Source organism: Halorubrum sp. DM2 (assembly GCF_901686465.1).
Classification (GTDB): domain Archaea; phylum Halobacteriota; class Halobacteria; order Halobacteriales; family Haloferacaceae; genus Halorubrum.
This window is the reverse complement of the sequence record NZ_LR594487.1, coordinates 1,113,650-1,171,320: the sequence shown is the minus strand read 5'-3', so window position 1 is coordinate 1,171,320 and position 57,671 is coordinate 1,113,650. Positions and strand designations below refer to the sequence as shown.

Annotated in this window: 46 protein-coding genes and 15 pseudogenes (1 of these 61 cut by a window edge); 32 read left to right on the top strand and 29 right to left on the bottom strand. The window is 58.7% G+C overall.

The features are described 5' to 3' along the window. A protein-coding gene (locus QOL69_RS06005; protein WP_283402427.1) for a transposase crosses the window boundary here: on the bottom strand, nucleotides 1-275 show its beginning. It extends 1,396 nt beyond the left edge of the window; 275 of the gene's 1,671 nt are visible here — the first part of the coding sequence; it begins with the start codon at nucleotides 273-275; its stop codon lies off the left edge, out of view. A gap of 523 nt (nucleotides 276-798) precedes the next feature. After that, entirely contained in the window at nucleotides 799-1,332 is a 534-nt protein-coding gene (locus tag QOL69_RS06000; protein ID WP_283402426.1) for a hypothetical protein, read from the bottom strand. 641 nt (nucleotides 1,333-1,973) lie between these two features. Here QOL69_RS06000 and QOL69_RS05995 point away from each other — a divergent pair. Both QOL69_RS05995 and QOL69_RS05990 read left to right on the top strand, forming a co-directional pair. Further along, a pseudogene (locus QOL69_RS05995) lies at nucleotides 1,974-2,486 on the top strand (IS6 family transposase); the annotation flags it as partial. A gap of 53 nt (nucleotides 2,487-2,539) precedes the next feature. After that, complete coding sequence (locus QOL69_RS05990) at nucleotides 2,540-3,697, top strand: IS4 family transposase (protein ID WP_321169512.1); 1,158 nt, start codon at nucleotides 2,540-2,542, stop codon at nucleotides 3,695-3,697. Between the two features lie 525 nt (nucleotides 3,698-4,222). On the opposite strand, the pseudogene QOL69_RS05985 reads toward QOL69_RS05990, so the two are convergent. Further along, a pseudogene (locus tag QOL69_RS05985) lies at nucleotides 4,223-5,179 on the bottom strand (transposase). A gap of 18 nt (nucleotides 5,180-5,197) precedes the next feature. Next, nucleotides 5,198-6,027: pseudogene (locus QOL69_RS05980) on the bottom strand (IS5 family transposase). A 450-nt stretch (nucleotides 6,028-6,477) separates the two neighbouring features. Here QOL69_RS05980 and QOL69_RS05975 point away from each other — a divergent pair. Next, nucleotides 6,478-6,582, top strand: a pseudogene (locus QOL69_RS05975) (IS1595 family transposase); the annotation flags it as partial. Nucleotides 6,583-6,929: 347 nt separating this feature from the next. Here the strand turns inward: QOL69_RS05975 and QOL69_RS05970 are convergent. Continuing rightward, complete coding sequence (locus QOL69_RS05970; RefSeq protein ID WP_283402425.1) at nucleotides 6,930-7,706, bottom strand: IclR family transcriptional regulator; 777 nt, start codon at nucleotides 7,704-7,706, stop codon at nucleotides 6,930-6,932. A 153-nt stretch (nucleotides 7,707-7,859) separates the two neighbouring features. Here QOL69_RS05970 and ugpC (QOL69_RS05965) point away from each other — a divergent pair, with 153 nt between their 5' ends. The 16 genes and pseudogenes from ugpC (QOL69_RS05965) to QOL69_RS05895 all read left to right on the top strand — a co-directional run. Further along, nucleotides 7,860-8,957, top strand: a complete 1,098-nt coding sequence (gene ugpC, locus QOL69_RS05965; protein ID WP_283402424.1) for an ABC transporter ATP-binding protein — start codon at nucleotides 7,860-7,862, stop codon at nucleotides 8,955-8,957. 10 nt (nucleotides 8,958-8,967) lie between these two features. Beyond that, entirely contained in the window at nucleotides 8,968-9,771 is an 804-nt protein-coding gene (locus QOL69_RS05960; RefSeq protein ID WP_283402423.1) for a creatininase family protein, read from the top strand. Between the two features lie 71 nt (nucleotides 9,772-9,842). After that, nucleotides 9,843-11,189 carry an ABC transporter substrate-binding protein gene (locus QOL69_RS05955; RefSeq protein WP_345782476.1) on the top strand — a complete coding sequence of 449 codons (1,347 nt, stop codon included), beginning with the start codon at nucleotides 9,843-9,845 and terminating at the stop codon, nucleotides 11,187-11,189. An 8-nt stretch (nucleotides 11,190-11,197) separates the two neighbouring features. Further along, nucleotides 11,198-12,136, top strand: a complete 939-nt coding sequence (locus QOL69_RS05950; RefSeq protein WP_283402422.1) for a carbohydrate ABC transporter permease — start codon at nucleotides 11,198-11,200, stop codon at nucleotides 12,134-12,136. Next, nucleotides 12,133-12,978, top strand: coding sequence for a carbohydrate ABC transporter permease (locus tag QOL69_RS05945; RefSeq protein WP_283402421.1), 846 nt, complete (start codon nucleotides 12,133-12,135; stop codon nucleotides 12,976-12,978). Before QOL69_RS05950 ends, QOL69_RS05945 begins: the two co-directional genes overlap by 4 nt. A 64-nt stretch (nucleotides 12,979-13,042) precedes the next feature. After that, a complete protein-coding gene (locus QOL69_RS05940; RefSeq protein ID WP_283404213.1) occupies nucleotides 13,043-14,182 on the top strand; it encodes a hypothetical protein in 1,140 nt (379 codons plus the stop codon). A 42-nt stretch (nucleotides 14,183-14,224) separates the two neighbouring features. After that, nucleotides 14,225-15,391, top strand: coding sequence for a mandelate racemase/muconate lactonizing enzyme family protein (locus QOL69_RS05935; protein WP_283402420.1), 1,167 nt, complete (start codon nucleotides 14,225-14,227; stop codon nucleotides 15,389-15,391). Nucleotides 15,392-15,491: 100 nt separating this feature from the next. Continuing rightward, nucleotides 15,492-16,334 (top strand): SDR family NAD(P)-dependent oxidoreductase, encoded by an 843-nt coding sequence (locus QOL69_RS05930; RefSeq protein ID WP_283402419.1) that lies wholly within the window; start codon nucleotides 15,492-15,494, stop codon nucleotides 16,332-16,334. After that, on the top strand, nucleotides 16,331-16,990 hold the full coding sequence (locus QOL69_RS05925) for a carbohydrate-binding family 9-like protein (protein WP_283402418.1): 660 nt from the start codon (nucleotides 16,331-16,333) through the stop codon (nucleotides 16,988-16,990). Before QOL69_RS05930 ends, QOL69_RS05925 begins: the two co-directional genes overlap by 4 nt. An 89-nt stretch (nucleotides 16,991-17,079) precedes the next feature. Further along, nucleotides 17,080-17,454 carry a Rid family detoxifying hydrolase gene (locus tag QOL69_RS05920; protein ID WP_283402417.1) on the top strand — a complete coding sequence of 125 codons (375 nt, stop codon included), beginning with the start codon at nucleotides 17,080-17,082 and terminating at the stop codon, nucleotides 17,452-17,454. Between the two features lie 47 nt (nucleotides 17,455-17,501). Further along, nucleotides 17,502-17,810 (top strand): annotated as a pseudogene (locus tag QOL69_RS05915) (DDE-type integrase/transposase/recombinase); the annotation flags it as partial. Nucleotides 17,811-17,847: 37 nt separating this feature from the next. Next, a pseudogene (locus QOL69_RS05910) lies at nucleotides 17,848-18,049 on the top strand (ISH3 family transposase); the annotation flags it as partial. Nucleotides 18,050-18,190: 141 nt separating this feature from the next. Continuing rightward, nucleotides 18,191-19,125: pseudogene (locus QOL69_RS05905) on the top strand (ISH3 family transposase); the annotation flags it as partial. Between the two features lie 167 nt (nucleotides 19,126-19,292). Then, on the top strand, nucleotides 19,293-19,814 hold the full coding sequence (locus QOL69_RS05900; protein ID WP_283402416.1) for a hypothetical protein: 522 nt from the start codon (nucleotides 19,293-19,295) through the stop codon (nucleotides 19,812-19,814). Between the two features lie 333 nt (nucleotides 19,815-20,147). Then, a pseudogene (locus QOL69_RS17310) lies at nucleotides 20,148-20,486 on the top strand (ATPase, T2SS/T4P/T4SS family); the annotation flags it as partial. Between the two features lie 69 nt (nucleotides 20,487-20,555). Further along, nucleotides 20,556-21,416 (top strand): annotated as a pseudogene (locus QOL69_RS05895) (aldo/keto reductase); the annotation flags it as partial. 44 nt (nucleotides 21,417-21,460) lie between these two features. On the opposite strand, the gene QOL69_RS05890 reads toward QOL69_RS05895, so the two are convergent. The 13 genes from QOL69_RS05890 to QOL69_RS05830 all read right to left on the bottom strand — a co-directional run bounded on the left by QOL69_RS05890 (nucleotide 21,461) and on the right by QOL69_RS05830 (nucleotide 33,669). Beyond that, the gene (locus QOL69_RS05890; RefSeq protein ID WP_283402415.1) at nucleotides 21,461-21,931 is read right to left on the bottom strand and encodes an MOSC domain-containing protein; all 471 of its coding nucleotides are present in this window, start codon (nucleotides 21,929-21,931) and stop codon (nucleotides 21,461-21,463) included. Nucleotides 21,932-21,967: 36 nt separating this feature from the next. Continuing rightward, nucleotides 21,968-22,387 (bottom strand): DUF4097 family beta strand repeat-containing protein, encoded by a 420-nt coding sequence (locus QOL69_RS05885; protein ID WP_283402414.1) that lies wholly within the window; start codon nucleotides 22,385-22,387, stop codon nucleotides 21,968-21,970. Nucleotides 22,388-22,394: 7 nt separating this feature from the next. Next, entirely contained in the window at nucleotides 22,395-22,781 is a 387-nt protein-coding gene (locus QOL69_RS05880; RefSeq protein ID WP_283402413.1) for a hypothetical protein, read from the bottom strand. Nucleotides 22,782-23,214: 433 nt separating this feature from the next. After that, nucleotides 23,215-23,931 carry a class I SAM-dependent methyltransferase gene (locus tag QOL69_RS05875; protein ID WP_283402412.1) on the bottom strand — a complete coding sequence of 239 codons (717 nt, stop codon included), beginning with the start codon at nucleotides 23,929-23,931 and terminating at the stop codon, nucleotides 23,215-23,217. Nucleotides 23,932-23,935: 4 nt separating this feature from the next. After that, on the bottom strand, nucleotides 23,936-24,820 hold the full coding sequence (locus QOL69_RS05870; protein WP_283402411.1) for an aldo/keto reductase: 885 nt from the start codon (nucleotides 24,818-24,820) through the stop codon (nucleotides 23,936-23,938). Nucleotides 24,821-25,244: 424 nt separating this feature from the next. Beyond that, entirely contained in the window at nucleotides 25,245-26,087 is an 843-nt protein-coding gene (locus tag QOL69_RS05865) for a fumarylacetoacetate hydrolase family protein (protein WP_283402410.1), read from the bottom strand. Between the two features lie 216 nt (nucleotides 26,088-26,303). Further along, on the bottom strand, nucleotides 26,304-27,647 hold the full coding sequence (locus tag QOL69_RS05860; RefSeq protein WP_283402409.1) for a nickel pincer cofactor-dependent isomerase, group 22: 1,344 nt from the start codon (nucleotides 27,645-27,647) through the stop codon (nucleotides 26,304-26,306). A gap of 69 nt (nucleotides 27,648-27,716) precedes the next feature. Then, entirely contained in the window at nucleotides 27,717-28,898 is a 1,182-nt protein-coding gene (gene ugpC / locus QOL69_RS05855; protein WP_283402408.1) for an ABC transporter ATP-binding protein, read from the bottom strand. Between the two features lie 42 nt (nucleotides 28,899-28,940). After that, complete coding sequence (locus QOL69_RS05850; protein WP_283402407.1) at nucleotides 28,941-29,288, bottom strand: L-rhamnose mutarotase; 348 nt, start codon at nucleotides 29,286-29,288, stop codon at nucleotides 28,941-28,943. 58 nt (nucleotides 29,289-29,346) lie between these two features. Beyond that, nucleotides 29,347-30,219 (bottom strand): amidohydrolase family protein, encoded by an 873-nt coding sequence (locus tag QOL69_RS05845; protein WP_283402406.1) that lies wholly within the window; start codon nucleotides 30,217-30,219, stop codon nucleotides 29,347-29,349. Between the two features lie 4 nt (nucleotides 30,220-30,223). Further along, complete coding sequence (locus QOL69_RS05840) at nucleotides 30,224-31,030, bottom strand: SDR family NAD(P)-dependent oxidoreductase (protein WP_283402405.1); 807 nt, start codon at nucleotides 31,028-31,030, stop codon at nucleotides 30,224-30,226. A gap of 54 nt (nucleotides 31,031-31,084) precedes the next feature. Next, nucleotides 31,085-32,260: a hypothetical protein gene (locus tag QOL69_RS05835; RefSeq protein WP_283402404.1), complete on the bottom strand. Its 1,176-nt coding sequence runs from the start codon at nucleotides 32,258-32,260 to the stop codon at nucleotides 31,085-31,087. After that, the gene (locus tag QOL69_RS05830; protein ID WP_283402403.1) at nucleotides 32,257-33,669 is read right to left on the bottom strand and encodes a M81 family metallopeptidase; all 1,413 of its coding nucleotides are present in this window, start codon (nucleotides 33,667-33,669) and stop codon (nucleotides 32,257-32,259) included. The genes QOL69_RS05835 and QOL69_RS05830 overlap by 4 nt, the downstream gene beginning before the upstream one ends. Nucleotides 33,670-33,834: 165 nt before the next feature. Between QOL69_RS05830 and QOL69_RS05825 the strand changes: the two genes are divergently transcribed. Next, complete coding sequence (locus QOL69_RS05825; protein ID WP_283402402.1) at nucleotides 33,835-35,250, top strand: alpha-L-fucosidase; 1,416 nt, start codon at nucleotides 33,835-33,837, stop codon at nucleotides 35,248-35,250. Nucleotides 35,251-35,587: 337 nt separating this feature from the next. Here the strand turns inward: QOL69_RS05825 and QOL69_RS05820 are convergent, their stop codons facing one another. Genes QOL69_RS05820 through QOL69_RS05810 form a run of 3 tightly spaced genes read right to left on the bottom strand, consistent with a single transcriptional unit; the run spans nucleotide 35,588 to nucleotide 38,850 of the window. Continuing rightward, a complete protein-coding gene (locus tag QOL69_RS05820) occupies nucleotides 35,588-36,445 on the bottom strand; it encodes a carbohydrate ABC transporter permease (protein ID WP_283402401.1) in 858 nt (285 codons plus the stop codon). Next, nucleotides 36,442-37,386: a carbohydrate ABC transporter permease gene (locus tag QOL69_RS05815; RefSeq protein ID WP_283402400.1), complete on the bottom strand. Its 945-nt coding sequence runs from the start codon at nucleotides 37,384-37,386 to the stop codon at nucleotides 36,442-36,444. Before QOL69_RS05815 ends, QOL69_RS05820 begins: the two co-directional genes overlap by 4 nt. 6 nt (nucleotides 37,387-37,392) lie before the next feature. Next, entirely contained in the window at nucleotides 37,393-38,850 is a 1,458-nt protein-coding gene (locus QOL69_RS05810; protein ID WP_283402399.1) for an ABC transporter substrate-binding protein, read from the bottom strand. Between the two features lie 169 nt (nucleotides 38,851-39,019). Here QOL69_RS05810 and QOL69_RS05805 point away from each other — a divergent pair, with 169 nt between their 5' ends. Then, nucleotides 39,020-40,195, top strand: coding sequence for an enolase C-terminal domain-like protein (locus QOL69_RS05805; protein WP_283402398.1), 1,176 nt, complete (start codon nucleotides 39,020-39,022; stop codon nucleotides 40,193-40,195). Between the two features lie 52 nt (nucleotides 40,196-40,247). Here the strand turns inward: QOL69_RS05805 and QOL69_RS05800 are convergent, their stop codons facing one another. Together QOL69_RS05800 and QOL69_RS05795 are read right to left on the bottom strand one after the other, a co-directional pair. Beyond that, on the bottom strand, nucleotides 40,248-41,345 hold the full coding sequence (locus QOL69_RS05800) for a Gfo/Idh/MocA family protein (RefSeq protein ID WP_283402397.1): 1,098 nt from the start codon (nucleotides 41,343-41,345) through the stop codon (nucleotides 40,248-40,250). A 36-nt stretch (nucleotides 41,346-41,381) separates the two neighbouring features. Continuing rightward, nucleotides 41,382-41,621 (bottom strand): hypothetical protein, encoded by a 240-nt coding sequence (locus QOL69_RS05795; protein ID WP_283402396.1) that lies wholly within the window; start codon nucleotides 41,619-41,621, stop codon nucleotides 41,382-41,384. A 509-nt stretch (nucleotides 41,622-42,130) separates the two neighbouring features. Here QOL69_RS05795 and QOL69_RS05790 point away from each other — a divergent pair. Together QOL69_RS05790 and QOL69_RS05785 are read left to right on the top strand one after the other, a co-directional pair. Next, nucleotides 42,131-42,898, top strand: a complete 768-nt coding sequence (locus tag QOL69_RS05790; RefSeq protein WP_283402395.1) for an IclR family transcriptional regulator — start codon at nucleotides 42,131-42,133, stop codon at nucleotides 42,896-42,898. A gap of 740 nt (nucleotides 42,899-43,638) precedes the next feature. After that, a pseudogene (locus QOL69_RS05785) lies at nucleotides 43,639-44,058 on the top strand (transposase); the annotation flags it as partial. A gap of 188 nt (nucleotides 44,059-44,246) precedes the next feature. Here the strand turns inward: QOL69_RS05785 and QOL69_RS05780 are convergent. After that, the gene (locus QOL69_RS05780) at nucleotides 44,247-44,630 is read right to left on the bottom strand and encodes a hypothetical protein (RefSeq protein ID WP_283404265.1); all 384 of its coding nucleotides are present in this window, start codon (nucleotides 44,628-44,630) and stop codon (nucleotides 44,247-44,249) included. Nucleotides 44,631-44,696: 66 nt separating this feature from the next. Between QOL69_RS05780 and QOL69_RS05775 the strand changes: the two genes are divergently transcribed. The 3 genes from QOL69_RS05775 to rdfA (QOL69_RS17300) all read left to right on the top strand — a co-directional run bounded on the left by QOL69_RS05775 (nucleotide 44,697) and on the right by rdfA (QOL69_RS17300) (nucleotide 45,702). Beyond that, nucleotides 44,697-44,945: a hypothetical protein gene (locus QOL69_RS05775; RefSeq protein WP_283402394.1), complete on the top strand. Its 249-nt coding sequence runs from the start codon at nucleotides 44,697-44,699 to the stop codon at nucleotides 44,943-44,945. Nucleotides 44,946-45,266: 321 nt separating this feature from the next. Further along, nucleotides 45,267-45,497: a hypothetical protein gene (locus QOL69_RS17305; RefSeq protein ID WP_345782493.1), complete on the top strand. Its 231-nt coding sequence runs from the start codon at nucleotides 45,267-45,269 to the stop codon at nucleotides 45,495-45,497. After that, on the top strand, nucleotides 45,433-45,702 hold the full coding sequence (gene rdfA, locus QOL69_RS17300) for a rod-determining factor RdfA (RefSeq protein WP_345782492.1): 270 nt from the start codon (nucleotides 45,433-45,435) through the stop codon (nucleotides 45,700-45,702). The genes QOL69_RS17305 and rdfA (QOL69_RS17300) overlap by 65 nt, the downstream gene beginning before the upstream one ends. 733 nt (nucleotides 45,703-46,435) lie before the next feature. Here the strand turns inward: rdfA (QOL69_RS17300) and QOL69_RS05770 are convergent. Together QOL69_RS05770 and QOL69_RS05765 are read right to left on the bottom strand one after the other, a co-directional pair. Next, nucleotides 46,436-47,115: pseudogene (locus QOL69_RS05770) on the bottom strand (IS6 family transposase). A gap of 42 nt (nucleotides 47,116-47,157) precedes the next feature. Then, nucleotides 47,158-47,796 (bottom strand): annotated as a pseudogene (locus QOL69_RS05765) (IS6 family transposase). A gap of 53 nt (nucleotides 47,797-47,849) precedes the next feature. On the opposite strand from QOL69_RS05765, the pseudogene QOL69_RS05760 reads away from it, so the two are divergent. After that, nucleotides 47,850-48,349, top strand: a pseudogene (locus tag QOL69_RS05760) (IS6 family transposase); the annotation flags it as partial. Between the two features lie 8 nt (nucleotides 48,350-48,357). On the opposite strand, the pseudogene QOL69_RS05755 reads toward QOL69_RS05760, so the two are convergent. From QOL69_RS05755 to rdfA (QOL69_RS05745), 3 genes and pseudogenes are all read right to left on the bottom strand, one after another. Continuing rightward, a pseudogene (locus tag QOL69_RS05755) lies at nucleotides 48,358-48,426 on the bottom strand (IS6 family transposase); the annotation flags it as partial. Between the two features lie 318 nt (nucleotides 48,427-48,744). Continuing rightward, the gene (locus QOL69_RS05750) at nucleotides 48,745-50,673 is read right to left on the bottom strand and encodes an archaea-specific SMC-related protein (RefSeq protein WP_283402393.1); all 1,929 of its coding nucleotides are present in this window, start codon (nucleotides 50,671-50,673) and stop codon (nucleotides 48,745-48,747) included. A 182-nt stretch (nucleotides 50,674-50,855) separates the two neighbouring features. Further along, complete coding sequence (rdfA, locus tag QOL69_RS05745) at nucleotides 50,856-51,479, bottom strand: rod-determining factor RdfA (RefSeq protein WP_283402392.1); 624 nt, start codon at nucleotides 51,477-51,479, stop codon at nucleotides 50,856-50,858. A 632-nt stretch (nucleotides 51,480-52,111) separates the two neighbouring features. On the opposite strand from rdfA (QOL69_RS05745), the pseudogene QOL69_RS05740 reads away from it, so the two are divergent. From QOL69_RS05740 to QOL69_RS05720, 5 genes and pseudogenes are all read left to right on the top strand, one after another. Further along, nucleotides 52,112-52,771: pseudogene (locus QOL69_RS05740) on the top strand (IS6 family transposase). 191 nt (nucleotides 52,772-52,962) lie between these two features. Beyond that, on the top strand, nucleotides 52,963-53,937 hold the full coding sequence (locus QOL69_RS05735) for a deoxyhypusine synthase (protein ID WP_283402391.1): 975 nt from the start codon (nucleotides 52,963-52,965) through the stop codon (nucleotides 53,935-53,937). 154 nt (nucleotides 53,938-54,091) lie between these two features. Further along, nucleotides 54,092-56,149 carry a NosD domain-containing protein gene (locus tag QOL69_RS05730; RefSeq protein WP_283402390.1) on the top strand — a complete coding sequence of 686 codons (2,058 nt, stop codon included), beginning with the start codon at nucleotides 54,092-54,094 and terminating at the stop codon, nucleotides 56,147-56,149. Then, on the top strand, nucleotides 56,146-56,961 hold the full coding sequence (locus tag QOL69_RS05725; RefSeq protein WP_283402389.1) for an ABC transporter ATP-binding protein: 816 nt from the start codon (nucleotides 56,146-56,148) through the stop codon (nucleotides 56,959-56,961). Before QOL69_RS05730 ends, QOL69_RS05725 begins: the two co-directional genes overlap by 4 nt. Continuing rightward, nucleotides 56,958-57,671 (top strand): ABC transporter permease subunit (locus tag QOL69_RS05720; RefSeq protein ID WP_283402388.1); only part of this gene is annotated, 714 nt, incomplete at its 3' end. The genes QOL69_RS05725 and QOL69_RS05720, both read left to right, overlap by 4 nt.

Sequence of the window (57,671 nt, the reverse complement as noted above, 5' to 3'; positions counted from 1 at the left end):
AATAGCGTCTCCATCTCGTAGGTCGTACTCCCAGCGTAGCGATCGTGAGCGTCGAATTCGACGTAGGCAAGCGGCCAGTGAGCGACGAACGCTTCGATAGAGTCGTGGGCGTCGTGGTCGAACCAGACGGCCGCAAGGACCCGGACATCTTCAGCAAGGCCAGCTGTCGAACTCCGGTCGTAGAGTGGCGTGGCACGATAGGCTGGCCAGTCGTAGTAGGACGTCTGGGCGACCCGACGGTACACAGCACGTCGAGAGGATTGTGTCGGTGCCATCGGACAGCGCTACTATAACCGATGATAAAAGCTACTTTGGTGAATCACCCACTCGACAGTGCTCAATACAGGGAACTCACGGATCGGTCAATACAGTCTGGCCGGAGATACGTCGTTTCATGGCGTTCCTAGTTGGGTTTACGAAGTATAGTTTGGATTATCTATAAACACCGACTTCAGTAAGTCACATCTCGGTAGCGCCACAATCCAGACGAGAAAAAGTCTTTGTGAGTATAGGGACTATCGCGAAAGGATGAAATTGTACGGACTAATTGCGGTCGGAGCCGGTGTGTTATTCATGCTGTTCCCAGAGCGCGTCGCCCGCGACCGTCTGCGTGGTGCGACCGATCCAACACCAACCCAATCGGCAGTCCGACAGGTTCGATGGATCGGTGGACCTCTGATAATTACTGTCGGGATTCTTATATTCCTCTCTTGACTCGGTCACCCGACCACTGGATAATTGTAGGTAATAGAGCCGTTCGCTCAATACAGGCGAACTACTGACTACTGTTCCGATGAGTCAGCCGAGCCGAAACAGGGCAATACACCGTACCCAATCAGAAGTCTCTGGATTAGGAACGCGGATTCCTGCTACGTAAGTTCCTGAATCGACGGTCACACTCTCGTTGATAAATCCTACGACCTCATCAAATGCCCACGTCTGAGTATCATCGGGGGAGAGAATGAGTCGACCGTTACCAGAGGAGTTTCCCTCAATAGCTTCCCATCCAGAGGATACCTTCGTCAGGATCGACCACTCGTAGGGATTGAACTCAAGTTCAGTCGGTGAATCGTTATGAAGCGTCAGCTCAACAGTCCCTGCGGGTGTATCTCCAGTTGTTTCCGACGGGAGAAGATAAACGCTTGTAGATGATGTATCAACGGTGTGCGAGCAGATAGCAGGCTCAGCTAAGGAGTTACTCGGTGGACAACCGTACTCCGAAAGTGGAGTGGAAGCGGTCGTTGGAGTCTCCTGCTCTTTGGCGTTGCTCAAACAGCCGGCAAAACCAGCCACCGATGTAAAGACAGCGGCCAGCAGTCTCCTGCGCTTCATACTTAATAACAATCTCTCACATACAAAAGACTATGCGAGGCGAAAAGAGCTGTTTGAGCAATACGCAGATCTCATCGACCGGCTGTTTCAGACGGGAAACTGTCTGAAGAATAGGATTCCAACAGAGCCTCTCGCCTGAAACGGCTGGTCGCTGAAGAGTGCGAATTGTCCACTTGTCGCTGCTCACATACGACGTGAGCCATTCATACGATGATAATTTTTCCCAAATAGTTTCTGTTAGTGCGATGTATTCTGTGTCATATGGGGTTCCCCAATACTTCATTCAACTCGATGGCGATGTTGTTGATTGCTGCCTTCCTCGCCGGTAGTACAGGCGTTGTCATCCAGTCCATTATCGGTCGGCAGGAGGCGATCTTGGCGCAAGGGCTCATCTTTGCCATTTCATTTCTCGTTGGATTCGGCTTAGTATATGGTCCAAGCCTCATTCGCGCATACACATCATCAAGTGACAATAAGTAGCAATCAACATAGGTATAGTCGGCCTTGTTGAAACCCTCGCACACTGATAGGTTTCAGTGCCGTGGTGAATACATAGCTTGTATCTTACAGGTTGGGGTCGCAGCCGGCACTGTCAAGTTAAGCCAGTTTGAGAAGTGAGCAGTTCGTTGGTTTTGGTGTCTATGCTCAACCAAGAACTGCTCACTGAGACGCTTGAGACGGCGAATCTTGAATGTTGGGAGCGTGAGCGGACGGCGACGCCCGTCAGGGCGTTCGCCGTCCGACTCCACGCGACCGGCTGTTCTCTCAGAGAAACACAAGAGATTCTTCGTCTCTTCGGCGTTGAACGCTCTCATCAAGCGATCTTCCAGTGGGTACATCGAGTTGCTGATAGCAGTGGCGACCCGCCGACGGCGAAGCCGTCAAGGGTCGCTGTTGACGAAACTGCCATCAAAATCAACGGGGAGCTGTCTTGGCTCTATGCCGCAATAGACATCGAGACAAAACTGATTCTCGATGTCCAATTGTTTGGACGACATGGCACTGATCCGGCGGCTGCGTTCCTTGCTGGTCTCCGTGAGAAACAGGATCTCTCCGACGCCACGTTTCTTGTCGATCAGTTCGGCTATCGGACTGCCCTCTCTCGATTAGACTTGAACGGTCAGGTTGACTACACTGACCGAAACCTGATCGAAAACTGTCCCGTTTCGACTATTTAAATTCGATGTGAGTTCGTTAGTTCCGAGCAATGAATACACAAACTGACAGCGTTTCTCCATCAACTGTTGGGGCTGAGTTTTACTCGCTGCTCGACGCAGTCGACAGCGAGTTCATTGCTGACGACTTCGAAATCGGGACACACACCACAAAACACGATTTTGACAACCATCTCAAAGTCGCTATTTTTGAAGGAGTCAATCCATCTGATTCACTTGCCGAACTCGCCGAGAAAACGGACATCTATGATGAATTGTCGTACATGGCTGGCTCGACTTTCTCTAGGTTGACGAACGACCGCGACTACCGCGCGGTCGTTCGTCTGTTCTTGGAGTTGCTTCATTCACCACAGCTCTATCATCAACGCGCTGTCCAACGGAAGCGACTTGACTGGCTTGATCGTGCCGTTGTAGCAACTGACGCGACTAATTTGAATCTCACTAGGTCAGTTGCGGTTCCAAGTGAACGTCTTGACACCGAGATTCTGCGCGTGATTGATCCCGATGAGAAAGGCCTCCATCTCAACCTTTCCGCGCGTGTAGATGGCGACGCCAAGCACCCGCTTGGCGTCACGATCACGCCGGGCGTTATGCGTGAGCCGACCCAGTTCGACCATCTCCAAAGCGATGTCGAGGTCTTTACAGACCTCGACTCGCCAATCCACGTCTTCGACCGTGGCTACCTCGATTATGACCGGTTTTGCGAGCTCAAAGAGCGTGAAACGGACTTCATCTGTTTCCTCCAAGCAGACGCTCGTGTCGACGTCCTGGAACACATCCAGGACGTCGAGATTACCGACGAGCAGGGAACACGATATCTCCGTGATGAACGGATTGAGCTTGCCGAAACTGGCGAACAATTCCGCCGCATCGTCTTCGAAGATGTTGATGGCGAGGAACTAGCGTACCTGACGACGTTGTCGTCAGCGTACGCGCCTGTCGAAGTGATGAGTATCTACACGCTTCGCACGATGATCGAGATCCTCTTCCGGGAACTCAAGCAGTACACAAATATCGAGAGCTTCCACTCTCAGTCGTTGAATGGCGTTCTCTTCGAGATTTTCTGCACATTGATCGGGTACGTGTTAGTCGAGTGGTTCCGGCAGCGCCACCCACTGCGGGGTGGCGTGCCGGAAGCGATCCGAACAATTCGGACACGGTGGAACACATCGCTACGATCCTACGGCTGAATTTGTCTCACGGCGACTGGAGCGCCGCCGCTTTGAGCGGCGGCACTCGCCTACCTATCCGATTCTCGTCTACGTTGGGAAGCTGATATGGGATTAACGCCTTCTCATCGGTTGCTTTTCCTGAGAACGATGTGCTGTTCAAGCATCCATCAGCCGCCGACGGATTCTGTCGAGTCGTCTGCTCGGTGACTTTATCAACTCGAAACGGGACAGGAAATAAGCCCATCTACTCAAATCTTGTTCTGTATCGCTATCTATCTTTTTCAAAAGTTCGGCGTCATCGAATCTACTTGTATAAAGCGGTAACAGGTGGTTCTCGACTATTTCCAACTTATCACCGAGCCAATTCAAGTCACACTTTTCGATAGTCCGAGCAAATTTCGTTGGTCGCTTTTGAAAATATTCAGCGTAAGTATGCTTTGTCTGATCGTTACAAACGTAGATTTGTAATTCCCTTTTGCTAGCCCACGATCTTAAGTCACATGTCCAGCTATCCGCGGGTACGAGGGTGTCATAGAAATCTTGTCACACCGTGATAATTGTGCTTCCCGGATTGTCTCCGCGTTCATAGTTGGTGATCGCAACGACAAGGCGGAGACATAGGGCGGGAAATACTTGTGCCCGTACATGGACACGGCCTCAGGCACGTTCGCGCCCGAGGCCGCAGTCCTTGACTGCGTCGTTGGTTCGTTCGACGCCTGTCCGGCGGTTGTACGTCTCATCTAACGACGATTGCTTCAGCTTCACATCCCTGCTGTGTTTTTTGACACGGTCTTCGACCCTGTACTCGATGTCCATTGGATCGTCGGCATTTCGTGCGTTGTACGGAGCGATTGGCACGACTCCTGCGCTCAGCGGGTAGTCGTGCCAATCGAGTGTGTCGTAGGCGCTGTCACCGAGCACCCAAATCGGTGTTTCGACGGCGAGCGCGTCACACGTGACGCGCATCGCCGTCTCCTCTGGTGCTTGTTTGCTCTCAGTGAACTCGGCTGCTATCGGGATCTTTTGCCCGGTCGAAACAATTGTACATCCGTAGCCGTAGTAGTACTCTTCAGCTGTTGGATCGTAGCATTCCGACGCATCTTGATCGGCTGGCATCGTCCTCACATCTATCGAATCGATCGAGTAGGTCAAGTCGATCAGGCCCCGGTAGGTGGCCTGCCCGACGAGGTGATCGGAGACTTTGTCAACAACGTGTTCAAGATCGGTGAGGAAGCGATCGACAGCGTCTCTCAACGGCGGTCGATCGAACTCACAGCCAAGCCAGAAAAGTGGGTTGTTGAGTTCTCGTACAACAGGACGAATCCCGTGAATGTCCTTGTAATAACAGTGGAAAAAGCCGCGCATCATCTCTGGTGGCTCAAGCTCTTGTGTTCGCCCCGTCTCCGCCGGGGCGAATACGTCGAGTTCTTCGAGAAATTCAAAGGAAAGGTACTCAAACAGCGCGAGCATCTCTGTTTCCACGATATTGCTTTGTTGAATCCGATGACGGAGCGGGGATCACTGTTTGAGAGCTTGTTCGAGGGGGTAGACTGTGGCGGTCAACGCGAGTTCACGGAACTCACGGTACCACGCGCGAGGGTGGACAGCGGGGCCGAATCGACGCTTGATGGCCGAAAAGGCGGTCTCGGCCATCCAGCGCTGGCCGTATAATTCGCTGTCCAACCGTGCGTTGTGTACGTGATCGTAGGCAGCGAACAGCCGGTGACGAAGGAGTGGACGGACGCCCTCTGAACGAAGGGCGTCCCGGAGCTATTGGTCGCCATAGCCTTTGTCACCGGCTATACTCCTAGTTTCTCGGTGTTACGAGCGGCCACTCGACGGCTAGTCTGGGTGTCATGAGGCCAGTGTGCCGAACAGTGAACATCAAGGATGGCACACGAGTTTGTATCTACGGGGGCCGTCGTTTTGAGCGTGCGTATGTGGTGATCCGAGCGGTATTAGTAGTGTCTCGATGCCGTTTCACGGTCGAAAAATGTAGCATCGATCGCTCCGTGTGAGCCCGGATCACAGCTCTTTGCGGACTCTCGAAGGAACCTTCGCCACATGGACGTGGGCACCTTCTCGAAGGACCGGTACAGCGTTGAGGGTGCGGAAAATGCTGTCCGCGACAGCTGTAACAGACCACGAACCCGATCCATCTCACTCGCCCAATCAACGATCTCGCGGTACGTCGCATCCATGTGAACCCGCAAAAAGTGGAGTGTCACATGTTTCCAACCGGGAAATCCGTTGCCAGTCGGATCACTCACCACCGTTGGACTGGCGGCACAGCGCATTTGCGTCAGGGACGCGACTTGCTTAACGAAGCGGAAGAGTAGCTTGGACACATTCGGCTCTTCCGCTTCGCTACTGCCTTTACAGCGACGCTATCCTGTCGCCTTCTGCGGATTCAACGGAGCACACGATATTAAAGAGCGATTCGACCGAAGGATTATCTTGTAGGGTCGTTGGGCTCATTCCACCCCAGCGTTCACCCTGCTCTTTGGTATGGGAACTGTTCTATGACACGCTCATCCGCGGGTACAACTGTATCGCCGAGAGGAAGAGAAATTACGAGGTAGTCGCCATTCTCTCAGAAGTGCAGTCACAGGATGAGTGAGTTAGCATCACCTATCGCTTTGAGCAAGTCCATGAAGACAATGGCACAGCGGTAACAATCCACAACATATAATTTCTACTCAACTTGTTCAAAAGGAATGCTAGTCTGATTATAAAACGTTCGACGCACTTGGGTAGAGGATTGTTGGTCAGTTCTCAGCTAGAGCTAGAAGTCACACAAAGACAGACTCACAACACATCTCCAAACGTTTCAGCTCCGTCGTGAAGTGTTCCGAAAACCGGAGAAAGAAGCACTCAAAACTATCCTCGAAACCGTGCTATGACTCACCAACAATCTCCGCCACAAGAGCGTTCCTTGAGACATTCGGGTTTGATCGTGGATACTCTAAATTTGAGCGACTCATCTTCTAAAATAACGCGACCGAATTATCCGCCCAAACTTTACAAACGTATGAGCGTAATACTCCCATTAACCACGCGGAGATAATTTGACAATAACAAAAATATCTCAGACAAGTAGCATTATATTTCGAAAATGATATAGAGCTATTAAAATTATTCATATAATTTTAAAACACAATTAGAATTAGACATACTTAATTATTCTGATATATTTTATATTATTTTCTCTTATTACTGCTAGATGTCGACGAACGGTTCACCAATCTCGTTATGGCATCTGGATATTTACCTCTATGACATTTGCAACGTCGAGGACTCGTTCCGGCACCTGCTTCACAAACTCGTCTTCCTGCATCCGACTTGTCGGTGTCGAAAGGCTGATCGCTCCGTAGATGGTGTTTTCGTGGATTATCGGTGCAGCAACTGCACGCACACCCATAATCTGTTCCTCGTCGTTTATAGCGTAGCCGTTTTGTCGGACTTCCTCCAGTTCTGCCCGAAGCGTTTCCTCGTCGATGATCGTGTTTGGTGTACGTGCGACGAACTCGTAATCATTCAGGATTTTGGAACGGCGAGACTCGTCAAGATGTGCGAGGATCGCCTTGCTAGCGGCTGAGCAGTGAAGATTTCGACGCGGGTATCCTTTGATCCGTGTGTACAGGTCTTCACCAACGGCATTGGGCCCAAACTGTTCGTACAGGAGGATTTCATGGCCGTGACTCTCAACCACAAGGTGTGCTGCTTCTCCGCTCTCCTGTGCCAGTTTATCGATCTCAGGCTTTCCAGTCTGGTACAAGCGAGAAGTAGCCCGGACGTACTCCCCCAATGGGAGAGCGAATAGTCCCACCCGATACTCGCTGTTCTCGACCCGCACATACCCCTTCTCTTCCATCGTCGCGAGGTAGGTATGTGTTGTTCCTGGCGAACGATCTATTGCCTCGGCGATCTCGGTCACCGTCGCACCTTCCTCATCTCTGAGAATTTTGAGTATGTCAAATGCTGTACTCACCGACTTGATCCGCCTCGGGGTTCGGTCTTCGGTCATGTACGGTAATGGTTGTCCCCGCTTAATTAACTTTTGGTATTATCAAATATTTTGCGACCCACTGCGGCAGCCTGTAAGCGAGAATTCGAGCATTTACCATGTTCTCCGCCGAAAAACTTTTATGTGCCGCTATGAAGATGCCGATAGGCAACTATGAGCCAAGTACAGCTGTCAGACGTAACGAAAATGTATGACGACGTACTCGCAGTTGAGGGAATTGACATAACGGTTCGCGACGGAGAGTTCCTTGTTGTGGTCGGCCCGTCCGGCTGTGGGAAATCGACGACCCTCCGCATGGTCGCGGGCCTAGAGACGATTTCCAACGGCGAAATTCGGATCGGCTCGAAGGTTGTCAACGATGTGCGGCCACAGGACCGGAACATAGCGATGGTGTTCCAGAACTACGCGCTCTATCCACACATGACCGTGCGGGAGAACATGTCATTCGGCCTGCGGCTCTCGGGTGAGTTTGAGGACGCCGAGATCAATGAGCGAGTCGAGGATGCGGCCGAACTCCTCGAAATCCCGGAACTGCTGGACCAGTACCCGAAGCAGCTGTCGGGCGGACAGCAACAGCGAGTCGCTCTCGGTCGCTCGATTGTCCGCGATCCGGACGTCTTCCTGATGGATGAGCCGCTCTCCAACCTCGACGCGAAGCTCCGCTCACAGATGCGGACGGAACTCCAGCGCCTACACGAGGAGCTTGGGGTCTCAACGATCTACGTTACGCACGACCAGACGGAGGCGATAACGATGGGTGACCGGATCGCCATCCTCAATCATGGGGAGCTCCAGCAGATCGCGGAGCCTGAAATCTGTTACAGCGAACCGAACAACCGGTTTGTTGCCGGGTTCATCGGCTCTCCCAGCATGAACTTCTTTGAGGTCGATGTCGAGTCGACTTCTGACGGGATAGCCGTCCAAGGAGATGGCTTCGAGACCGACCTCGACGTGTCGCTACCGCCGGGACGCTACACGCTTGGCGTCCGCCCCGAGGACCTGTATACGATCGACGGTACCGGCCGGCTCTCGGCCACTGTGGATGTCGTCGAACCCATGGGGGCAGATAACTACCTCTACTTCAAACCTCCCACGGATGGAGACGAGGAAATCATCGCCCGGGTCGACAACGAGTTCCGACCCGATCCCGGCGAACTGGTCACGCTCGATTTCGATGTCGCGGATATTCATTTCTTCGACGAGTCGGGCGACCGAGTTCCGGTTGAGGCGACCGCGGAACGAATGGCGTGAAGACGACTCAATGATCTACGAGACGATCGGTACGAACGAGTGGGAATGGGCTGGAAAACCGTACGCAGCGATCCGAGATGTCGCTCAGAGCGACGGGTCCGTCCTTGTCGTCCCCGTCGGGAGTGTGGAACAGCACGGCCATCACCTCCCAGTCATCACCGACACGCTCCTCGTGGATGCGATGGTCCACGGCGGAGCAGAGTCACTGCGGGACGACGTACCGGTACTTGTCACGCCAGCGGTCTGGTGCGGCTTCTCGCCGCACCACCTCTCGTTCGGCGGAACGCTCTCGCTGGAGTTCGAGCATCTCAGACGTGTGCTTGAGGACATCGGCCGGACAGGATTAGAGAACGGTTTCGATGCAGTCTGCTTCGTGAACGGTCACGGCGGGAACGCCTCCCTCATCGATGCGACGGTAAGCACGCTCGGGAAGACCACAGACGCGGAGGTTCTCGGGACGACCTACTTTACTCTCGCGGCACCGGAGATCGCGGACCTCCGTGATAGTAAGCCAGGCGGTATGGCTCACGGGGGCGAGTACGAGACATCACTCATGCTGTACCTCCGACCGGATCTTGTGGTGGAGTCAATGATTGAGAAAGGGACGCGCTGGAACGAGCACTACGACTGGGGCGGGGGAGATCTCCTCAAAGGAGGACAGCTCTCTATCTACCGTTCCTTCGCTGAGTACTCCAACACGGGCGATATCGGCGCCCCGGAACTCGCCAGTGCGGCGAAGGGCGAACAAATCTACGATGTCGTCACCGACGAGTTGGGCGCCATATTCACGGCGATCCACGAGTACAACCGATGATGTAGGCCGGAGTTGCCGACACGTTGTACCACCAAAAATTATTAATAACCGCAAATTAATGGATAGCACAGATGTCGATAGACAAAATTGCGCACACCGACGGAAGCATTGACCGGCGGAAAGTTCTCAAGACGATGGGAGGTGGTGGCATCTTCGCGTTTGCAGGTTGTCTGGGAGACGACAGTGACTCAGACAACGGTGACGGTTCCGATGGCGATGGAAGCGGTGACGGCGACGATGGCCGGACGATCCAGTTCCTGACGATGGGGGTTGGGGACAACATTCAAGAGTTCTTTGAGGAAAACAATGAGCAGTTCGAGGAGGAACACGATGTCACCCTCGAGTTCACAAGTGTCACCTGGGACAACGCCCAGCAGACGGTGAACAACCGCGTCGATGGCGGCGAGGCGCCCGATGTCGCTCGCTGGCCAGCGCGGTGGATCCCCCAACTTGTCGGCAAAAATGAACTCGAGCCTATCGATGAGCTCATGGAGGGCGAGTTCGGCGATCGTTTCTACCAAGGAATGGCGGACGGCTGCAAGTACCAGGGGTCTTACTACGGGGCCCCATGGGCCGCATCCAACAAGTGTCTCTACTACAACAAGGATGTGTTTGAGGCCGCTGGACTTGATCCCGAGAACCCTCAACTCGATACATGGGATGATATGGTCGCGGCCGGCGAACAGATCCGAGACGAGACGGACACGCCCGCGCTGGGACTCGCCGGTGCGGCCGCCATCGAGACGGGTTCGCAGTACTACCACTACCACTGGTCACACGGCGCGGACCTGATCGACGACGAGGGGCTCCCTGTCGTGAACTCTAGCGAGGGCGTTGAGGCGCTCACTCTCTACTCCGACCTGCACCAAGAGTACGGGATCACCCAGCCCTCGCCGCTCTCGTCGACTCGACAGGATATCCGTCAGCTGTTCGAGTCTGGCGAGCTCGGGATGGTTATTGCCCACGTTTATACGGGGATCAACATTGACGCCGCGAAGGACAACGACGAAGTCGACTTCGACTACGGCATCGTTCAGGTGCCTGCCGGCCCCGAGGGTCGCTACAGCTTGAACACGATTGACGCCGTGTCGATCTTCGCCCAGACCGAGGTCAAGGATCTGGCGGAAGATTTCCTGAGGTTTTACCTCGAGCCCGACCGTCACTTCGAATACGCGACCAACAAGGGGTTCATGCCGACGATTGAGGAGGTCGGTGAGCGCGACCACTTCCAAGAATCGTCGAACTGGGCACCCTATATCGAGGCCGGCCAGTACGCTCGTGCGCGACCGAAGCTCTCGAACTTCAATGAGTTCAACAACCGCATGGTTCAAGCGATCCAAGAGGCCCTCGGTGGGCAGAAATCCCCGCAGAAGGCTCTCAACGACGCGCAGTCCGATCTCGAAGACGCGATGGAGTGACTACACAAATGGGCACTGCAGAAGAGTATGCCGAGACGCAGGCCGATTCACGCCTTGAGCAGGGAATGGACTACCTCCGTCACAATAGCCGCGCGTACCTGCTGATCGCCCCCGCCGCAATCTTCCTGTTGAGCGTCGTCGGCTATCCGATCATTGAGACGTTCCGGCTGTCGCTGTACGAATCGCCCGCCGACTCGTCGATCGAGACGTACGTCGGGCTCCAACACTACGTTGAGATACTCGGCAGCGACATGTTCTACCAGCTGCTGTGGCAGACCGGCCGCTGGGTTGTCATCGGCGTGGCAGGGAAGACGTTGCTCGGCCTGCTGATCGCCGTTCACCTGAAGGGCGACATCAAGGGTCGGAAGTTCTTCCGGACAGCGTTCCTGATCCCTTGGGGGATCCCTTACGCCATCTCCGCGGTCGTGTTCCGCTGGATCGAGCACCCGCAGTACGGCTACATCAACGCCGTCCTGCTGAAGCTCGGAATCACCGATCAGGCTATCGGTATCCTTGGGAACCCAGATATTGCGTGGCTCGGAGTTGTGGTGGCCGACATCTGGATCGGTACGCCGTTCATGGCGATTATCTTCCTGGCAGGACTCCAGTCCATCCCTCAGGAGTTGTACGAGGCGGCAGCGATCGACGGTGCCGAGCGGTGGCACCAGTTCCGGTACATCACCCTACCCCAGCTGAAGTCCGTCATCCTGATTGCGACGCTGTTATCGACTATCTGGACGTTCGTCAGCTTCGACACGATCTGGACGATGACCCGCGGGGGTCCGATCAACACCACATCGACGCTCGTGATATGGATCTACAAGGTAGGTCTAGAAAACGGGAACCTCGGCCGTGGCGCAGCGTTCAGCGTCATTGGATTCCTCTTTCTCTTAGTGTTCGCAGTCGTGTATCTGCGTGTCTACACACGGGGAGGTGAGGAACTATGACGATGGCGGGTCAACAGCGGACGTGGCTCCGGAAAGTCCGCCTCTACGGTGTGCTCATTGCGCTGCTGGGTGTGATGATGTTCCCGTTCTACGCGATGTTCTCGAGCACGCTTAAGACGGAGTCAGAGATCTTCTCGAGTCCGGCCACGCTCGTGCCGGAGGATCCCACGGTTGAGGCGTACCTCCAGGTGTGGAGCCAGACGGACATCCTCCTATGGATCGCCAACAGCTTCCTGATCTCTATTGGCACTGTCGTCCTAACGCTCGCGTTAGCTATCCCGGCCGCCTACTCGTGTGCGCGGAACGATTTTATCGGGAAGCGAACATTCCTGCTGTCCGTGCTCGTTGTACAAATGTTCGCCCCCGTTGTGCTCATCGTCGGGCTCTTCGACGTCATCACAACCGTCGGACTGTTCAATAGCTACCTCGCTGTCATCATCCCGGCGGCCGCGTTCACGCTCCCGTTCAACGTCTGGATGTTGTACGGCTACTTCAAGACGATCCCGGTTTCGCTGGAGGAGTCAGCACGGATCGACGGCGCCGAACAGTGGCAGATCCTCACAAAGATCGTCTTGCCCCTGACCAAGCCGGCGCTCGTCGCGAGTGTCACCTACACGTTCCTGTACGCTTGGAACCGCCTGCTGTTCGTCCTGACATTCCTCACGGACGCCGGGAAGTACAACGTTCCCAGGGGTGTCTTCTCGATGGTAGGCGCGCTCCAGACGGACTGGCGGATGATGCTGACGGCCTCGGTCGTTGGGATCATTCCGCTGTTGATCCTCTTCGCGTTCCTCGAGGAGTACATCGTCGCAGGAATGACAGCCGGCGCGGTGAAGGAGTAACCGCTTCTCACGGGCGGTTTCAGCGCAACCGGAGTTTTAATTGCCCCGCCACATCTGTGTGGGTATGGAGTTTGCAACCTGGGCGTATCCGTGGGACGTTCGCGACGAGGGGATTGACACGGTCTCGTCGCGCCTTCGAGAGATCGGGATCGGTGAAATGAACCTGGCGACGAACTACCACTCTGTCCAGACGTTCTCTCCGCACAACCCAGTGCGGAAGACCCACTTCGCGCACGCAAGTTCGTACTTCTACCCGGGCGGCGAGTACGGTGAGATTCGACCGCGACCGTACGAAGGGATGGACGAAGACTGGGTTGACTCGATCGCGACTGCGACTAACGACCTCAAGCTGACATCGTGGACGATCGGCTGTCACAACTCTCGACTCGGTATGGCCCATCCCGAGCTGACACTTACATCGCCGTACGGCGACGACCTGGTGTTCGGACTCTGTCCGTCACACCCCGACACCCAGCAGTATCTGCGGTCACTCGTTACCGACCTCGCATCTCGCGAGACGTTCAATCGGATTGAGTTGGAGACGTTCGACTACTTTTACGGGACGGGATTCGGTTGGCACCACCAGAAGATCCACGCGGAACTCGGGACGCTCGGTGAGTTCCTGTTTGGCCTCTGCTTCTGTGATCACTGCCGCAATATCGCCATGGACCGAGGAGTCGATGTCGACCGGGTGCGGCAGATGTCCGTCAAAGCGCTTGACGACATCATCGCTGGGCGTCTCCCGAGCGACATCGTTCCGGAACAGTGGCTCCGGCAGTCTCCAGCAGTCGCCGACTACGTGGACGTACGCCAGCGCACGCTTGCGGACCTTTACGCTGACCTGGCGTCGGCCGCAGGGGAGACGGAACTCGGCTACTACGTCGGCATGCCGGAGCCCGGCCGCGAGTGGATGGCCGGCGCCGACCTTACTCAGCTCTCCGATCATGTCGACTACTTTTGTCTCCCGACGTACGAATCGTCCCGCGAAGATGTTCTCCGATCATACCGGGTAGTTGACAGTCTCGATATCGACGTACCAATTCATGTCGGGCTGCTTCCCGGCTACCCCGCGATCGACGACCCGAATACGCTCTCACGGATCGTCGACGGGCTCCGAGAGGAGGGCATCCCCCGCGTCTCCTTCTACAACTACGGGTTGCTTCCTAATCGCTCCCTCGACTGGATCGCGTCGACGATCCAGTGAGGAGACGGTAGCTTCTTTTACGGGGGCAGTACACAAGATAATATGGAAATCACGGCTGTGACAGCTACGACTGTAGACGTACCGCTTGTCGACCTCGATGAACCGCTCGGGATCGGGCCGTACGTGACGAATCACGGGCAGGTTGACTCGATGGAGCGCGTTATCGTCGAAGTGGAGACCGACGAGGGGATCTCCGGCTGGGGTGAGATGCGGACGTTCCTGACGGCGGACGCCACGGAGTCCGTCATCGAGGACGGGATCGGCCCCCTGATCGAGGGCCAGTCGCCTTTCGAAGTCGAGCGCCTCCGCCGGCAGGTGTTCATCGAGTACACGAACGTCGAACTGTTCTTTGCTGCTGTCGAGACCGCGTGCTGGGACATCGCGGGGAAAGCTCTCGGAAAGCCCGTCTACGAACTTCTTGGCGGCTCGACGGCGCCGGAACAGACCACCGCGATGAACGCGGACGCGGCTGACCGTGAATTCGGGCCTGACCGCGACATCGAGTTCGCGTTCTGTTTGGGCATCCTTTCGCCTGCTGAGTCCCGTGCTAAAGCCCAGGAAGCGCTCGACGCCGGCTTCTCAGTGCTCAAGACTAAGGCCGGCCGTGACTGGCAACAAGACGTAGCGCGGATCGAAGCCATGCACGACGAGGTCGACGGAGCGCTGGAGTTCAGGCTCGACCCGAATCAGGGTTGGTCGCTCGATCAGGCCGTCCGCGTCGGTGCAGCGCTCGAGGATTCGGGGATCTACCTCCAGTATATGGAGCAGCCGATCCGGGTCAACGCACACAACTCGCTGGCTACGCTCAGGAAGCGCCTCCGGCAACCGATCGCGCCGAATGAGGACACCTACATCCCGAACAATCTACGCTCGCTTGCCGAGGCCGGCGCGATGGACGTCGCCGTGCTTGACCTCACGCCTGCAGGCGGGATCAGCGGACTCCGACAGCAGGCCTCCATCGTTGAGGATGCCGGTGTTCCGTTCACTCACCACTGCGCGTTCGATCTGGGGATTCGGACTGCGGCCATCCTCCAGTCTGTTCACGGGATCCCGGGTTTCTCGCTTCCGCCGGACACAACCTACTACGCGTGGCAGGATGACATTATTGCTGACCCCTTCGATATCACGGAGGGGCACATGCGGGTCCCCGACGAGCCCGGACTCGGGATCGAGATCGACCGCGAGATGATCGACCAGTACGAAGTGTAGCGGCGCGGATGTCACGTTCGGCGTCCGGTCGCGACATCACCCTCCCGTCGCTGTCTACGCCGGAACCTTCTTTATCACTCCTACAGTAGACTTATTTGACATGGCCGAGTTGTCCCTAACGGACCGTCCGGCGATCGTGACTGGCGCATCACGCGGTATCGGAAAGGAGATCGCAACGGCGTTCGCCGAAGCCGGCGGCGACGTGGCAATCTGTTCACGCACGTACGAGGATGTCGCGGCCGTCGCGGACCAGCTTGATGCCGCTCACGATGGCCAGGTGATTCCAGTGGAGTGTGATGTAACCGATTCCGAAGCCGTCCGCGACCTCGTGGACACAACGATTGAGGAGTTCGGTGACATCCGCGTTCTCGTCAACAACGCGGGCGGCTCAGTAGAGTCAGCGGATCTACTGCACCGGTGTAGCGAGGAGGAGTTCGAGTGGATGCTTGAGTTGAACCTCAAGGCGCCTTACCTGCTTGCCCGCGAGGTCATGCCCGCGATGATCGCTGGTGATGGCGGCTCAATGGTCCACGTCGGCTCGGTGAACGGGCTCTTCGGGATCGGGCTAACGGGCTACTCGGAGGCCAAGAGCGGGCTCCTCGCGCTGTCTAGGAACATCGCAACGCATTACGGCCAGTACGGGATCCGATCAAACGTCCTCTCAGCGGGGACCATCGAGACCCAGAACCGCCGGGACGAGATGGAGAGCACGGAGGAGCGGTCTGGGGAGACGAGTGCCCGCGACCGGTGGATCGACCAGTATCCTCTCGGGAGGTTCGGGCGCCCGCGCGAGGTTGCGGACACCGCACTGTTCCTGGCCAGTGAGCGCTCTGGGTTCATCACCGGTGAGAACCTCGTCGTCGATGGCGGTCTGACGGCTGGCTTGCCGCAGTCGTTCGAGAACGAGATCTACCAGGCAGACGAACCGCCGACCGATCGATGAGGACGACGGGGATCCAGCGGGTTGACGACTCGGTCCCGCTAGTTGGTGAGACGACAGGGACCCCGTGGGAGCGTGTGGATCGCGTCTCGATCGACCGATTTCTCTGGACCCAACCGGATTCCCGACCGCGTACGACCGTTCGTGTGCTGTACGACGACGAAACGCTATACCTGCACTACACGGTCAACGATGAACACAGCCACGCAGAGGCCACGACGCTGAACGGGTCGGTGTGGGAGGACAGCTGCGTCGAATTCTTCGCAAGCCCGCGTCCAGATGTCTGTAATGCATACTTTAACTTTGAGGTGAACTGTGTTGGAACGTTCTACCTCGGGTACGGAATGGGCCGAACGAACCGAACGCTTGTGACACCGGATGCCGCTGCCAACGTTCGGGTCCGCGGCTCGATCAGCGGGCCAACGAAGCGGCCGCGATCGGACGACGAGGGCTGGTGGATCGCTGTGGAACTCCCGTTCAACACGTTGTCTGACCTCGCCGGCGTCCCGGTCGACCCGTCCCTGGGAACGCGTTGGCGTGGGAACTTCTATCGGATCCGGAAGCTTCCCGAGACGCTCTACGCGGCCTGGAATCCAGTCGAGGCGTCTGAACCAGATTTCCACCGTCCGGCGGCGTTCGGAGAGCTCCGGTTCCAGTGACGGACCCATTGACTCTAACAGTGTCTCCCCTCCACCGAACGTTAACACGCTGACGAAAGATACAAGCAACGGTAGGAGTTACTTCCATTATGGAGGAAGTCAGTACCGACGACGCGCCGGACGCGATCGGACCGTACTCGCAGGGGATCATCGACGACGGACAGGTCTACGTATCTGGGCAGGGACCCGTGGATCCGCAGACGGGTGAGGTCGTCTCCGACGACGTGACCGAGCAGACGGAACGGACACTGGAGAACGTCGGCGCCATCCTCGAGGCGGCCGGCACGTCGCTGGAGAACGTCGTCCACGCGAACGTCTACGTCACCGATATGGACGACTATGAGGCTGTCAACGAGGTCTACGCCCAATACATGAGCGAGCCGTATCCGGCGCGGGCCGCCATGGAGGTTTCCCGCCTGCCGATCAAGATCGCGGTCGAGATCGAAGTCGTTGCGGGCCTGTGACCACCGTCATGGTTCAGCACTGTCAACTTAAGCCAGTTTGAGAAGTGAGCAGTTGTTCTCTCGGAGAAGCACAAGAGTTTCTTTGTCTTTTCCGTGTTGAACGGTCTCATTAAGCGATCTTTCAGTGGGTAACTCGAGTTGATGAGAGTATTACCGACCCGCCGACGGTGAAGCCGCCAAGGGTCGCTGTTGACGAAATTGCTATCAAAATTAATGGTGAGATGTCTTGGCTATGTGCTGCAATAGACATCGAAACAAAATTGATTCTCGATGTCCAGCTGTTTGGACGACATGGCACCGATCTAGCGGCTACATTCCTCGCTGGTCTCGGTGAGAAACTCAATCTCAGTACTTCACAAAGCCGCTTAGTTAGAACGTCTGCTTGCTGCGAATGTGCCTAGCAAACAGCAGCAAGCAGACGGTGAGATTTGCGAGAACCAGCTTCTTAGCTTTCTCGTCAACCGCCTTGACGAGGAAGTTCCGCTCCCCTTAGCCAATAACGCTGAGATCACTGCTGAGGACCTCTGTCTCTACGCTCTGTGCTTCGAGCGAGAACACACCCGCTGCGAACACGATCCTCTACCATCTTCGGACGACGCTCTTATGCAAAGCTGTGGAAAGACGATCTGACAGAATTCGACTCGGCCACTTCCCACTGATTTGACGGTGTCAGGGGTGCTGATTCAGAGCTGGTTAAAAGCAAACGACCCCTTTCCGCGTTTCTACATAAGAGCGTCGGACGAAGTTCGAACCGGATCGGCTCGAACGAGTCGCTAACACGCTCCTGCGGAAGAACCTCGATGAACTGCTCCCCGAGCAGGTGGAGGTCTGCGCAGACCTCCACCTGCGACCCTACTACGGTGACGAAGACGGTACGAATGGACTCTTCCACTCTGTCGCAAAGCGCGGAACCACCGCGTTCCATGCCTACGCGACACTCTACGCGCGTGTGAAGAACAAACGCTACACGCTGGCGGTACGCCGTCTCGAAGACGGCGATACCGCCAGCAGTGTCCTCGCTGAGTTTCTCGGTGTCCTTGACGGCCTTGACACCAAGGTCACGGCCGTCTACCTCGATCGCGGATTCTACGACAGCAGGTGCCTCACGCTGCTTCAAGCGCACGACTACGCGTACGTGATCCCGATCATCCGGTGGGGAAAGACGATTCAGCAAGAGCTCTCGAAAGGATGGAGCCGTGTCGTTCAGCACGATCTGACAGGGAAACTCGACGGTCACAGCTGGACCGTCGATTTCCCGTCTACATCGACTGTACGTACCTGAACGGGAAGTATGACGAGAACGGTGTGGCGTGTCACGGCTACGCCGCTGACGCGCCGTTCATCGACTCACCACGCGACGCTCGATACCACTACAGCAAGCGGTTCGGTATCGAGTCGAGCTATCGGTTGTTTGAGCAAGCGATAGCGACAACCACAACACGAGATCCAACGGTACGGCTGCTGTACGTCGTGGTGAGTCTACTCTTACAGAATGTCTGGCGGTACCTTCACTACGAGTATGTGGCGACGCCCCGCTGAGGCGGGCGTCGCCTCTGGTGGTGGCCGTACAAGGAGTTCATTAATATGATTCGACGAGCTGCGTGGACGGCCCTCGCGGTGCGTCGGACCGTCCCCGCGAACCGGCCACCTGACAACCGATTCCACCGCTAACCACCGACCGAGCAAGCCAGCGGAGTGAGTGGCGATGCTGTCGCGTCGGCGGCTGATCGCCGCCGACAGCGACAGCTCCCCGTCGATCCGTCCGTAATTCTCTCGTCGAGACCGTCAGGACAACCGCTTCGACACAGAGCTCAGGCCGCAGAAACAGCTAGCCGAGGATGCTTTGTGAGGTACTGATCATTGGTTCATTGGGAACAAGAGGGGGAATCACCGGAATTCGAGATATTCTTGGAATCGTCCTAAGACCTTTATTGGAAGAAAATCCAGAGAAGGCTTGGGAACTTGTTGTGGGTGGCTTCGACACCGACTCCAGCCGGGTTCGACTAGAAGCTTGGTTAGCGGGAACCGGAGTGGATGTAAAGGATCCTGCTATACTGTTAGTTCCTGAATCTACCTTATGGGAATGGGTTGATGTGAATCCAGAAGATCGGGCCCCGCAATTAGCACGTTGTATACCCCCCATGGAACACGACGGATGGTGGAATTTAGCTCATGGAATGCTCATTCGTTATGGGGATCTTGATGATGTAGTAGAGAATTTGAACGCCATAGAACGAGGTGGAGGGTGGGGGAATGACCTATTCTGGAATCGGCGCGATAAATTACATCAATTGCGCTCGAAATCTTCGAACTCAAACGTTCACAGATGGTTATCAGAAGAAATCCGTGAGGTTGAGTGATTTCTCTAAACTTATCGGGATCATCGTCTATGTTAATCCAGTTCAACAACCGATAACGTTGATTTTGAATTGATGACTTCATACTCGCTCTTGTAATCGGATCTGGTTAAGCATCCGAGAACCTGCCCCATAATATCTCAAATCAACTAACCCGAAGATATTGGATGATGCCAGTTTTTCGTGTATGAGAGCAATCTACTTGTCGGGCAATAACCGATCGCGCCCTGTATTCAGCATGGCGCGAAGAAACTGTCACAATTAAATTGCTTTCTTCGTCCAGTCGGTTGGAGTCTGGCGATTCTCACGTTCGGTCCGACTACTAGTAGTTTCTGAATGTGGAACGCCCACATGCCCTTTATCCCGTATCGCGACCGGCCGATCTCGATCGACGAGGGATCCCGAGAGGTGTTCATTCCACACGAAACGGGCGTCTCGCTGACGACCCGAGAGTACGAGCGCGAGCACCGGCGAGTGACGATGGCCGATCTGATGACCGAGTGTAATTACCTCAACCCCGACGTTGAGGTCATCGCCGAGGTCAACACGTCCGAGAGCTTCGAGACGTTTGCCGAGACACTTAACACCGGTCACGGGCTGATCGGGACCACCCACGCCGAGGACGTGGAGACACTGGTCAATCGCGTCATCGAGCAGGGACTCGCGCCCTACCTCCTCCAGGAGATCGACCTGCTCGTGTTCCCGAGACGGGTCGGCTCGGACCGGTTCGTCAGCGAGGTGATCGAACTGGTCGAGCGAGCCATCGACCTCGGGATCAACTTCTTCGACACGGCCAACGTCTACTCCTCGGGGGAGAGCGAGGACATCCCCGGGGACGTGCTGGCGGAGTACGACCGTGACGAGCAGGTCGTCGCCACGAAGGTGCGCTGGCCGGGCGCGAACGACCACCGCAACGCCGAGGGCCTCTCCCGGAAGACCATCGAGCAGGAACTCGATCACTCGCTGGATCGGCTGGGGATGGACACCGTCGACCTGTACCAGATCCACCGCTGGGACTACGACACGCCCATCGAGACGACCCTGCGAGCGCTGGACGATGCAGTCCGCCGGGGCAAGGTCCGCCACATCGGGGCCTCCTCGATGTACGCCCACCAGTTCCAGCGCGCCCTGTACGTCAGCGACCGCGAGAACCTCGCGCGCTTCGAGACGATGAAGAACCTCAACCACCTCACGTACCGCGAAGAGGAGCGCGAGATCTACCCCATCTGCGACCGCGAGAACATCGGTGTGCTCCCGTGGTCGCCCCTGGCTGCGGGCTACCTGACCCGTCCCCACGAGGAGTTCACCGAGACGGCCCGTGGCGAGCACGAGATCGACTACGGCACCCCCTACCACGAGGGACCGGGCAGCCAGGGGATCAACGATCGCGTGCAGGAAGCCGCCGCCGACAAGGGCGTGACGATGGCCCAGATCGCGCTGGCGTGGCAGTTTCAGAACGACCACGTCGATACGCCGATCGTCGGCACCTCCAGTATCGAACACTTGGAGGACGCCGTCGAGGCGCTGGACGTGTCGCTTTCTGAATCCGACGTGGCGTATCTCGAAGAGCCCTACGAACCAGTTGAGGTCTTCGGGTTCGAGTAGGGAGATCTGAACGTAGCGAAGATCTCCAGAATACGAGCGGGCGCTCAGAACTCGACGGTGTCCCCGATTGCGATCGTGCCCAATTCGATCACGTTCGCGTTCAGCCCGCCGCGGTGCGTGAGTGCCTCGGAAGCACCCTCTGTCTCTGCGAGCGATTCCATGTAGCTGCACGGTTCACAGAGGCGTTCGCCGACCAGTTCGACATCGCCGATCCGGAACGTCCGGTCGACGAGGTGGTTGAGCGCCACGTCGCTGGTGACGACGTTGCGTCGCGTCAGCCGTGCCGGCAGGTCGACCTCGTGGTCCCGTTCGATGGCGTCGAGCGCCTCGCGCTCGATCAGCGATACGTCGGTCCCTTCGGGGAGTTCCTCGCGGCAGTCGTACAGCCCTTGCTCGCGAAAGTAGCGGTCACCGCGGAGGCCGCGGCCGGCGACGGCTTCGACGCTCTCGACTACCTCCATCGGCTCGCCCGAATCCGGGGCGACGAAGATCGCCTCGATCGATCCGCGTGCCATATCCCGTGGTCGCTCCGGTCGAACATAATCGCTCTGTTACACCAGTGCCGTCAGGTCGATGCTCCCGTTGCTGGTTCGGATCTTCAGAGATGTTCCGCCGTCACCGAGCCGGCCGGTCACGCGGCGGTTCGAGACGGAACTATCGGCCAGTGAGAGGTCCTCGACGTCGATCGAGCCGATGCTTGTCGAGGCAGTCAGGTCGGCGTCGAGCTCGCTCCCGAGTTCGGCGTCGATGCTGCCGTTTCCGGTGCGGATCGTCGTCTCGTCGCGGATCCTCGGAATTTCCACGTCGACGCTTCCGTTGCTGGATTCGGCTCCGTCGACGCCGGCGCAGTCGGCGATATCGATCGAGCCGTTGGCAGTCCGTGCGGTGACGTAGCCGTTGATCCCCTGCAGGTCGACGCCGCCGTTCTGGGAGACGCCAGTCAAGTCGCCGGCCGTGTTTTCGATAGTCACCTCGCCGTTAGCGGTGCGAACCTCGGTGACGGGCTGGCTCGTCGGAACAATGACATCGAGATGGACGGCGACGCGCGTCCGGGGCAGCGTCGTTGTCGTAGGACACGGCAACAGTGTAGGTTCCATCGTCGGCCCCCGTCTCGACGCTGACCTCGTCGAACCGGCCGCTCCCGAAGGAACTCTCTCTGGTCACGTCGAGTTCGACCTCACTCGCGTCGTGGGTCTCGACGGTGACGCGACCGTTCTGGTTCTCGACCCCGATTGGCGTCCTATCGGGCACGTCGAGCGTCCGGGTCGTCATCTCGCTGGTCCCGGAGACGCCGGGGACGGTACAGTCAGCGAGGGCGGCGGCTGTGGCGAGGCTTCCTGCCTGGAGGAGTTCACGGCGGCGCATACGTGCGAATTCGACCGGTCAGTACATCAAAGTCGGCCCCGCTCCGGAACCAATGACGTGACCGACAACTGAACGCCCTCGACCCGCTGAGGGGTTCTGTGCGGGATATCCTCACTTTGTTCGGATAGTGCCCGCGCAGATCCACTCAGACGTGTCTCGCCCGTTCATTCCACCAGGACTCCACCGCAGGACAACACCGCACCACACACCTCCCCAACCGATTCACTTACTCCGCTCGTTCATCCACCGGAAGACTCGCTTCGCTCGATTTCCGAGCCATTCGCTCGCCGATGGGTCGCGAAGACCTCGCACAGTTTCCGTCGCGCCACGAGAGCGCGACAGCGCGCGCCGCGTGGTTTGGGCAGTCGTTCAACCGTCGGTTGATATTTCGAGACAGGCACTATACACGCAATGGCAGTCAGAAAACGGCCTCTTAGGCCGGCAGACGGAAGGCGAGGCTGTACATCCGGCCAGTCGACTCCGATCCGATTTCGGTCGCGAGGCGCTCGGCCCGCTCAGCCAGTCGCTCGCCCACGTCGTCGGGACAGTTGGCGGCGAACAAGGTCGCCGCGTCGGCGTGGGCCGAGAGGTGACTCGCAGTCCAGGGAACCGGATCGAGCAGGGTCCGCTCGCGCTCGAACGTCCAGCTCTCGCCGACGAACAGATCGCGGAGGAACGACGATGGATAGAAGGTCAGGGCTGGGCGACCGGTCGCCAGTTCCGCGGCGGCGTTCTCGACGGCGAAGAGGTCGCGGACGGCGGCCGTCTCGGGGAGCGAGTCGTAGTCGTCGACGACGAGGTGACAGCCCGGAGCGGCGACGCGGCGGAGTTCGTCGGCTACGGTCGACAGCGCCGCCAGATCGAGGACGTTGCAGAGGCCGTGGGCAGTGACGAAATCGACAGACTCGTCAGGCAACGGGATCGCCCGGAGGTCGGCTTCGAGGACTGCGAGTCGGTCGCTCTCGGCAGTGGCCTGCTCTCGTGTCGTCATCGCGTGCTCGCGGTCGTTCGTGATGGCGTAGACGTGACTCGCACCCGCGTCGAGCAGGCCCACCGTCGTGTTGCCGACGCCGGCACCGGCTTCGAGACAGCGCCGGCCCTCGACTGGGCGGTCGTCGAGCGCCGTCGTGACCGTGCTCGGAACGTCCATCCCCTCAGTGGTGGAGTTGTTCGGGGACCGGGCTGTCGTCGTGGCGCGAGGCCTCGATCAGCGAGCGCTGGGCGGCCTCGTCCATCCCGCCGTACTCCTTTGCGGCCTCGCAGATCATCGTCACGAGCTTCGGATCGCCGGCGCTGACGACGCTCGTCAGGCCCTGCGAGGCGGTGAAGTCGAAGCGCTCGCGAATCTCGTCGGGCGCACAGACCGGGCGATACCAGTTGCAGAAGGGGCGGTCCCGCTCGGGCAGTTCGTCGGTGTCGGGCCACGACCCCGCGGCGAAGGCCTTGATCCCGAGCGTACCGATGTTCTCCTCGTTGGCTCGCTGGAGGACCGCCTCGTAGTCGTGCTCGCCGTCCGACTTTCCGGCGACGACGGGATTGAGCGGGAACATCAGCGACGCCAGATCGTCGATGCGGTCGATGGCGTCGACGATGAGCTCCGGCCGGCTGTGACTCGTCAGCCCGATGTGGTCCATCAGGCTCCCTTCTTTGGCCTCGCGGAAGGCTTTCAGCGCGCCGTTCTCACCCGTGATCTCGTCGAGTTCGTCGGCGTATTCCAGTCCGTGGAACTGATAGAGGTCGATCGTATCGACGCCCAGCCGATCGAGCGACTCGTCGAGGCGCTGCCACGCGCCCTCGTAGTCCCGCTTCTCGGTCTTGTAGCCGAAGAAGATCTCCTCGCGGTGCTGGCGGAGTTTCGGCCCGAGTTTCAGCTCCGCGTCGCCGTACATCGGGGCCACGTCGAAGTGGTTGACCCCGTATTCCAGCACGTGCTCGACCATCTGGTTCGCACCCTCCTGTTTGAGCCAGTTGAGCGCGATCGTCCCGAACGTCATGACGGTGCTGTCGTGACCGGTCTCGCCGAGCGGGCGTGTCTCCATACGTGGGTTTCGGGACGAATATAATGGTTTGCAGTCCAGATTTGACAGTTTCGAATACAGTAAAGGTAGATATGAATTGATGATCTGGATGAACGTGCTCGTGAGGTGAGTTTTTCTAGCAGGATCGAAGGCAGAAGCATCGAATCCGCCAGTAGTGGCCCCGTCCGCCGATCAGTCGGGCGGGACGGAGACATCGACCCATCGAGGAATCGATTCGGGGACGGAGACATCGACCCATCGAGGAATCGATTCGGGTGGTCCACGGGTCGAATCCACAGACTCGACGCGACTACTCCCGACAGCGCCGCGATCGCCTCGGGACGCATCCGGTACGCTGCCAGCCGAGGGCCGATATATCTGTAATCTGTCTACTCTACCGAATAGATAGTTTCATTATATTACTCGTACGAACCGGTCAGGGCCGTCAGTCCTCGACCTCTTCGACGGTGTTGACGAGGGTGCCGATCCCCTCGACCTCGATCTCGACGGTCTCGCCCGGTTCGAGCTTGATGTCCTGAAACGTGCCGACGCCCTCGGGCGTCCCCGTCGCGATGATGTCGCCCGGTTCGAGCCGCACGCGCGAGGAGACGAACGAGACCAGATCGGCCACCGTCCGAATCATCATGCCCGTGTTGTCGTCCTGCATCGTCTCGCCGTCGACCCGGGAGGCGATGTGGAGGTCCTGCGGGTCGTCGATCTCGTCGACGACGACCGAGGGACCGACCGGCGTCGTCGACTGCATCGTCTTCCCGGAGAACCAGTCGAGCATCTCGTCGTCGCCGACCTGCAGCCCGAGCTGGAGGTCCCGCGCGGAGGTGTCGTTGAGGATCGTGTAGCCGGCGACGTAGTCGAGGGCCTCGTCGAGATCGACGTGGCGGGCAGGTTCCCCGATCACCGCCGCGAGTTCGGCCTCGTAGTCGATCTCCTCGGTCACGCGGGTGTGATACGAGATCGGCTCGCGGTGGCCCACGAGCGTGCGCGGGAGCTTCATGAACACGAGCGGCCACTCGGGCACTTCGATGTCCGACTCCTCGGCGTGGGCCTCGTAGTTGAGCGCCGCACAGAAGACCGTGTTTCGGTCGGTCGTCGGCGGCAGATGGGTGATCTCGGCCCGGTCGAACGACCCCCCGTCGGCGTCGGCGGCGTCGTCGGGTCGCGACAGCGCGTCCTGGAAGTCGTCGAACTCGCTCGATACGTCGGTGACGGTGTCCGCTTCGAAGCGACCGATACGTGCTTCTCCGTCAGCCTGAAAACGGCCTATTCGCATAGACAAGTGGTCCCGTCACAGCGTCTTTACTGTTTCCACTGACGGTCGATAATCGACCCCGGCGCGGCCGGGCGACCGAGATCCGAGTCCGTCTCCCACTGGAGCCTGTCACACGCCTCCGGATGCTCAAACTATTAGTGTCGGGGGTTGAACACTAGTCACATGGCAGAGTACGAGCCATCCTGGGAGTCGTTAGTCCAACATCCCCCTCGATCGCTATTCGATGAGCGATGGCTCGGTGAAGGAGCCGTCGTCGTCGAACGCGATCGGCGACGGCTCCGCGACGACCCTGAGGTCCGAACGGTCCCGGGCCTCGTCGATGAGCGCCTCGGAGGCGTAGAAGCGATGGAGGTACATCGTGTCCGGCGCGCGTAGCACGCGGACGGTCGACTCGTCGACGACGCCGATAGTCGAGAGCGCCGCGGTCAGGCCGGCACGGTCGGTCTCGGCGACGGGCGGCAGGCGAACGCCCCGGATCGTGCTCGCGGTGAGCGCGTTGATCAGGGTCGTCGCCGCGTCCAGTTCGGCGACGACGTCCTCGTGGATCACGTCGGCCGACCCGACGCCCATCGCGTTGCCGTGGGTCGTGGCAGTCAGCGAGCGCGTGAAGATGCGCTTGATCTCGGGGTCATCGGGTTGGGGTTCGTTGATCGCGAACGGTCGCCGGCCGATCACGTTCGTGTCCATCCCCTGCCCGCTGATGTCCTTGCCCTGCCGATCCAGAACGAGCACGTCGACGGCGCTGAATGGGATCGTCGGCATGATCTCGTAGGCTTCTTCGAGCAGTTCCGCCTCCCGGTCGAGGAAGCCACTCGGCGGGACGCCTTCGAGCCGCGCGGTGTCGTCGTGCTGGTCCTCGACGATGGCGACGCCGCCGACCACCGGCAGGGCCGAGAGCAACTGCTCGGTGATGGCGGGGATCATTTTCCTGAGCGACCAGTCGACTGCCCAGTCGTGGGCGATCTTCGCGCCGCGCTGTTTCCCCATGCCGATGACGAGCATCTTCGAGAGCCCGCTCTCGACGGCCCCGTCGAAGTCCGTATGGGGTTTGATCCGGTTGATCGGGACGATCGCGTCGGCCGCGACCGCGTTGGCATCGGCCACGACGGGCACGTCCCTGTCGGGTGTCCGACCGACCTCGACGACATCCATCGTCGCGCGGATCTCACAGCCGATCGACGCCTCGGTGACGCCCAGTTCGGCCAGTATCTCCGTCTGACCCTCGGCGGTCGCGCCGCCGTGGCTCCCCATCGCCGGGAACACGAACGGCGTATAGCCCGCGTCCTCGACGGCGTCGACGACGCCGGCGACGATCTCGGCGAAGTTCGCGATTCCGCGGCTCCCGACGCCCAGCGCGACCTCGCCGCCCGCCGGTGTGTCGCCGAAGGGGAGCAACCGGACCGCCTCGCCGGCCCGCGTCGCGATCTCGCCGGTCGGGATCGGGCCGGTGTTCCAGACCTGTTCGACGACGCCCATCGCCGGGAACGGGGTCTCGCCACAGGCGTCGGCGATGTCACGCTCGGACACGCTCAGGGTTCCGAGTGGATCTTCGAATGCCATACAGACACGTTGGCAGAACGGCTATTAAAACTCCGCCAGAGAGCCGACAACTGCGAGCGGAGATCGCGATCAGTCGTCGCTCTGTCCGGTGGCAAACGAGTGTGAGTCCTGGAACTCGGCGGCCTCCGCGCGGGCGGCTTTCGGCGGTTCGCGGTTCTCGATGGCCTCGCCGGTCCGACCGTCGAAGACGTGGATCCGGTTCCGAGGGAAGACCACGTCCATCGACGCCCCCTCCTTGATGTACTCCTCGCCGTCGACGCTCGCGGTGAACAGCTCGTCGCCCAGCCGGAGGTAGACGAACGACTGGTCACCGAGCGGCTCGATCACGTCGACATCGACCGTGAGAGCGTTCTCGTCGTCGGCGGCGGCGATGCGGATGTCCTCGGGACGGATCCCCAGGGTCAGGCGATCGGCGCCGTCGGCGACCTCGGCCGCGGTCTCGGCGTCGAGGTCGTGTTCGAAGTCGTCGTGGACCAGCGTCCCGGCGTCCCGGTCCTGTGTGACCTCGAAGAAGTTCATCGAGGGCGAGCCGATGAAGCCCGCGACGAACCGGTTGTTCGGGAGGTGATAGCACTCCAGCGGCGTCCCGATCTGCTGGAGCTGTCCGCCGTCGAGCACGGCGATGCGGTCGCCCATCGTCATCGCTTCGGTCTGGTCGTGGGTGACGTAGATCGTCGTCACGCCCAGTTCCGACTGGAGGTTCTGGAGTTCGGTCCGCATCTGAGTGCGCAGTTTGGCGTCCAGATTCGAGAGGGGTTCGTCCATCAGGAACAGCGCCGGGTCGCGGACGATCGCCCGTCCGAGCGCAACACGCTGTTGCTGTCCGCCCGAGAGATCGCCGGGTTTCTTGTCCAGCAGGTCATCGATACCCATCATCTCCGCGGTCTCCTCGATGCGGTGCTCAATCTCGTCGCTCCCCATGTCCGTTCCCATCTTGAGGCCAAATCCCATATTCTTGCGGGAGCTCATGTGGGGATACAGCGCGTAGTTCTGGAACACCATCGCGATGTCGCGGTCCCGCGATCGCTTGTGGGTGATGTCCTCACCGCCGAGAGTGATCGTCCCCTCGGTCGCCGATTCGAGCCCGGCGATACAGCGCAGCGTCGTGGACTTCCCACAGCCTGAGGGACCGACGAGGACGAGGAACTCGCCGTCGTCGACGGTGATCGACACGTCGTCGACGGCGACGATCTCCCCATCGGTGCCGTCGTTAAATCGCTTTGTCAGGTTCTGGATCTCGAGGTCGCCCATAGGAACGAGATCCCCACAGACGGTGATAAATCTTGTCACCTGCTACGCGTTGTCACCCGTTTCGAGCGTCCAGATCCGGTCCATGAACGGGATCGGTTCGTCCTCGTCGTCGACATCGACGCCCTCGCGCTTAAACTGAGCGACGTACCGCTCCCACTCCTCGACGGCATCGTCCCTGTCGACCTCATCGAGGTAGGCGTCGATGTCCTCGGCCTCGAGGAGACAGACCGCCAGGTCGTCGCGGACGTACAGTTCGAACTCCGTGACGCCGCCCCGACGCATCGCGTCGGAGACGCCCTCGGGAACGTCCTCGTGGGCTTCGAGATACTCCTCGCGGTGGTCGGGATCGATTCGCTGGACGTACACCGCTCGCTCCGTGTCGGATGCCATATCCCCGGCAACGAGTGAGTGGATAAAGAAGGTTGTGCCAGTCCCGGCTGGCGGCGACCTATACGTCGTGGACGCGCTCGAAGGCCCGGTGAGAGAGATATGAGAGGTCCCGCGCCGAGAGGAACTCGGCTTCTTCGGCCCACGAGAGGCAGTCCCCGTAGCTCGCCCAGTCGTCCATCCAGGGGTAGTCCGACCCGAGCATCAGCCGCTCGGGGCCGAACCACTCGACCAGGTTGCGAACGTAGCCGTGGAGGTCCTCGTAGGGCCAGTCGGCCTCGGCCGACCGCGGAAGCGAACTCACCTTGACGGCGACGTTGTCGTGGTCGGCGACGGACTCGAAGTCGATCCACGGAGCCCCGTCGGGGGCGGTCGTCTCGTCGGGGAAGGCCATGTGGTCGACGACCAGTTGCACGTCCGGGTGTGCCTCGGCGAGGTCGGCGACCATCGACAGCTGTTCGGCCTTGGGAAAGATGAACACCGCAGTACCGAGCGCGGCGGCCTCCGCCCAGATCGGTTCGAGCGCGTCGTCGAGGATCCAGTCGGCGGTACGGTTCAGTTCAGTCGGGTACTCGGCGTATTCGAGGCAGGCGTGCATCCGGACGCCCAGCATCCGCCCGTGACCCACGACCCGACGGAGGTCCGCCCGCACCTGCTCCGGGTCGTCCCCGAAGAAGTCCATGAGGCCGACCCCCCACAGCCGGTCGGGGAAGGCCTCGACGGCCCGCATCGTGTACTCGTTGGCGCGCGGCCCGTGGCCGTACAGCGGCGTCGTGACGATCACGCTCTCCTCGACGCCCGCCGCGTCCATGTCGCCGATCAGGTCCCGGGCCGTGTACGATCCCTCCCATCCCGGCGGCAGGACCTCGGCCTGCCACGGGAGTTCGTCGGTGTCGGTCCCCCAGGCGTGCGTGTGCGTGTCGACGAATTTCATCGAATCACTCCAGATTGCCGCCGCCGCTGACCCGGAGGATCGTCCCGACGACGTAGGATGCCTTGTCGCTGGCGAGGTACAGCACCGCGTTCGCCAGATCCTCGGGCTGACCCATGCGACCGATGGCACGGGCCTCACCCCATTCGCGGAGGATGTCCTCCTTCGTCCGGTCGGGGTCGTTTTCAGCTTCCATCTCGGCCTCGTAGTGGACCTGGTAGGTCTCGGTGAGATCCGTCGAGATGGCGTTCATTCTGATCCCGTGTTCCGCGAGTTCGTGGGCCATCCGCCAGGTGAGGCCGTTGATCGAGGTCTTGGAGATGCCATACAAGCCGCGTCGACCGGTCCGGCGGTCCCCGGTCTGGCTGGTGTGGTTGACGATCGATCCCTCGATCCCTTCCTCGATCATGTGGGACGCCACGAGTTTCGAGGCGTAGTACTGGGCGCGGACGTTCACGTCTATCGCGAAGTCCCAGTCTTCGAGCGAGCCCTCGACGAGCGACTGCTCTCGGGGCCAGACTGCGGCGTTGTTCACCAGAAGATTGATCCGCCCGAACTCGTCGATCGCGGTCTCGACGAGGGCTTCGATGTCGTCGGGATCGCCCATGTCCGCCGTCACGCCGATCACGTCGCCCGCGCTGCGCTCGTCGAGGTCATCGGCGACTCGCTGTACGTCGGCCTCGGTCCGGGAATTGATCACCACGTTGGCACCCGCGTCGGCGAGCCCCTCCGCGATGCCGCGACCGATCCCTTTCGTCGACCCGGTAACGATCGCCGATTCGCCGCTGTAGTCGTAGCTGGTGTGACCGACCATATCAGGAGTCTCGTGAACAGTAAATAAATAATCTACCGGTAGCGACCGCGGCGTTCACACCGTATTCAGCACGTCACCAATCCACGAGAGGTTACGATCAGGAATGACACCGTAGCCGTAGAAGGATAGCTCATTTGCACCGGCGTCGACGGCGGCTTGCACCTGTGCACGAAGCCCATCCTGATCATGGACTATCGGGTCTCCAGCAAGGATACCGGCACGTACTGGTTCGTCGAAGAACGTCCGTGTCGCGTTCACGTCGTCCCGGACGACCGATGGGTTCTGATGGTAGGCGAGCACCGTGGCTGAGTCAAGTACCGCGGATAACCCGTACAGATCGAGGCCGTGTTTCCAGGAGTGCTCGATACCCATTCGATCGTCACCGAGTCCGCCCATCTTGAAGTAATAGCCGAAATCGAGGGGATCGATGATTGATGAGAAATCCTCGAACAGCGTTAGCAACGTCTCACGCCGAGTCTCTGCGTACCGACCGACCGACGGGTGTTCCGCTAGCCACCCGGCGATATCAGTATCGTACGCTAGCTCACCCTCGAAGAGCGCGCTGAGTCCCGAACGTGCGCTTTCTCTCGCGGTTTCGACATCGACTCCGACCGCCGTCGCGTGGTCGCGACAGTGTTCGCAGAAGCAGAGTCCGAAAAGGAACTCACCGAGCGGCCCGAGTCGCGTGAACCACTCCTGGTGATGCCAGCCGTACCCCGTTCCGTACTGGTAGTCGGCCAACTCCATTTCGATTGTACCGAACACGTCTCGGCTAGCGAGGTCCGTCGTCAGTGCGCGTCCGTACGCTTGGACAGCAGGGTTAGACGGGCAGAGTCCCCATACGAGCGAGTCTCCGAACGGAGATTCCAGCGTCGCCTCGGGATGCTGACGGCCAAGCGAGCTGCTGTGGAACGTCGCGGACCACGAATTCAGGTCCACCGGCGTGTCAGCGAACCCGTCGGCGATCGTCGCAAGCCAATCGTCATCGCCCATGGTCGCGTTCACGTCCGGAGTGATCGATCCGTAGTGATCGAGGTCGGGCTGGAAGTACACACTCGCATCGGCGAAGAAAGTCTTCCGCTCGGGATTGTGTGGGTTCAGCGTCTGAACCGAGTGCATCGCCGTCGCGAGGTTGACCTCGTCGATACCAAGCGCCGCAAGTCGGTTCGCCGCTTGTTCTGGCCCCTCGTCAATCAGATCCCACGGATGGGCCCACATCGCGGCTTTCATGCCGACCACCCGATCTCCTCGTCGATGGGATAGATCGGACGCGGGATTCGCTCGTACGGCAACTCGGCGAGTAGCTGGTTCGTATCACCCTCAGTGAGTGCAAACAGACGCCGTGCGGCAACCTCCTTCCAGGCGGGACTGAGGTAGCCGCTCTTGAGGACAATGAGACGGCACTCGGACAGATCGATATCGAGCGCCTCGAACGTCGTCGGATCTCGGTGGCAGTTCGTGCGACGGTCAGTGACGAGGACCTCGCAGTCACCACAGTCGAGGCGTGCTACGCCTGCGCCATCGGATTCTCCGAGGGCACGAACGGTTCCAGTAACGGAGAGAGGCTGACCGAATTCGTAGCGCTGGCCCAACTCCATGTCGACAGTTTCTCCTTCAGTAACAGTCGCACAGCGATCGTAGCTCGTGGCGTCAGCAATGACCGCGAGGACGGGCGTCCCGAGATCGTCACGTTCGAACAACATCGCCAAGAAATCGGTCAAGTCCTCACTCGCACCAGCACCGGGAATATCCCCCGTCTCCGCAACGACGACCGGGTGCTTGTCCTCCGTAGCCGCGATACCGAGCGCTTCAGAGGGCCGATACGCCTCCGTCGTGAAGTCGAACTCCGCGCGTCGTTCCCAGAAGGCTTTCGCGAGGTCAGCAGCCATAGTCTCTACGTCACTTGTTCCGGAGACGAGCGCGTGACAGCCTGCGTACGGGGAGTCTGCCCACGGAAAACCGAGGAAGTAGTTGGCATCGAGGATGCCGTCACGCTCGTCTGCAGTGCGCAATCGATTGATGAGCGAGGCCATCGGTTCGGCTTCCGTCTCGGACTGCTCGCCTGCGAGCAACATCGGGAGGCGTTGCCAGCCGAGTTGTACGTCCGCACCGTCGAGCGCGGTAAGAAGAAGGTCCGCAGCCCGTTCACCCGTCTCGATCACGTCGGTGTGGGGTGCGGTTCGATAGCCTGCAATCCCGTCTAGGTGTTCGACCATCTCCTCAGTGATAGTCGCGTGCATATCCAGTGCAGCGGTAATGGGAACGTCCGGACCAACGACATCACGGATGTTCGCGAGTAACGCGCCTTCCGGATCTGGTTGGTCATCGACGTACATCGATCCGTGCAGGTCCAGACAGACTCCGTCGAGGTCCGAATCGAGTCGATCAACGAGTTCTGAACGCATCCATTCGAAGGCCTCCGGAGCAACCGTCGGCGAGGGAAGGCTCGCTGCACCGATCGTCGGAACAACATCGACGTCACGCTGCGAGAGCACGTCGACGATACCAGTGAGTGACCGCCCGTGATCGAAGTCAGTCAAGAGATCGTTGTCTGTTGCTGTATTGAAATCCTCCAGCGTCGTCTGTCCGTCGGCGAAAGTATTAGTCTCGTGACTAACTGTCGCAGTTGCGATTCGCATACTATACTACGCCACAGCGACCAATATAAATCATGCGCCTGTGAGGGAATACCGCGTGATCGGCCCGTAAACGCTTCGCAAGATCTCGATGGTGACGGGACACCACAAGAGAGATCGGGCAGACCTTGGAGAAATATATTAATACGACGCCGCCACGCATACAGTATGGTCGAGTATAGACCAACATGGGGGTCGTTAGATCGGCATCCAGTTCCGGAGTGGTACAACGACGCGAAACTGGGCATCTTCATCCACTGGGGCGTCTACTCAGTCCCGGCATGGGCACCCACAGACGGCGAAATCGGCGGCGAGGACGATTCGTCGTACGCTGAGTGGTATCCCTATCATATGTATAGAGACGGGTCGGCAACTCAGACGTACCACGAGGAAACCTACGGCGAGGATATCGAGTACGCCGATTTTATCGACGACTGGGAAGCCGAGAACTGGGACCCCGAGGAATGGGCGTCGCTCTTCGATGATGTGGGCGCGGGCTACGTCGTCCTCACCGGCGAGCACCACGACGGCTTCCCGCTGTGGCATTCCCACTACACGAAGTACAACGCCGCCGAGATGGGGCCCGAGCGCGACCTCGTCGGCGACCTCGCCGAGGCGGTGCGAGAGTACGGTCTCAAGTTCGCCGCCTCGTATCACGCCAACTACAACTACTACCAGCCCGGCTTCGAGGGTCAGTTCGGCCACCCCGACTTCGAACCAGGAGAACCAGCCGAGGATCAAGGGGGACCGGGACCAGAGTACGTCGACTTCATGAACGCCAAGCACCGCGAACTGATCCGCAAATACGACCCAGACCTGCTCTGGTTCGACGTGCCCAAGGCCGAAAGCGACCACCTCAACGCTCGTGAACTGATCGCGGACTACTACAACCAGGCTATCGAGCGTGGACAGGCAGTCGCCGTCAACGACCGGGCATCGACCGACGCCATCGGTCCGACGATCAACATCGAGAACGAAGGCCCGGACGCAGAATATCACGGTGACTTCATCACGCCCGAGTACACCTCCTACGACGAGATTCAAGAAGACAAGTGGGAGACGTGCCGTGGTATCGGCCATTCATTCGGATACAACGCCGCCGAGGACGAGGACAGTCACCTCTCAACCGCAGAACTGATCCACTCGTTTGTGGACATCGTCGCCAAGAACGGCAACCTCCTGCTCAACGTCGGGCCCCGCGCCGATGGCACAATCCCGGAACTCCAGCGGAGGCCACTAGTAGGACTGGGAGAGTGGCTCGACGTGAACGGTGAGGCGATCTTCGGTTCGCGGCCCTGGACAGTTGCCGAAGACGAACACGCGGATACAGAAGTCCGATACACCCATCGAGACGACACACTGTACGCAATTACCTTCGGGTGGCCCGGCGACACGCTTCAGCTTGACATTCCGACTCACGTCACCGTTTCGAACCCGCCCACGTCGGCACTACTGACCGAAACAGCGGATGTGCGGATTTCGGTAACAGAGTGTCGCGAGCAGCTTTCGGTCGAGTTACCGGAGCGACCGGACCACGACCACGCGTACACGATTCGATTCGACGGAATCGAGAACCCGCGATAGATGAGTCCACCATTAGACCAGCTCGCGGTGGTGTAACGGTCTTCCCGTACCCTAGTACTCCTGACATCTGTTTTTTTTAGTGTGGTAGATTCCAAGGCAATGGAGAACGTGTATCGGTCCGAATGGCCGATCCGGTTCTGCGGACACCGATACCGAACTCTATCGATTAAGACCAGAGCGTTGTTCTGACTCACTGCCACCGCTCACGTGGCACGTGTGGAACGGGATCGGGAGACGCAAACGAATTACTGGTACTCGTTCCAGGGAGTTTTGAGACGGATCAGCGATACCCGGTTACCAGCTACGACAGTCCCTCGAAGAGCGGTAGAGAGAGGTGTCAGCCTTTCGTCCCGCCCATCGAGATTCCACGGATGAACTGTCGCTGGAACAGCAGAAAGAACAACACCGTCGGTGCGACTGCAATGACAATCCCAGCGAACAACTGTGCCCAGTCAGCGGAGTACTGGCCCTGGAACGCCATGAGGCCGGCTGGCAGCGTTCGCATCGCATCGTCAGTGATGAAGATGATTGCGTAGAGGAATTCGTTCCACAGGAAGACGAACTGGTAGATCGCGACGGCCGCCAGTGCCGGGAGTGCGAGCGGGAGATACACCCGGAAGAACACCTGAAACTCGTTACAGCCGTCGATTCGAGCTGCCTCGGCATACGTATCGGGGATCGTCACGAAGAACTGCCTGAGCAGGAAGATCGAGAACGGCAGCCCGAAGGCGACGTACGCGAAAATGAGGCTAAAGTAGGTGTTGAGCAGTTCGAGTGCGTTCATGATGGAGTAGAGCGGTACCAGCAAGACCTGCGGTGGGATCATGAACCCGGCGAGGAAGAAGACAAACATGATATTGTTGGCCGGAAAGTCGAACTGTACCAGCGCGTACGCCGCCAGACTCGACAGAAGCAGGATCAACACGAGGCTGATCCCGACGACGATCACACTATTGATGAAGTACTGTTCGAAGCCACCAGTCGTCCACGCGTTCAGGTAGTTCTCCAACTGGAACGTTTCCGGGAACGCGAGCGGATTCGTGAAGATCTCACTGCGGGATTTGAAGCTGGTGAGAACGAGCAGTGCGACTGGGAACAGGAACACGCCCGCGATGACGAAGAGGCCAAGCAGTGTCAGCTTGTCCGCGAACTCGGAGACTATCTCGCGCAATGGCTCGGAGGCGTCCGTACTCATGGCTCGGCACCCCCTGCCTCACGGTCACCGAGCCGAAGGTTCAGCAACGAGAGCACCAGTACAACGACGAACAGAATAACGCTGATCGCCGCGGCCTGCCCGAAGTTGGACTGGAGGAACGCGTTCTTGTAGATCCAGGTCACCATCACTTCGGTTGCATGACCGGGTCCGCCCTGGGTCATCACCCAGAAGTAGACGAAAGAGTTCATCGAGCCGACAATGGTATAGATCAGTATAAAGATAGCGACCGGCTTGAGCAGCGGAAGGATGATGTACACGAACCGCTGGAAGGGACCGGCACCATCGATACGTGCGGCCTCTAGGACGCTCTCGTCGATACTGTCGAGACCAGCCAGCCAGAGAATCGTCCGGAATCCGGTCCACTGCCACGTCGCAACGAAGATGATTGCCAGTAGTGCGATACCAGGATCACCGAGCCACTGGGGATTCCAGCTACTTCCGATCGCTTCGAGCAGCGACGACAACACTCCGTAGCTTGGGTTGTAGATGTACGACCAGATCAACGAGACAGCGACAGACATCAACGTCATCGGTAGCAGGAACGTTACTTGGAAGAACTGCCGGAGGCGATCAGAATAACGGTTGATCGCCAGTGCCAGCAGGAGTCCAAGTCCGGCCTGGAGGACGATACTCCAGATTCCGACTTCGAAATTATTTATTAGGGCATTCCAGACCACGTCATCGCCGACTGCTTGTACAAAGTTCTCAGCGCCGACGAACGACATATCGCCGAGACCGGACCACTGGAATCCACTGAGACCAAAGATCGCCAAGGCGGGGAGCGCGAGAAATGGGACATACAGCAGTAGCGCTGGTAGGAGGAACAGCCAGTGTGGCCGTTCCTCAACGACGTGTGAGGTAGTATCCCACGCCGAAGAGAACCCGTTTCTAATATCCTGTATCGATGTTTTCGCACTCATCTATTATCAGACGTTTGATAGAGCCTCTTCATTCGCCTCCTGTGCGTTCTGCAGAACCTCTTGCGCTGAGCTGTTGGTGAAGAGTGTCTGGCTACCTGATAGCAGCGTTTCGGTGGTCTCAGGCAGGAATGCAACGTCGAAGACCGTCCCGATAGCATCCGCCGCGTCGAGACCATCGAGCGTACTCGTGATAGTTTCCTGAGCAGGATCCATATCGATACTGTCGTAGATACCCGGCCGACAGACGAGCTGTCCAGTCATATCGAACCAGGTCTGCATACTGTCAGCGCTGGTAAAGAACTTCAGGAATTCCATGGTGTTCTGGAAATTCTCGTTACCACGGTTTTGAGCCTGTGTACTGACCGCATACGTACCATCAGGAACGACACTGACTCGCTCATTGGCGCTGTTCTCGTAGAGGTCAGGGAACGACGGCCACCACATATAATCGATATGATCAGGGATACCGCCGAACCCATCCGGAGCCTGCGTGCTGATCTGATCCTGAATCCAAGTACCCTGATGCCAGAACGCGGCCTCGTCATTGAAGAACAACGCAGCCGCTTCGTTGTTATTCAGTGAATTGATAGACTGGTTGAAGTACTCCTCATCATAGAGCGTTTCCAATCGTGAGACGCCTTCAACCATGTCATCGCTGGTCAGGGTTTCCCCCTCCAGACCGAAGGCGGCGTTCAGGTATCTATCAACACCGACAGACTTGATCATGAACGCTGATGTCCAGTGTCCGATCGTCCATCGGTTCCGGTTACCACACTGGATCGGCGTGTAGCCGGCATCCTGGACTGTCTGACAAACATCGAGGAACTCGTCCCAGGTCGTGTCCGTCGAGTGCTGGAGCGTGCTCGGGTCGATTCCTGCGTCCTCGAGAACGTTCTTGTTGTACCACAGTGGGATGCCAGCCATCGTGTGTGGGACGGAATACATATCGCCGTCCTCCGAACCCCACGACAACAGATCACCAGGTTCGTACTGGACGTTTCGAGTCGAACTGGGAACGAATCCGTCCAACTCCTCGGTGGAAAACTCGTCGTCGAGTGGTACGACGTTCTCATTGCCTACGTATCGTCCGAGGCGATTCGGCCCACTCCAGATGAAGAACACGTCCGGTGCGTTGTTCGTCCCCAGGGCGTTCGTGACGGCCGATTTGTAGGCATCGTTCTCGTATTTCGTATCGTTGATGGGGATCCCTCGGTCGTCTTCGAAGCGCTGGATGAGTTCATCCGTGGCCTCTTTTGGCGCACCTGAAGTGGCTGTCACCCAGAAGTTCACTTCGTCTGTCGATCCACTCTCAGTGCTCGTCTCGGTCCCGCCGCTGTCACCCCCGTCACTGGTACTGCTATCGTCGGTATCCGTCTCATTGGTCCCGCTGCTACAACCAGCCAGACCAATCATTCCTGCTGCACCAAAGGCCCTAAGCATACGTCTCCGCTCTTTGTCAACCATATGCAATTCAACTGTATAGAAGAATGGTATATATATATTGTGTTACCGGAGATTAATTGCGGATATTCGTCGGGAGACAGCCTGTATGATGTCTCGCTTCTGGGAATCAAAGAGAGCTAGATACCTACGAATCACTGAATTTATTACCACAGTAAATGATCAGTGTGGTATGGTACCGGAGATTACCAAAATCGAGTCAGTGGAGTTCGCGTATCCGATCGAAGACGTCGGCACGGATCAGCACGGTTTCAACCTCGTGTACGAACCGGGCGAGGTAACCGAGCGAAAGCTGTTCGCGATCAAGATCCACACCGACGAGGGGACCACCGGCGAGTACGTCGGGGGCAACTCCCCAGGTGCGGCACAGATCAACACCTTCGCAGACTACCTTGTCGGCAAGAACCCACTGGACCGGGAACGCCACTGGAGCGAGATCAAGCGCGCGCTGCGCAAGTACGACCGCATGGGGATCGGCCCGATCGACATCGCACTGTGGGACCTCGCCGGGAAGTACTACGACGCCCCGATCCACGAGCTACTCGGGACGTACCAGACCAAGTTCCCCGCCTACGCCTCGACGTACCACGGCGACGAGAACGGCGGGCTGGAGACGCCCGAGGACTTCGCTGCCTTCGCCGAAGAGTGTCACGAGATGGGGTATCAGGCGTTCAAGATCCATGGCTGGGGCGGTAGCGAGGGGTCACGCGACCTCGACCGCGAGCTAGAGACCGCTCGCCTGCTGGGCGAGCGTGTCGGCGGTCGGATGGACCTGATGCACGACCCGGCCTGCGAACTGGAGACGTTCGGCGACACGCTCAAACTCGGGCGCGCCCTCGACGAGGCCGGCTTCTTCTGGTACGAGGACCCCTACCGAGACGGCGGGATCTCCCAGCACGCCCACCGAAAGCTCCGCCAGAAACTCCAGACGCCGATCCTCCAGACCGAGCACGTCCGCGGGCTGGAACCGTTCACGGACTTCATCGACGCCGAATCGACCGACTTCGTCCGGGCCGACCCCGAGTACGACGGGGGGATCACCGGCGCGATGAAGCGCGTCAGCGTCGCCGAGGGCCACGGACTCGACGTGGAGTTCCACGCGCCCGGCCCGGCCCAGCGCCACTGCATCGCCGCGACCCGCAACACGAACTACTACGAACTGGCTCTGGTCCACCCCGACTGTCCGAACACCCAGCCGCCGGTCTACGAGGGCGACTACTCGGACATGATCGACACTATCGACGAAAACGGGATGGTCGAAGTACCCGAAGGTCCGGGACTGGGCGTCGACTACGACTGGGACTACATCGAGAACAACGCCACCGGCAGCGTCCACGTCTACGAGTAACGCCACTCCACACGGCTTCCCTTTCGTTCCGACACTCGTCGCTCCGCCCCCCTCACCAGGACGTGATCTCGATGTCGCGCAACGGCCGATCCAGCGGCACGTCGACTTGACTGCCCGTGTAATGCGAGACGTAGAACCCGACGATGATCTCCAGCGAGCGCAGCGCCTCCCGTCCCGTCGAGGCGTTCTCGGCCTCACCGTCGAGCAGCGACTGGACGTGGCGGGCGGCGTTGGCGAACGCGCCTCGATAGTCGTCGTCCCACGTCCAGGCACCCTCGATACCGGGCAGCGGTTCTTCGATGTGCTCGCCGTCTTCCAGCCGCCAGTAGCGCCACTCGCCGTCGTCGTTGTTCATATACAGTTTCCCCTCGCTCCCGATGAACTGCAGTGTCATCGATGACTCGTCGCGCGGGATCGTACAGTCGACCGTCGCGAACGTCCCGTCGTCCAGCAGCGCGAAGCCCCCACCGGCCGAATCATCGACATCGCGGTCGGCGTCCAGCGAGTCGACCGCCTCGTTCTCGCCGGAGACGTAGCCGCTGACGCGCTCGGCTCTGGCGTCGAGCAGGTAGACGAACGTGTCCAGCAGGTGCGTGGAGTTGCGCAACAGCTCCATCCGGAACTGCGTCGAGACGGAATGGACCTCCCCGAGCAGATCCTCCCCCTGTACGAGGTCGTGGAGCTTCCGGAGCTTGTCGGTGAACCGGAACGAGTGGTTGACGACCAGCTCCGTCCCGGTCTCGTCGCAGACCTCGATCATCGCCTCGGCGTCGGTGACCGAGGAGGCGATCGGCTTCTCAGACCAGATCACGTCGGGAGCGGCGTCCGACCGCGCGGCGTCGACCACGTGATCGTGGTGGAGAAACGAGGGCGTACAGACGGAGACGACGTCGAGGTCCTCGGCGTCGAGCATCGCCTCGTGACCGAGGTACTGACACTCTGTCGGGATGTCCCACGCCTCGCCGAACGTCTCCAGTTTCTCCTCGTCGATGTCCGCGACCGCGACTAGGTCGATGTCGCTCGTCGCGTCGTACCCGCCCGCGTGACTGGCACGGATCTTCTCGCTGCCGATCGCCTCCGAATCGTGCATCCCGAGAATACCCATGCCTGCGATACCGCCGGTGCCGATGATCCCTGCGCGATAGCTCATAGTTAACTCGGGTAAGAGGTTTCACAGCCGATGTTATCAAGATTGTGCCTCACCCGACAGAGGGGCGATCCGGCGAAAAACGGCGGCACGACTCGTCTGCCCTGTCTTCGGGGGCAGAAGACGTACGTAGGCGTGATCCGGCCCCGACGGCGGCGTCGCGGGGAGCGAGATGTGCAGGACGTTCGCCTCGATGTCGGCCGTCCAGTCGATAGCGGCGTCGGTGCCGAGGAGGTCGACGGCAGCGGGATCGACCACCTCGTCCGCGGGCCACTCCATCAGGATCGCGTACCTCGACGTCCCGTTCGGGGCCCATCTCCGCGGCGTTCCACTCGGTGATCTCGGAGCCCTACATCGCGAACCCGTCGTGGTGGATCGCCGTCGCGCCGACGTACTCGGTACCCACCTCCGCACAGAGGCTGGCCCCACTCCTCCGAATCAAACTCGTCACCGTGGAACTCGGAGATGAACTCACGGTAGCCGAACTCGTCGGTCCCCGTACGTCTCGGCGTAATGCCCGTGGCGTGAATCGCGCTGGTACGTCTCGCGGAGTACCACTCGTTGCCGTACGTCGGGACCGAGTACGGTCCCTAGTGGAAGTAGAGACCGAACGTCTCGTCCCGGAACCAGTCCGGGATCGGTGCCGATTCCAGCGACTCCCGTGACGCTTCGTAGTCCGTCATACGACGGAGGTCTGACCCGATATAACTGTTGAGGCGACCGCGGGATCGAAACGCGACAGAATAGCTGGACGAAGATTTATTATGAGTGGGTTGTTGGTGTCGACTATGGCAGACGAATTCAATTCCACGATGGTCAAGACAGCTAGGACCACGTTCCGGATCCTGGAGGCGATCAAAGCCCGGGACGAAGCCACGGTCACAGAGCTGACAGACGAATTCGCGCTCTCGAAGAGCAGCATCCACAACTACCTCAAGACGCTCGAACACGAGGGGTACGTCGTCAGGGAGGGCAACGCGTACCGCGTCGGGCTCCGACTGCTCGATCTGGGCGGCTACGCCAGACACAAGCAGCGCCTCTACCAGTCGGCCAAAGAAGAGGTGACGAAAATCGCCGAGGAGACCGGCGAGATGACGAACTTGCTCGTCGAGGAACATGGCCGGGGGATCTACCTCCACCGGGCGAACGGGGAACAGGCGGTCAAATCCGACTCCTACATCGGGCACAGGGTCCACCTCCACAACACTGCGCTGGGACAGGCGATCCTGGCACACCTCCCCGAGGAGCGAGTCGAGGAGATCGTTGATCGACACGGACTCCCCGAGACGACGAAGAACACCATAACGAACCGCGACGAACTGTTCGAACGGCTGGAGCGTGTCCGCGAAGAGGGAGTCGCTTTTGACGACGAGGCGCGACTCGTGGGACTGCGCTGTGTCGCCAAGCCGATCGTCAACAAGGAGGGCGAGGTTGAGGGTGCCATCAGCATCTCGGGACCGACGAGCCGGTTCCAGGGCGAGCGATACCGAACAGAACTCCCCGAAATACTCGAAAGCGCCGCAAATGTCATCGAACTCAACATCAACTACACCTGATCGAGTCGGGCGACGACGCCGACGATGCTGTCAGCGTAATGCGTCGGTCGAATCGTGTCGGTTCCGAACGCGCCGGCCGGTCCGGCGTCGCCGTCGGCGCTCCCTTCTTCGGTCTTCGACCGGTACGCACAAATCAAATGGAACAGTACACTGAACCGCGGGCCGATGGTGGTTCAGTATTACTGACCGCCAAATAGGTATCGAGCGTGAATACACCATTATTGGATAGAAATTCGATATACTACGGAATAGATTTTGTAATACTAAACGGTCCCGAGAATAGCTCTGGATGGTTTGCGAGACCACTGATGACAAAAATACTCAGGAAAACCTAAATCCAGTTTAGATCGTCAAGATTTGAAGGTCACGTTTGGGATTCTTTGTTCGACGACGACGTAGCAAAACCGAAGCGATACTGCCACCAAAGACAGTATCGCTGTATCTGTCGGTATGTTTAGTGCAATCAGCTAGAGAATCACTGGATGAGAACCCACCAATACTGGAAAGTGAAGTCCGATGGAAGTATATAATAGCAGTAGCTTCATTATTCCTATATTTGGCACAGGTGAATGTAAATAATAACCGAACGTTTGTCAGATCACCGGAGACGGTATCGTGGCTTCTCGGTGCGATTGTATTTATTCACATAGCGCTCTTCTGTAGGAGATTGTTGATACTGCTGAGCTGTGGCTGTCGAGTCGAAGAGGACAAGGACACCGCGTCAGCGGTGTCCGACACGGATGATTCCGCTAGATGTGTTTGGGTCGGAATCGGTCGCAGCGGACCTGTTACAGCAGGTTCGCTGGCGTGACGGTGTTTCCTGTCCTCGCTGCCGTTCTGACCGAACGGTCAGAAACGGCAGCTACGAGCAGTTTCAGCGGTATCTCTGTAAGGATTGCGACCGCACGTTCAACGATAAAACCGGCACGATCTTCGCTCATTCGAAGATTGCGCTCCGCAAATGGTTATTCTCGATCTACGCCTTTTTGCGGTTTAACACGAGCCTCAGGCAGTTACAGTGCGAAATCGAAGTTACCTACAAAACGATCCACAGGCGTGTCGAGCGCTTCACCGAAGCGCTCGACGCGCCGTCACTCGATCTCCGTGGCCCGGTTGAAATTGACGAGTTCTACGTCTCTGCCGGTCTGAAAGGCCGCGAGAGCGCGACCGCGACGCACGCTCGACGCTCGATGATTTCGAATTCGACCTCGAGACGGAGCAGTCGACGAAAGACCAGCTCGAGGCGGAACGCGAGGAGCTTGAAGCGACGTTCGAAGAGATGGAAGAAATCTCTGAGAACCCCGATACGCTGGCCGGTCGAATCAAGTAACTCCGAGAGCGGAAACGCTCACTCGATCAGACCGTCAACGAACTTGGCAGCGTCATCAACTTCAATCAGGAGATGCTCGAGGGTGACGGAATCGACCTCGCGGAAACAAACGACCCGACCGAGGCGCTCATCAATGATGACTAGACGGCCTGTTGGACCTGTGGGTCCGAGGTCGATACGAACTAGATCGAAGACACGCTCGACCAGCTCCGGGAGCTCCGGTCCGACAAGCTCGACAAGCGCAACGAGGTCCGTGCAGAGATCCAGAAGTTCACTGACCAATAGTCGTCGATCCGCGAGGACCTGACGGCCGAGCACGAGGAGCTTGCCGACCAGCTGACGGAGTTGCGGACGCGCGTCGACCGCATTGAGGAGAACGCCGTTGAGGAGTTCAGTTAGCATATGTAGACCTTCCTCGACATCTTAGGGTACGAGAACCTTGACCGGATCTGGATCGAGCGCCGGGAGATGGAGGTCCGGGGGAGGCGCCACAAGGTCACGTGGACTAAGTTCGACCTCCACATCGTTCGGTCGGCGTCGGACGGCAGCACCTACGAGGAGCTGGTCGAGCACTTCTCAGAGAGCGGACGCGAGGTCACAGGGCTGGTGTTCGCGCTCGCCGGCTACCTAGTTTCACGATGTCGACGAAACAGTGCCGTTCCTCTTGCTCGACTCCCTATAGGCGATCGACTCGAACCGGATCGTCGACCTCATTGACTACTTCTGCGACCATTTGGACCACCTCATCACGACGCTACTGCCCGAAGACGCACAGGTGCTCGACAACGAGTACGCGTATCTGGAAACCATCGACTGAGCCCCCACTTAGGATTACGGCATTAAGTCTGTAATGCCTTGCGATGAACAGGGAGTATGTCACAGTCGAACGGCGGGCGGTAGACAAAGGTTGCCCGTGTGATAGATGAGTACAATCTGAGGAGGATGGAACATAACCTCGAAGCGACATGAACCGGCGAACCGGGCGATTGAACGAGCCTGCGGGACTTGACTGACGAGTTCAATGGGGCCGCGTTGGAGGTGGCGCACCGGGACGCTGGCGGCGCTCCGCTAGAGTTCGAGGTGTCGGGAACTTACGAGGCGCTGTCATCAGGTACGGAGGCTAGCACAACGCGCGCGGCGGCGGTTAGAGCGGGAGGACGTCGACGTGAACGCCGTCGAGTCGGACTTTGTCACGCCCTAGGCTATTCATACGTACCTGAAGCGGGACCGGGACGCAAGCCTCCCAGCAGACGACAGGGACCGCCATGAGCGGAAGGTCGAATCGATCGAAAAGCTTCAGGACCGGCTCACAGCGGTGACAGAGTCCACGCTCTCCTCACTTGCCGCGGCTGGCGAGCTCAACCAAGCTCATTATGATGTCCTCGTTAATGTTTGCGTGGTATGTCCAGATTGTGGCGTAGATCGGCCAGTCGGAGAGCTACTCCGAAAATCTGGCTGCGGCTGTACGGACTAATTTGCGTGCCCTATACTTGGTACCATCGAGACATGAGTAGACACAATAACGCGGCCATACATCTTCACGACAATACTGATAGAACATTCGATAATCGTGAATATTGCGTTAGGGTCGTTGAGGGTCTTTAGCTGGTCACGCAGACGATTTCTGACTGAGGTATTGAATCTCATGGTGAACTCGTTGTGTATCACGCAGATCGGTTAGCGAATCTGAATTAGCCGAGGTTGCGCAGTGTTCGCTGTAGACCTGATATCCTATCGGCCTGCTAGTCTATATATGGTCAATCTGAGAATCCTATCACATTATCGTGTTTGTGATCCCTGCGCTCAACGGAGTGTCTGTTACTGGCGGACAGCAGGCCCCAACCGAAGGCCTAACAGCTGATAGATGCGCACAATATGTCTGAGATTGGATCTTTCCTCGACGTGGTACGGATCAGCGAATTGAGCGAGCAGAGAGTTCGAGATATTCGGATGCTGTATCCAACACACTGCTGCCGTGCCGTTTCTTCGTTGACGCTCTCAACCCGGTTGTTGGTGAGTGATTTATTCATCCTAAGAGTTCACCGCTGGCCGGTACCTTCTAATTGCTCTGATCCTCACTACAACTGTATTCGTGGATGCTGGACATGTCTGTCACGAACCTCGGCGAGTAGTATTACAATCTTACGAGTGTAATGGAAAAGAACAGAGTAGTTTTTTGGCATACATGAAGGCATTATTGGCACTGTCTAGTTTAGCACCTCCTCAGCTGGCGTCCGATCGTTGAGTGATTGATGCGGTCGTTGATGGTTATAATAGTGTACGAACTGTTCAAGCCATTCGCGGACGCTTGCCCGACTGCCCACCCACGAGTGGTGGAACGGTCAATTCGCATCTTGAGGGTATGAAACCACTTTTCGATCAGGTTTCGGTCAGTGTAGTCAACCTGACCGTTCAAGTCTAATCGAGAGAGGGCAGTCCGATAGCCGAACTGATCGACAAGAAACGTGGCGTCGGAGAGATCCTGTTTCTCACGGAGACCAGCAAGGAACGCAGCCGCCGGATCAGTGCCATGTCGTCCAAACAATTGGACATCGAGAATCAGTTTTGTCTCGATGTCTATTGCGGCATAGAGCCAAGACAGCTCCCCGTTGATTTTGATGGCAGTTTCGTCAACAGCGACCCTTGACGGCTTCGCCGTCGGCGGGTCGCCACTGCTATCAGCAACTCGATGTACCCACTGGAAGATCGCTTGATGAGAGCGTTCAACGCCGAAGAGACGAAGAATCTCTTGTGTTTCTCTGAGAGAACAGCCGGTCGCGTGGAGTCGGACGGCGAACGCCCTGACGGGCGTCGCCGTCCGCTCACGCTCCCAACATTCAAGATTCGCCGTCTCAAGCGTCTCAGTGAGCAGTTCTTGGTTGAGCATAGACACCAAAACCAACGAACTGCTCACTTCTCAAACTTCGCGTTAAGTTTGTCGTGAATTGTGGTAGACGGCGAAGGCTTCGAGCCAATTTTGAGCAGTCTCTAGCGCGACATGACTAAAACTATTTGCGAACGATGATGTTCGTCATTCTATTTCCCAAAAGACACGTTCGATAGCGTTCCGATTTCCATGGCGAATCACCCGAAATCGATAGCCATCTTCAGCAAGAACTGGGCCGAGATAATCGGCGTCATCGACGAGAAATTCGATACCATCGAGCTGATAACGCTGGTGAAGCTCGGTGAGAAACCATCGCGTTGTCTGTTTATTTGCGGTCGGATAGAGGCTCACGTGAAGGATTTCGTTCGTCTGTGGATCAACCGCGCCGTACAGCCAGAACTTCTGGCCGTGGAGGCGGATCATCTTTTCGTCGACCGCGAGTTGATCCTCGGAAACGGTCGATATCGGCTGTAGATCGGCTTTATGAACCCAGTTATGGACAGCGACGTGACTCCGTCTGATCCCAAACAGTTCAAGATGCTTACTTACCTCACGTAGTGACATACCGGCCAAGTGACAGCGGATCCCTACTTCAATTGCCCAGCGCGGAGTTCGATCTCGCTCCACAAACGACAAGTCGATCCACGCGATATGTTCGCTGAGGCGGTCGAATTCTGCCATAAGCACTCAGAACTCGTCCGCCTCATTCTCTAACTTTACGCGACCTTCTCAAACTGGCTTAACTTGACAGTGCCGGTGTTGAAAGAGTTCGGTCCACCGTTCATAACTCGGTTCACAAGGCCGATTTACAGCCAGAATCTGGGCGGAGCCCGAATCACGTTGCGGTCGATGAGACAGTGATTCGACTTGATGATGAACAGTATGGGCTGTACGCTGCTGTCGATCCAGAAATGAACGATCTACTCCATACACAGCTTGAGCAACGACAAATAACGCTCTCGCAGATCGGTTCTTCGCTGATCTTCGTGATAAACACGATATTGATGACGCAACTATTCTCGTCGATGGATCAGTCTCACTTCAATGAGCCTGTCGCAAACACGACCTCAAATTCAGATACGAACGACATGGAAATCGGAACAGCGTTGAACGTGTCTCTCGTGAGATAAAACGCAGAATTATCTGTTTCTCAAACTGTTTCAGCAACGCCGAATCAGAAACTGCTAACGAGTGGCTCAGATCGTTCGCTTTCGCATGGAATCAACTTATCTGAACACTACGTGCTTCTCGCTCCACAAACTCTAGGTTGATCTCGTCTAAACAGCCGCTGAGGCGGTCGTTTTCGGGCATGAATCACTTTAAAAATGCTCCGCCTCACCTTTCAAACATTATCTGAACTGCTGTGTTGAACAGCGCCATCTAAGCTATGTTGAGGCAACACCTGATTCGAGATCGCGCTTCTAGACCGCTTATACAGTGACTCAGATATAGTTAGTTCACATGACCACCGCTCTTCAACGGAGCAATCTGAACAGCACCGTAGAACCACGGATCAATCAGATCTCAAACTTTTTTTAGAAATACTGAAGAAGATATTGTCAAAAATTGTCTTCGAGCCCCCGCCTTCGCATGGAACCTACTTGTCCGAACCCTACCTGACGATGGTGATCAGTCGATCTGTTCGACGTAGGTATAATCATCGGGGAGCGCGGCGGCGTCCTCGGGGAGAAGGGCAGCGACAAGGAAGTCAGCGTGGGTCTGGAAGTAGTCGACAACGCGCGCGATCCGATCGGAATCGATGGCTTCTAGCGAGTCGAGCAGGACAAACGGGACCGTCTCGTAGACATCGTGGACGAGATATCCCGCGAGCGCGAACACGAGCCCCGTCACTTCCCGCTCGCTCTCCGAGAGATGATCGACCGTGTCCTCGTAGGCGGTCCCGTCGGGCGACGAGCGGACGATGTGGAGATCGAACCGAGTCCGCGTGACCTTGCGGCGGCCCTCCCGGACTTCGGTCTCCCGGCGCTCGATCCAGATCCGGTCGAGGTTCTCGTACTCCAAGATGTCGAGGACCGTCTCCATGTGCTCGTTGAACTCCTCAACCGCGTTCTCCTCGATGCAGTCGACGCGCGTCCGCAGCTCTGTCAGCCGGTCGGCGAGTTCCTCGCGTTCGGCCTTCAGGTCCTCGCGGCGCTCGATCGCGGCCTCTCGCTCATCGATCTCCTCGTCGATCTCGTCGATCTCGTCTTCGAGCCGCTCGATTCGGAGCTCGATCCCGTTCGCCTCGCGGTGAAGGTCTAACGCCTCGTCATAGCCGTCGGCGTCTATCGACTCAGCTTCTTTTTCCAGCTCCTCCATCTCCTCTTGTTTCGACTTGATCTGCTCCTCGAGGTCCGTGATCCGCGACTCGGTCGACTCGATCTCCGTCCCAACCGCGTCGAGTCGCTCCTCAGCGCGCTCGATCTCGCGTTGGGCCTGTTTGATCGACGACTGCCGGTCGGTAAGCTCCTGGATCTCCGCGCGGATCTCGTTGCGCTCGTCGAGCTTGTTGGACCGGAACTCTCGGAGCTGGTCGAGGGTCGCCTCGATCTGGTCGCTCTCGACCTCTGACCCGCAGGTCCAGCAGACCGTCTGGTCGCCCGCGGTCAGCGCGTCGGTCGGGTCGTCGCCGGACATCCCCTCATCGATGTCGATCCCCGAGCCATCCACCATGTCCTCGTTGAAGCCGATGACGCTGCCGAGCTCGTTGACCTCGTCGTCGAGCGAGCGCTTCCGGCGGCGCAGCTCGTCGATGCGACCCGCGAGTTGGTCCGCGTTCTCGTCGGGCTCCTCGGCCTCCTCGACGGTCTCTCGAAGCTCCTCACGCTCCGCCTTCAGCTCCGAGAGCGTCGAGCGCTCGGTCTCGAGGTCGAACTCGAGGTCGTCGAGGTCGGAGCGGGCATCCCGGACCCGCTGGAACGCCTCTTCCATCTCCTCTTCGCGCGTCCGGCTCTCCTCGATGCCGGCGTCGAGTTCGTCGAGCTCCTCCCGGACCGACTCCAGTTCCCCTTGGGCTTCCTCCAGCTCCTCGAGTTTCTCGCGGCGGTCAGCTTCGAGGTCGGGGAGGTCGCGTTCGAGGCTGTCAAGTTTCTCGATCTCAGACTCCAGTTCGTCGCGTTCGCGCTTGCACTCGCGGATCTCCGCGTCGATCGCGTCCGTATCGATCGGGCGCATGATGATCTCGCGGAGATCGTCGCCGCGCGCCACTGCCCGCCGCGCCTCGTTGTTCTCCAGCAGGAACGCGAACAGGTCGGCCAGCTCCGGATCGTCGAGGTAGGGGTCGCCACCAAACTCGACAGTGTCGCCGCGGCGCTGTAGCGTCCGCGTGTGCGTCTCGTCGTCAAGTTCGAGGGTCACTTCGCCCTCCTCAGCATCGCCCTTCAGCGAGCTCTGGCGGCTACCGAGTCCGGCCATCAGCGCCTGTAAGAAGGAGGTCCGGTTCGTCGCGTTTCGCCCGGTCAAAATCGAGACGCCGTCGGAGAGTGTCACCGACGCCTCGTCGATGCCACCGATGTTCCGGACATCGACACGGACGACGTGTTTCGGGATCTGAGCCATCGATATGGTCGAAAAACGGCAGTCGCGGTGTTAAATCTGCGGTTCTGATGGAGTGAACACCTGCTACATCTCATCAGAGAAGTCCCGTCAGTCACGGGAGAGTGGCGTGACTCGCTATAGACATCAGTTTGCGTGATCGATGTACTGATCTTCCCACTCTACGGCTCAACTCGAGGCCCGACTTACTCATCAGTGGCTTCGGATTTTGCTCCACAGCCGCAGCCACCTTGACGAATTAGTTCCCCCACCGGCAAATCTGCGCCGCAGTGGGGGCAGACAGCGCGCACATCAACAAGTACATCGTACCCGTCATTATCCAGTTCATCCGCGTTTGCCAGCGAAGAGATAGCGGTCTCAGCCACGGCTGACACGCGACCCTCCAGTTTCTCGATAGTCTCGACCTTCCGCTCTGCCATGTCGTCGCTCGGCCCGGGGAAGTTTGCCTCACGCTCCTTAGTGAGGTACGTGTGGATAGCTTGGTGGGTAACGAAATCTCCAGTCAGCTCATCGACGTCGATTTCCTCACGCTTGAGGTGGCGGCGTGCCCGTGTCTTTGACGATCCAGATTCGCTCTGGAGAGCGTCATACGTGCTTGAAACGTTCACACTAACCGATGAGACGTTCGCCTCGCGAAGAGCCGCCTCTAGCACCGCCTCATTGAATTCGTCAGCGAGGTTCCGCAGACTCGTTCGCTCGCCCGACTTCCCTGTCCACGCCGTCTCCAAGTTTGCGCCCATGCCGTCGAGATCATACTTCCGAATTACTCGGGCAACCTTTGTGTTCGTGTCGCTCGTTTCAGCGGTCATATGAAGAGTTCGACCTTGGAGGTAACAAAAACACCGGTTTGTGGTTGTTGGGCATCAAATACAACATCAAGACTTACTGAATACGCTCATAGGAAGCGGATTGTTGGTTGCGGTAGTGAACTACGCTCCGGGGTAGTAGATTCCGTGATTCGCCTACCGATACGCCCCAATTAGAACCCAAACCACCCCTTCCTACTTCAATCCTACTTGATTTCTTGTGGTTACAACCAGCAACGACTACTATACGACTTGACGACTACTCAGAGCGCGAGAAGGATCGCGAGACACCGATCCCTGAAGAACTTGTCAGCTCGGTAAGGACGATTTCCTACGACCGCGATCTCAACGAGCCGATCGTCGACGCCAAGCTGAACTCGATCTATCGTTGGGCAAAGTGTACCGTCGATACGGACCGGCCGTTAGATGAGGACGCGGGTACCGGGAATGGGCCCGGCGAGTAGACACCTATTGAGCAGGGACTGAAAGTCCCACAATCCGAAATAGTCTGTTCGATCAGCATCTCTGGATTCATCCTAGGTGGGATACATCAGCATCATCAGAAAGTATCATAAATACGGCACTGTCAAGTTAAGCCAGTTTGAGAAGTGAACAGTTCGTTGGTTTCGGTGTCTATGCTCAACCAAGAACTGCTCACTGAGACGCTTGAGACGGTGAATTTTGAATGTTAGGAGCGTGAGCGGACGGCGACGCCCGTCAGGGCGTTCGCCGTCCGGCTCCACGCGACCGTTGTTCTCTCAGAGAAATACAAGAGATTCTTCGTCTCTTCGACGTTGAACGCTCTCATCAGGCGATCTTTCAGTGGGTACATCGAGTTGCTGATAGCAGTGGCGACCCGCCGACAGCGAAGCCGTCAAGGGTCGCTGTTGACGAAACTGCTATCAAAATTAATGCTGAGCTATCTTGGCCCTATGCCACAATAGACATCGAGACAAAATTGATTCTCGACGTCCAGCTGTTTGGACAACATGGCACTGATCCAGCCGCTGCGTTCCTCGCTGGTCTCCGTGAGAAACACGATCTCTTTGACGCCACGTTTCTCGTCGATCAGTTCGGCTACCGGACTGTCCTCTCTCGATTAGACTTGAACGGTCAGGTTAACTACACTGATCGAAAAGTGGTTTCATACCCGAATTGACCGTTTTCATAACTCGTGGGTGGGCAGTCGGGCAAGCGCCCGCGAATGGCTTGAACAGTTCGTACACTATTATAATCACCAACGACCCCATCAGTCACTCAACAATCGAACGCCAGCTGAGGGGGTGCTAAACTAGACAGTGCCGTATAGAACATCCAGTCGAGCATTCGAACATGACAAGTTCCCAGTTGTCGGCTTCATCACACGACTAAAGCGTGTTTTCGCCTCGCAGATGGTATAAGTCCTACGCGCGATAGACTCCAGTGTATTGAGAGGCCAGCGGCCAATTCCGTGATGTTCAAACCTGCTGTCAGACTATCCGATAGTATGGATAGAGATGACTCTCACACGAATGTCGTCCCTGGGAGTGATGAGGAACTCGACACGCCAAATGTTCGCGGCTACGATTTCCGTGGGGAATTCGACTTTCACGAGATGCTTGACGCCTACGCGACGACGGGGTTCCAAGCGACGCAACTCGCGGAGGCCATCGACATCGCCGAACGCATGCAGGAGGCGGACGCCACCGTCTACCTCACGTTCACGTCGAACATCATCTCGTCGGGGCTGCGCGAGACCGTCGCGTACCTCGTTCGAGAGGGGTATGTGGACGTACTTATCACGACGTCCGGATCGCTGACCGAGGACGTGATCAAAACGGCGAAGCCGTTCAAGATGGGGAAATGGGACGCAGACGAGGCGTCGCTCCGTGAGCGTGGAATCAATCGGCTCGGTAATCTCTTCGTCCCCTCCGATCGGTACGTCTGGCTTGAGGAGTATCTCTACGACTTCTTCGACGACTTCTTCGCGGAAGAGAAAGTCAGGACGCCGAGGGCGTTCGCACGCGAGTTAGGCGAAACCCTCGACGATGAGGACTCGGTCCTGAAGCAGGCGGCAGACAACGACGTACCGGTGTACTGCCCGGCACTGACGGACTCCGAGGTCGGCAACTTCCTCTACTACTACCGTCAGGGGTACGACTCAGACATCGGTATCGAGATACTGGATGACTACGACTCACTCATTGAGGACGGGTTATTAGCGGACACGACAGGTCTCATCGCGGTCGGTGGTGGCGTGCCGAAACACCATGCGATCATGACGAACCTCTTCCGCGGAGGAGCGGATTACGTCGTCTACATTTCGACGGGGATGGAGGGCGACGGATCGTTATCGGGTGCACCGCCGAACGAGGCGGTCTCTTGGGGAAAAATCAAGGAGAAACAGACGAACTACACACAGGTCGAAGCAGAGGCGACACTCGTCTTCCCACTCCTCGTGGCAGAGGTATTCAAACGGTAACACCCTCCCCGCGCTGAAGCCCGAGGCCCTCTCCTTGATTCTCCGTAACACCCCGGTACAGTACCCTCTCGGGGGAGAGTCTCGCAGTTGACCCGAACTACGCGTTCGAGAGCCGCACCAGATCCGATAAGTCGGTGTAAGCCGAAATTATCGTGTGGCAGTTTTCGCTCCCGATGACGACCGATCGCGGCGCATTCGTCTCGCGGTCGCCGCGGTCGTGGCTCTCGCTATGGTCGTAACTGCGGGCGCGTTCGTCGCCGATCCGGCCGAGTCGGTTCCCGATCCGGTGGCGTACGACGACACCACCGAACTGGGGCTCTCGTCGGAGACCGACGAGCTGATGGCCGGAAACGCGACGCTCCCGCGGACGCAGGTGTTCTACTCGCAGCTACAGTACGTCGTCGGATACAACGGGATCGGCTCGTTCGTGACATCTCTGTCGGATGGACGGACCGAGCGCCAGTTCGGCTACCCGCTCGTCGCGTACGTCGAGACCTTCGATCACCAGAATCCGGACACGACCAGCGACGGGCTGTTCACGGCGACCGGAGCCGGCGGGTGGACTCCGGCCGAGGAAGCGCACTACGTCGTCGACAGCGACGCCCGCACGCCGGCCGGCGAGGCCGTGATCCCCTTCCGAAGTCGAGAGGCGGCCGAGTCGTTCGCGGCTGACCACGACGGATCGGCGGTCGGCTGGGAATCAGTCCGGAACCGCTCGTTCGACGTCGACTCCGCGGCAACGGTGCGGTCGCTCGCACCGGATCGGTGGCAGGCGGCCGACGATCGGATCGCGAGGGCGGAACGGACTGCGGACCGCCCCGTTTCGGTGGTCGTTGGCGAGGACGCGCCGACGATCGACGCAGCGGTCGAGGTGGCACCGTCGAACACGACGGTCGTCGTCCCAGAGGGAGTGTATCGTGAGACGGTGACGGTCAACGAATCCGTAACTATCGCGGGTGACGGCGCGCGGATCACCGGCGACGGCAACGGATCGGTCGTCACCGTTCGCGCGGCCGATGTCGCCATACGGGGACTCCGGATCGACGGTGTCGGAAACCGGACGCGAGACCCGGAGGCGGCGCGTGCCTCCAGAGACGAGGAGATCGAGCCGTGGGACGCGAACATCCAGAGCGGGTACGGCCACGGCGACGCCGGGATCCGAGCGATCGCCGCACCGGGGCTCGTCGTCGACGACGTCGTGATAGAAACGAACGCGAGCGGACTCCTGTTGCGTGAAGGATCGCATGCGGTCGTCCGCGACCTCCGCGTCGACGGGTCCGAAACCTGGCGGAACGGATTCATGGGGATCACGGGGATGGAGTCGCGCGTGACCGTGACTGACAGCCGGTTCGAGGGCGGTCGTGACGGGATCTACCTCCATCGCGCGGACGGCTCGGTCATCCGGAACTCGACGTTCACTGACAACCGGTACGGCGTCCATCTCATGTACACCGGCGACGCGCTGGTCGCGGACAACACCGCCCGCAACGAGCTGTTCGCGGGGATCACCGTGATGACCCGTCCTTCAGGAAACGCGATCGTCGGCAACGACGTGCGTAACTCTAGTGCGGGAATTCAGTCGTCGGGAACGCGTACGTACATCGGGTACAACACGCTGGTCGACAACGAACTCGGGTTCTCGACGAGTGCGCGCGGATCGCTGTACGAACACAACGTGGTCGTCGACAATGAGCTCGGCGCGCGTGCGACGACGATCGTCCCGTCGAGTCGCGTCGTCGCGAACAACTTCGTCGGAAACGACGACCACGCCGCCGCCGGTGCGGGCGCGCTCCGCGTCTGGGCCGACGGCAATCGCGGTAACTACTGGGAGGGAGCGAACGTCGGACGGCAATCGTTCGGCGAGCGAGCGTATCGCCCGACTTCACCGCTCGATTCCGCGCTCCACCGCGAGGTATCGGCCGTTACCGTGCGCGAGTTGCCCGCGGCGGCTCTACTCGATCGACTCCGCGGCACCGTCCCCGGTGCCCGCTCCGGAAGCATCATCGACCCGATACTGGCGTCTGAGCCATACAATCCCGAACGAATCGACGCGGTGACCGGTTCCGACGCCGAACGTGAGGGACCGATCCACGCGGACTGGCGAGCCGAACTCGGCTCGCTCACCGACGAGCAGGACACGACTAATGAGAACACGACGGATCAGAATACGACAAATCGGAACAGCGCCAGACCCGTGGGTGACTACAGATGAGTGAGCGTGTGCTCGCGGAGGTCGTCAGCCTGACTCGGACCTACGGTGGGGTCCGGGTTCTCGACGAGGTCTCGCTCTCGCTCACTTCCGGCGTCACCACAGTCGTCGGTCCGAACGGTTCTGGGAAGTCGACGCTGCTCGGCGTCCTCGCAGGAGCAGTTGAGCCGACCGCTGGAGCGGTACGGTACGCTCACGAGGGCAGTACTGACGACGGGAGTAACAAGCGGATCGGCTATCTCCCGCAACGGGTCCCGTTCCGTGGTGAGTTCACGGCCCGAGAGACCCTCGGCTTCTACGCAGCGCTCGTCGGTGACGATCCCGACACTGCGCTGGCGGACGTAGGACTGGCCGACGCGAGCGACAGGCGCGTCTCGGCGCTCTCGGGTGGAATGCGACGCCTCCTCGGGATCGCACAGGCGACGCTCGGCGATCCGGCGATCGCGGTGCTCGACGAGCCGACGAGCGGGCTCGATCCGGAGATGCGCGAGCGAGCGTTCCGAGCCGCAGCGGCCCGTGCGAGCGACGACACTGCCGTCGTCGTCAGCTCACACGACCTCGACCTCGTCGACACGTACGCCGACGACGTTGTCGTACTCGACCGCGGTCGCGTGGCCGCAGCGGGTTCCCGCGATCGCCTGATCGACGAGTACGGGGTCGACGACGTGAAGGGCCTGTACCGCGCAGTCGTCAGCGATAGAGGGAGCGCTGAGAGCGATATCGATACCGGTGACACAGACGGCGACGACGGCTCCACGGACGTGGATGAGACCGCGTCTGAATCCGTCCACGTCACGGGGGTGTCGGACCGATGAGTCGGTTGCTCGCGGACATCGGGACCATGTTTCGTCGCGAACTGGTAACCGTTCGACGGACTCCCGGCTACGCCGTCCTCGCGGTCGGGCTTCTCATCGTGCTCGGCGGACTCGTCGCGGTCGGTGGGGGCGGGGGAACCGGGTTCGTGCCAGCAGTCGTCGATCTTCTGCTCCCGACAGAGCTACTCGTCCCGCTTCTCGCGATAGTGCTCGGGTACCGTGCCCTGCTCACGGACGGCACGAGCGGCGAGTTCGCTGTGATCCGGACCTATCCCGTGAGTACCGTCGGCTACGTTCTCGGCGTGTTACTGGCGCGTATCGCGGCGCTTGTCGCGATCGTGGGTCTTCCCTTCGCGCTGGTCGGGCTATATATCTGGATAACTGCGACGCCGGACACGGGAATCTTCGCGACGCACAGCGGAGTAGACTCGCCGCTTCTGTTCGTGCGGTTCCTCGCGTTCGTCCTTCTCTTCGGGACCGCGTACCTGTCGCTGTCGGCAGCGGTCTCGGCGCTGGCGTCGAGCCGACGGAGCGCGATCGCACTCGGTCTCCTCGCACTGCTCGTCGGCGTCCTCGGCGGTGACCTCGCGATTCTCCGGTCGCTGGCGGGCGGTATGTCTCCGGATGAGATTGCTGGATCGCTCGCACTGACGCCGAACGGAGCGTTTCGCGGACTGGTCTTCGAACACGTTATCGGCGTCGCTTTCACT

Coding starts and splice junctions, on each gene's coding strand:
- QOL69_RS06000 (WP_283402426.1), bottom strand. CDS start 1,332: ATGAAGCGCAGGAGACTGCTGGCCGCTGTCTTTACATCGGTGGCTGGT.
- QOL69_RS05990 (WP_321169512.1), top strand. CDS start 2,540: ATGAATACACAAACTGACAGCGTTTCTCCATCAACTGTTGGGGCTGAG.
- QOL69_RS05970 (WP_283402425.1), bottom strand. CDS start 7,706: ATGACCGAAGACCGAACCCCGAGGCGGATCAAGTCGGTGAGTACAGCA.
- ugpC (WP_283402424.1), top strand. CDS start 7,860: ATGAGCCAAGTACAGCTGTCAGACGTAACGAAAATGTATGACGACGTA.
- QOL69_RS05960 (WP_283402423.1), top strand. CDS start 8,968: ATGATCTACGAGACGATCGGTACGAACGAGTGGGAATGGGCTGGAAAA.
- QOL69_RS05955 (WP_345782476.1), top strand. CDS start 9,843: ATGTCGATAGACAAAATTGCGCACACCGACGGAAGCATTGACCGGCGG.
- QOL69_RS05950 (WP_283402422.1), top strand. CDS start 11,198: ATGGGCACTGCAGAAGAGTATGCCGAGACGCAGGCCGATTCACGCCTT.
- QOL69_RS05945 (WP_283402421.1), top strand. CDS start 12,133: ATGACGATGGCGGGTCAACAGCGGACGTGGCTCCGGAAAGTCCGCCTC.
- QOL69_RS05940 (WP_283404213.1), top strand. CDS start 13,043: ATGGAGTTTGCAACCTGGGCGTATCCGTGGGACGTTCGCGACGAGGGG.
- QOL69_RS05935 (WP_283402420.1), top strand. CDS start 14,225: ATGGAAATCACGGCTGTGACAGCTACGACTGTAGACGTACCGCTTGTC.
- QOL69_RS05930 (WP_283402419.1), top strand. CDS start 15,492: ATGGCCGAGTTGTCCCTAACGGACCGTCCGGCGATCGTGACTGGCGCA.
- QOL69_RS05925 (WP_283402418.1), top strand. CDS start 16,331: ATGAGGACGACGGGGATCCAGCGGGTTGACGACTCGGTCCCGCTAGTT.
- QOL69_RS05920 (WP_283402417.1), top strand. CDS start 17,080: ATGGAGGAAGTCAGTACCGACGACGCGCCGGACGCGATCGGACCGTAC.
- QOL69_RS05900 (WP_283402416.1), top strand. CDS start 19,293: ATGCTTTGTGAGGTACTGATCATTGGTTCATTGGGAACAAGAGGGGGA.
- QOL69_RS05890 (WP_283402415.1), bottom strand. CDS start 21,931: ATGGCACGCGGATCGATCGAGGCGATCTTCGTCGCCCCGGATTCGGGC.
- QOL69_RS05880 (WP_283402413.1), bottom strand. CDS start 22,781: ATGCGCCGCCGTGAACTCCTCCAGGCAGGAAGCCTCGCCACAGCCGCC.
- QOL69_RS05875 (WP_283402412.1), bottom strand. CDS start 23,931: ATGGACGTTCCGAGCACGGTCACGACGGCGCTCGACGACCGCCCAGTC.
- QOL69_RS05870 (WP_283402411.1), bottom strand. CDS start 24,820: ATGGAGACACGCCCGCTCGGCGAGACCGGTCACGACAGCACCGTCATG.
- QOL69_RS05865 (WP_283402410.1), bottom strand. CDS start 26,087: ATGCGAATAGGCCGTTTTCAGGCTGACGGAGAAGCACGTATCGGTCGC.
- QOL69_RS05860 (WP_283402409.1), bottom strand. CDS start 27,647: ATGGCATTCGAAGATCCACTCGGAACCCTGAGCGTGTCCGAGCGTGAC.
- ugpC (WP_283402408.1), bottom strand. CDS start 28,898: ATGGGCGACCTCGAGATCCAGAACCTGACAAAGCGATTTAACGACGGC.
- QOL69_RS05850 (WP_283402407.1), bottom strand. CDS start 29,288: ATGGCATCCGACACGGAGCGAGCGGTGTACGTCCAGCGAATCGATCCC.
- QOL69_RS05845 (WP_283402406.1), bottom strand. CDS start 30,219: ATGAAATTCGTCGACACGCACACGCACGCCTGGGGGACCGACACCGAC.
- QOL69_RS05840 (WP_283402405.1), bottom strand. CDS start 31,030: ATGGTCGGTCACACCAGCTACGACTACAGCGGCGAATCGGCGATCGTT.
- QOL69_RS05835 (WP_283402404.1), bottom strand. CDS start 32,260: ATGAAAGCCGCGATGTGGGCCCATCCGTGGGATCTGATTGACGAGGGG.
- QOL69_RS05830 (WP_283402403.1), bottom strand. CDS start 33,669: ATGCGAATCGCAACTGCGACAGTTAGTCACGAGACTAATACTTTCGCC.
- QOL69_RS05825 (WP_283402402.1), top strand. CDS start 33,835: ATGGTCGAGTATAGACCAACATGGGGGTCGTTAGATCGGCATCCAGTT.
- QOL69_RS05820 (WP_283402401.1), bottom strand. CDS start 36,445: ATGAGTACGGACGCCTCCGAGCCATTGCGCGAGATAGTCTCCGAGTTC.
- QOL69_RS05815 (WP_283402400.1), bottom strand. CDS start 37,386: ATGAGTGCGAAAACATCGATACAGGATATTAGAAACGGGTTCTCTTCG.
- QOL69_RS05810 (WP_283402399.1), bottom strand. CDS start 38,850: ATGGTTGACAAAGAGCGGAGACGTATGCTTAGGGCCTTTGGTGCAGCA.
- QOL69_RS05805 (WP_283402398.1), top strand. CDS start 39,020: ATGGTACCGGAGATTACCAAAATCGAGTCAGTGGAGTTCGCGTATCCG.
- QOL69_RS05800 (WP_283402397.1), bottom strand. CDS start 41,345: ATGAGCTATCGCGCAGGGATCATCGGCACCGGCGGTATCGCAGGCATG.
- QOL69_RS05795 (WP_283402396.1), bottom strand. CDS start 41,621: ATGGAGTGGCCCGCGGACGAGGTGGTCGATCCCGCTGCCGTCGACCTC.
- QOL69_RS05790 (WP_283402395.1), top strand. CDS start 42,131: ATGGCAGACGAATTCAATTCCACGATGGTCAAGACAGCTAGGACCACG.
- QOL69_RS05780 (WP_283404265.1), bottom strand. CDS start 44,630: ATGCTAACTGAACTCCTCAACGGCGTTCTCCTCAATGCGGTCGACGCG.
- QOL69_RS05775 (WP_283402394.1), top strand. CDS start 44,697: ATGGAGGTCCGGGGGAGGCGCCACAAGGTCACGTGGACTAAGTTCGAC.
- QOL69_RS05750 (WP_283402393.1), bottom strand. CDS start 50,673: ATGGCTCAGATCCCGAAACACGTCGTCCGTGTCGATGTCCGGAACATC.
- rdfA (WP_283402392.1), bottom strand. CDS start 51,479: ATGACCGCTGAAACGAGCGACACGAACACAAAGGTTGCCCGAGTAATT.
- QOL69_RS05735 (WP_283402391.1), top strand. CDS start 52,963: ATGGATAGAGATGACTCTCACACGAATGTCGTCCCTGGGAGTGATGAG.
- QOL69_RS05725 (WP_283402389.1), top strand. CDS start 56,146: ATGAGTGAGCGTGTGCTCGCGGAGGTCGTCAGCCTGACTCGGACCTAC.